The organism is Veillonella caviae, from assembly GCF_003992125.1.
Lineage (GTDB): Bacteria > Bacillota > Negativicutes > Veillonellales > Veillonellaceae > Veillonella > Veillonella caviae.
In genome coordinates this window covers 1-57,671 of sequence record NZ_RQUY01000011.1, presented here as the reverse complement: position 1 = coordinate 57,671, position 57,671 = coordinate 1, and the positions used below count along the sequence as shown (strand labels likewise).

At 37.3% G+C, this 57,671-nt stretch carries 61 protein-coding genes and 1 pseudogene (1 of these 62 running past the window's edge); 2 read left to right on the top strand and 60 right to left on the bottom strand.

The genetic code is table 11. The features are described 5' to 3' along the window. From EO120_RS05390 to nth, 32 genes are all read right to left on the bottom strand, one after another. Nucleotides 1–438: the 5' portion of an ATP-dependent 6-phosphofructokinase gene (locus EO120_RS05390; RefSeq protein ID WP_241234897.1), read on the bottom strand. It extends 477 nt beyond the left edge of the window; 438 of the gene's 915 nt are visible here — the first part of the coding sequence; it begins with the start codon at nucleotides 436–438; the stop codon falls past the left edge of the window. Next, complete coding sequence (locus EO120_RS05385) at nucleotides 395–1,072, bottom strand: shikimate kinase (RefSeq protein WP_127134452.1); 678 nt, start codon at nucleotides 1,070–1,072, stop codon at nucleotides 395–397. The genes EO120_RS05390 and EO120_RS05385 overlap by 44 nt, the downstream gene beginning before the upstream one ends. 131 nt (nucleotides 1,073–1,203) lie before the next feature. Further along, the gene (locus tag EO120_RS05380) at nucleotides 1,204–1,599 is read right to left on the bottom strand and encodes a hypothetical protein (RefSeq protein ID WP_127134451.1); all 396 of its coding nucleotides are present in this window, start codon (nucleotides 1,597–1,599) and stop codon (nucleotides 1,204–1,206) included. A gap of 10 nt (nucleotides 1,600–1,609) precedes the next feature. Next, nucleotides 1,610–2,173 (bottom strand): hypothetical protein, encoded by a 564-nt coding sequence (locus tag EO120_RS05375; protein ID WP_127134450.1) that lies wholly within the window; start codon nucleotides 2,171–2,173, stop codon nucleotides 1,610–1,612. Then, complete coding sequence (locus EO120_RS05370) at nucleotides 2,163–3,017, bottom strand: hypothetical protein (protein ID WP_127134449.1); 855 nt, start codon at nucleotides 3,015–3,017, stop codon at nucleotides 2,163–2,165. The genes EO120_RS05375 and EO120_RS05370 overlap by 11 nt, the downstream gene beginning before the upstream one ends. Nucleotides 3,018–3,026: 9 nt before the next feature. After that, complete coding sequence (locus EO120_RS05365) at nucleotides 3,027–3,377, bottom strand: hypothetical protein (RefSeq protein WP_241234896.1); 351 nt, start codon at nucleotides 3,375–3,377, stop codon at nucleotides 3,027–3,029. 28 nt (nucleotides 3,378–3,405) lie between these two features. After that, nucleotides 3,406–4,023, bottom strand: a complete 618-nt coding sequence (locus EO120_RS05360; RefSeq protein WP_241234895.1) for a hypothetical protein — start codon at nucleotides 4,021–4,023, stop codon at nucleotides 3,406–3,408. A gap of 11 nt (nucleotides 4,024–4,034) precedes the next feature. Then, entirely contained in the window at nucleotides 4,035–4,358 is a 324-nt protein-coding gene (locus tag EO120_RS05355) for a hypothetical protein (protein WP_127134448.1), read from the bottom strand. Between the two features lie 76 nt (nucleotides 4,359–4,434). After that, the gene (locus EO120_RS05350; RefSeq protein WP_241234894.1) at nucleotides 4,435–4,899 is read right to left on the bottom strand and encodes a hypothetical protein; all 465 of its coding nucleotides are present in this window, start codon (nucleotides 4,897–4,899) and stop codon (nucleotides 4,435–4,437) included. Further along, nucleotides 4,875–5,306 carry a prepilin peptidase gene (locus tag EO120_RS05345; RefSeq protein WP_241234893.1) on the bottom strand — a complete coding sequence of 144 codons (432 nt, stop codon included), beginning with the start codon at nucleotides 5,304–5,306 and terminating at the stop codon, nucleotides 4,875–4,877. The genes EO120_RS05350 and EO120_RS05345 overlap by 25 nt, the downstream gene beginning before the upstream one ends. 127 nt (nucleotides 5,307–5,433) lie before the next feature. Then, nucleotides 5,434–5,862, bottom strand: a complete 429-nt coding sequence (locus EO120_RS05340) for a competence type IV pilus major pilin ComGC (protein ID WP_127134446.1) — start codon at nucleotides 5,860–5,862, stop codon at nucleotides 5,434–5,436. 16 nt (nucleotides 5,863–5,878) lie between these two features. Beyond that, the gene (locus EO120_RS05335) at nucleotides 5,879–7,048 is read right to left on the bottom strand and encodes a type II secretion system F family protein (protein WP_127134445.1); all 1,170 of its coding nucleotides are present in this window, start codon (nucleotides 7,046–7,048) and stop codon (nucleotides 5,879–5,881) included. A 34-nt stretch (nucleotides 7,049–7,082) separates the two neighbouring features. Further along, nucleotides 7,083–8,105, bottom strand: coding sequence for a type IV pilus twitching motility protein PilT (locus EO120_RS05330; protein ID WP_127134444.1), 1,023 nt, complete (start codon nucleotides 8,103–8,105; stop codon nucleotides 7,083–7,085). Further along, nucleotides 8,071–9,084: a GspE/PulE family protein gene (locus EO120_RS05325; RefSeq protein WP_127134443.1), complete on the bottom strand. Its 1,014-nt coding sequence runs from the start codon at nucleotides 9,082–9,084 to the stop codon at nucleotides 8,071–8,073. The genes EO120_RS05330 and EO120_RS05325 overlap by 35 nt, the downstream gene beginning before the upstream one ends. A 309-nt stretch (nucleotides 9,085–9,393) precedes the next feature. Further along, entirely contained in the window at nucleotides 9,394–10,677 is a 1,284-nt protein-coding gene (gene eno / locus EO120_RS05320; protein ID WP_127134442.1) for a phosphopyruvate hydratase, read from the bottom strand. A 16-nt stretch (nucleotides 10,678–10,693) separates the two neighbouring features. Then, nucleotides 10,694–12,217 (bottom strand): 2,3-bisphosphoglycerate-independent phosphoglycerate mutase, encoded by a 1,524-nt coding sequence (gpmI, locus tag EO120_RS05315; RefSeq protein ID WP_127134441.1) that lies wholly within the window; start codon nucleotides 12,215–12,217, stop codon nucleotides 10,694–10,696. Nucleotides 12,218–12,244: 27 nt separating this feature from the next. Next, nucleotides 12,245–13,024 carry a triose-phosphate isomerase gene (gene tpiA, locus EO120_RS05310; RefSeq protein ID WP_127134440.1) on the bottom strand — a complete coding sequence of 260 codons (780 nt, stop codon included), beginning with the start codon at nucleotides 13,022–13,024 and terminating at the stop codon, nucleotides 12,245–12,247. Between the two features lies 1 nt (nucleotide 13,025). Next, nucleotides 13,026–14,204, bottom strand: a complete 1,179-nt coding sequence (locus tag EO120_RS05305; protein WP_127134439.1) for a phosphoglycerate kinase — start codon at nucleotides 14,202–14,204, stop codon at nucleotides 13,026–13,028. Nucleotides 14,205–14,220: 16 nt separating this feature from the next. After that, on the bottom strand, nucleotides 14,221–15,231 hold the full coding sequence (gene gap / locus EO120_RS05300) for a type I glyceraldehyde-3-phosphate dehydrogenase (protein WP_127134438.1): 1,011 nt from the start codon (nucleotides 15,229–15,231) through the stop codon (nucleotides 14,221–14,223). 54 nt (nucleotides 15,232–15,285) lie between these two features. Next, nucleotides 15,286–16,311, bottom strand: a complete 1,026-nt coding sequence (locus EO120_RS05295) for a sugar-binding transcriptional regulator (RefSeq protein ID WP_127134437.1) — start codon at nucleotides 16,309–16,311, stop codon at nucleotides 15,286–15,288. 229 nt (nucleotides 16,312–16,540) lie between these two features. Next, nucleotides 16,541–17,167 carry a uracil phosphoribosyltransferase gene (upp, locus tag EO120_RS05290; RefSeq protein ID WP_127134436.1) on the bottom strand — a complete coding sequence of 209 codons (627 nt, stop codon included), beginning with the start codon at nucleotides 17,165–17,167 and terminating at the stop codon, nucleotides 16,541–16,543. Between the two features lie 262 nt (nucleotides 17,168–17,429). Continuing rightward, nucleotides 17,430–18,671, bottom strand: a complete 1,242-nt coding sequence (locus EO120_RS05285; RefSeq protein WP_127134435.1) for a serine hydroxymethyltransferase — start codon at nucleotides 18,669–18,671, stop codon at nucleotides 17,430–17,432. A 70-nt stretch (nucleotides 18,672–18,741) separates the two neighbouring features. Continuing rightward, entirely contained in the window at nucleotides 18,742–19,179 is a 438-nt protein-coding gene (rpiB, locus tag EO120_RS05280; RefSeq protein ID WP_127134434.1) for a ribose 5-phosphate isomerase B, read from the bottom strand. An 11-nt stretch (nucleotides 19,180–19,190) separates the two neighbouring features. Beyond that, the gene (locus EO120_RS05275) at nucleotides 19,191–19,631 is read right to left on the bottom strand and encodes a low molecular weight protein arginine phosphatase (protein WP_127134433.1); all 441 of its coding nucleotides are present in this window, start codon (nucleotides 19,629–19,631) and stop codon (nucleotides 19,191–19,193) included. 96 nt (nucleotides 19,632–19,727) lie between these two features. Further along, entirely contained in the window at nucleotides 19,728–20,840 is a 1,113-nt protein-coding gene (locus tag EO120_RS05270) for an L-threonylcarbamoyladenylate synthase (RefSeq protein WP_420906951.1), read from the bottom strand. 1 nt (nucleotide 20,841) lies between these two features. After that, nucleotides 20,842–21,717, bottom strand: coding sequence for a peptide chain release factor N(5)-glutamine methyltransferase (gene prmC, locus EO120_RS05265; RefSeq protein WP_127134432.1), 876 nt, complete (start codon nucleotides 21,715–21,717; stop codon nucleotides 20,842–20,844). Then, nucleotides 21,710–22,792, bottom strand: a complete 1,083-nt coding sequence (gene prfA / locus EO120_RS05260) for a peptide chain release factor 1 (protein ID WP_127134431.1) — start codon at nucleotides 22,790–22,792, stop codon at nucleotides 21,710–21,712. Before prfA ends, prmC begins: the two co-directional genes overlap by 8 nt. A gap of 18 nt (nucleotides 22,793–22,810) precedes the next feature. After that, nucleotides 22,811–23,650, bottom strand: a complete 840-nt coding sequence (locus EO120_RS05255; protein WP_407835089.1) for a DUF1385 domain-containing protein — start codon at nucleotides 23,648–23,650, stop codon at nucleotides 22,811–22,813. 128 nt (nucleotides 23,651–23,778) lie between these two features. Next, nucleotides 23,779–23,976 carry a 50S ribosomal protein L31 gene (gene rpmE, locus EO120_RS05250; RefSeq protein ID WP_127134430.1) on the bottom strand — a complete coding sequence of 66 codons (198 nt, stop codon included), beginning with the start codon at nucleotides 23,974–23,976 and terminating at the stop codon, nucleotides 23,779–23,781. Nucleotides 23,977–24,049: 73 nt separating this feature from the next. Beyond that, a complete protein-coding gene (locus EO120_RS05245) occupies nucleotides 24,050–24,319 on the bottom strand; it encodes a YdbC family protein (RefSeq protein WP_005386267.1) in 270 nt (89 codons plus the stop codon). Between the two features lie 106 nt (nucleotides 24,320–24,425). Beyond that, complete coding sequence (locus tag EO120_RS05240; RefSeq protein ID WP_127134429.1) at nucleotides 24,426–25,862, bottom strand: hypothetical protein; 1,437 nt, start codon at nucleotides 25,860–25,862, stop codon at nucleotides 24,426–24,428. Nucleotides 25,863–25,865: 3 nt separating this feature from the next. Beyond that, entirely contained in the window at nucleotides 25,866–26,501 is a 636-nt protein-coding gene (nth, locus tag EO120_RS05235) for an endonuclease III (RefSeq protein WP_127134428.1), read from the bottom strand. Nucleotides 26,502–26,735: 234 nt separating this feature from the next. Here nth and EO120_RS05230 point away from each other — a divergent pair, with 234 nt between their 5' ends. Beyond that, entirely contained in the window at nucleotides 26,736–27,005 is a 270-nt protein-coding gene (locus EO120_RS05230) for a DUF896 domain-containing protein (protein WP_127134427.1), read from the top strand. Between the two features lie 42 nt (nucleotides 27,006–27,047). Here the strand turns inward: EO120_RS05230 and EO120_RS05225 are convergent, their stop codons facing one another. The 28 genes and pseudogenes from EO120_RS05225 to EO120_RS05090 form a co-directional block, all read right to left on the bottom strand. After that, entirely contained in the window at nucleotides 27,048–28,295 is a 1,248-nt protein-coding gene (locus EO120_RS05225) for an aminotransferase class I/II-fold pyridoxal phosphate-dependent enzyme (protein WP_127134426.1), read from the bottom strand. Nucleotides 28,296–28,552: 257 nt separating this feature from the next. Next, nucleotides 28,553–29,125: a porin family protein gene (locus tag EO120_RS05220; protein WP_127134425.1), complete on the bottom strand. Its 573-nt coding sequence runs from the start codon at nucleotides 29,123–29,125 to the stop codon at nucleotides 28,553–28,555. Between the two features lie 53 nt (nucleotides 29,126–29,178). Then, nucleotides 29,179–30,213: a cell division protein FtsZ gene (gene ftsZ / locus EO120_RS05215; protein WP_127134424.1), complete on the bottom strand. Its 1,035-nt coding sequence runs from the start codon at nucleotides 30,211–30,213 to the stop codon at nucleotides 29,179–29,181. Nucleotides 30,214–30,349: 136 nt separating this feature from the next. Then, nucleotides 30,350–31,132: a cell division protein FtsQ/DivIB gene (locus EO120_RS05210; RefSeq protein WP_127134423.1), complete on the bottom strand. Its 783-nt coding sequence runs from the start codon at nucleotides 31,130–31,132 to the stop codon at nucleotides 30,350–30,352. 27 nt (nucleotides 31,133–31,159) lie between these two features. Beyond that, complete coding sequence (locus tag EO120_RS05205; protein WP_127134422.1) at nucleotides 31,160–32,092, bottom strand: D-alanine--D-alanine ligase family protein; 933 nt, start codon at nucleotides 32,090–32,092, stop codon at nucleotides 31,160–31,162. Continuing rightward, nucleotides 32,089–33,471, bottom strand: coding sequence for a UDP-N-acetylmuramate--L-alanine ligase (murC, locus tag EO120_RS05200; RefSeq protein WP_127134421.1), 1,383 nt, complete (start codon nucleotides 33,469–33,471; stop codon nucleotides 32,089–32,091). The genes EO120_RS05205 and murC overlap by 4 nt, the downstream gene beginning before the upstream one ends. 15 nt (nucleotides 33,472–33,486) lie before the next feature. Beyond that, complete coding sequence (gene murG / locus EO120_RS05195; protein WP_127134420.1) at nucleotides 33,487–34,596, bottom strand: undecaprenyldiphospho-muramoylpentapeptide beta-N-acetylglucosaminyltransferase; 1,110 nt, start codon at nucleotides 34,594–34,596, stop codon at nucleotides 33,487–33,489. 4 nt (nucleotides 34,597–34,600) lie between these two features. Beyond that, nucleotides 34,601–35,965: a UDP-N-acetylmuramoyl-L-alanine--D-glutamate ligase gene (murD, locus tag EO120_RS05190; protein ID WP_127134419.1), complete on the bottom strand. Its 1,365-nt coding sequence runs from the start codon at nucleotides 35,963–35,965 to the stop codon at nucleotides 34,601–34,603. 208 nt (nucleotides 35,966–36,173) lie between these two features. After that, nucleotides 36,174–37,160 (bottom strand): phospho-N-acetylmuramoyl-pentapeptide-transferase, encoded by a 987-nt coding sequence (gene mraY, locus EO120_RS05185; RefSeq protein WP_127134418.1) that lies wholly within the window; start codon nucleotides 37,158–37,160, stop codon nucleotides 36,174–36,176. 61 nt (nucleotides 37,161–37,221) lie between these two features. After that, complete coding sequence (locus EO120_RS05180; protein WP_127134417.1) at nucleotides 37,222–38,580, bottom strand: UDP-N-acetylmuramoyl-tripeptide--D-alanyl-D-alanine ligase; 1,359 nt, start codon at nucleotides 38,578–38,580, stop codon at nucleotides 37,222–37,224. Between the two features lies 1 nt (nucleotide 38,581). Continuing rightward, complete coding sequence (locus EO120_RS05175) at nucleotides 38,582–40,066, bottom strand: UDP-N-acetylmuramoyl-L-alanyl-D-glutamate--2,6-diaminopimelate ligase (RefSeq protein WP_127134416.1); 1,485 nt, start codon at nucleotides 40,064–40,066, stop codon at nucleotides 38,582–38,584. 56 nt (nucleotides 40,067–40,122) lie between these two features. Further along, the gene (locus EO120_RS05170; RefSeq protein ID WP_127134415.1) at nucleotides 40,123–40,527 is read right to left on the bottom strand and encodes a septum formation initiator family protein; all 405 of its coding nucleotides are present in this window, start codon (nucleotides 40,525–40,527) and stop codon (nucleotides 40,123–40,125) included. 20 nt (nucleotides 40,528–40,547) lie between these two features. Next, nucleotides 40,548–41,480 (bottom strand): 16S rRNA (cytosine(1402)-N(4))-methyltransferase RsmH, encoded by a 933-nt coding sequence (gene rsmH, locus EO120_RS05165; protein ID WP_127134414.1) that lies wholly within the window; start codon nucleotides 41,478–41,480, stop codon nucleotides 40,548–40,550. Nucleotides 41,481–41,490: 10 nt separating this feature from the next. Then, nucleotides 41,491–41,922 (bottom strand): division/cell wall cluster transcriptional repressor MraZ, encoded by a 432-nt coding sequence (mraZ, locus tag EO120_RS05160; protein WP_127134413.1) that lies wholly within the window; start codon nucleotides 41,920–41,922, stop codon nucleotides 41,491–41,493. A gap of 280 nt (nucleotides 41,923–42,202) precedes the next feature. After that, a complete protein-coding gene (gene trxA, locus EO120_RS05155) occupies nucleotides 42,203–42,523 on the bottom strand; it encodes a thioredoxin (protein WP_127134412.1) in 321 nt (106 codons plus the stop codon). A gap of 9 nt (nucleotides 42,524–42,532) precedes the next feature. Beyond that, complete coding sequence (locus EO120_RS05150; protein WP_127134411.1) at nucleotides 42,533–42,907, bottom strand: CoA-binding protein; 375 nt, start codon at nucleotides 42,905–42,907, stop codon at nucleotides 42,533–42,535. A gap of 160 nt (nucleotides 42,908–43,067) precedes the next feature. Beyond that, nucleotides 43,068–44,018, bottom strand: a complete 951-nt coding sequence (gene gluQRS, locus EO120_RS05145) for a tRNA glutamyl-Q(34) synthetase GluQRS (RefSeq protein WP_127134410.1) — start codon at nucleotides 44,016–44,018, stop codon at nucleotides 43,068–43,070. Between the two features lie 11 nt (nucleotides 44,019–44,029). Beyond that, a complete protein-coding gene (locus EO120_RS05140) occupies nucleotides 44,030–46,933 on the bottom strand; it encodes an insulinase family protein (protein ID WP_127134409.1) in 2,904 nt (967 codons plus the stop codon). 162 nt (nucleotides 46,934–47,095) lie between these two features. After that, nucleotides 47,096–47,413, bottom strand: a complete 318-nt coding sequence (locus EO120_RS05135) for a hypothetical protein (RefSeq protein WP_127134408.1) — start codon at nucleotides 47,411–47,413, stop codon at nucleotides 47,096–47,098. A gap of 7 nt (nucleotides 47,414–47,420) precedes the next feature. Continuing rightward, complete coding sequence (locus EO120_RS05130; RefSeq protein ID WP_127134407.1) at nucleotides 47,421–48,650, bottom strand: aspartate kinase; 1,230 nt, start codon at nucleotides 48,648–48,650, stop codon at nucleotides 47,421–47,423. A 316-nt stretch (nucleotides 48,651–48,966) separates the two neighbouring features. After that, nucleotides 48,967–49,356: a class II SORL domain-containing protein gene (locus EO120_RS05125; protein WP_127134406.1), complete on the bottom strand. Its 390-nt coding sequence runs from the start codon at nucleotides 49,354–49,356 to the stop codon at nucleotides 48,967–48,969. A 277-nt stretch (nucleotides 49,357–49,633) separates the two neighbouring features. Then, nucleotides 49,634–50,176: a cob(I)yrinic acid a,c-diamide adenosyltransferase gene (gene cobO, locus EO120_RS05120; RefSeq protein ID WP_127134405.1), complete on the bottom strand. Its 543-nt coding sequence runs from the start codon at nucleotides 50,174–50,176 to the stop codon at nucleotides 49,634–49,636. A gap of 35 nt (nucleotides 50,177–50,211) precedes the next feature. Next, complete coding sequence (locus tag EO120_RS05115; protein ID WP_127134404.1) at nucleotides 50,212–51,591, bottom strand: cobyrinic acid a,c-diamide synthase CobB; 1,380 nt, start codon at nucleotides 51,589–51,591, stop codon at nucleotides 50,212–50,214. A gap of 87 nt (nucleotides 51,592–51,678) precedes the next feature. Beyond that, a complete protein-coding gene (gene cobI / locus EO120_RS05110) occupies nucleotides 51,679–52,386 on the bottom strand; it encodes a precorrin-2 C(20)-methyltransferase (RefSeq protein ID WP_127134403.1) in 708 nt (235 codons plus the stop codon). A 178-nt stretch (nucleotides 52,387–52,564) separates the two neighbouring features. After that, complete coding sequence (locus EO120_RS05105) at nucleotides 52,565–53,419, bottom strand: sirohydrochlorin cobaltochelatase (protein ID WP_127134402.1); 855 nt, start codon at nucleotides 53,417–53,419, stop codon at nucleotides 52,565–52,567. Between the two features lie 289 nt (nucleotides 53,420–53,708). Next, on the bottom strand, nucleotides 53,709–54,590 hold the full coding sequence (locus EO120_RS05100) for a sirohydrochlorin cobaltochelatase (RefSeq protein ID WP_127134401.1): 882 nt from the start codon (nucleotides 54,588–54,590) through the stop codon (nucleotides 53,709–53,711). Nucleotides 54,591–54,790: 200 nt separating this feature from the next. After that, nucleotides 54,791–55,848: pseudogene (locus tag EO120_RS05095) on the bottom strand (IS30 family transposase). 133 nt (nucleotides 55,849–55,981) lie between these two features. After that, complete coding sequence (locus EO120_RS05090) at nucleotides 55,982–56,581, bottom strand: TetR/AcrR family transcriptional regulator (RefSeq protein ID WP_127134400.1); 600 nt, start codon at nucleotides 56,579–56,581, stop codon at nucleotides 55,982–55,984. Nucleotides 56,582–56,742: 161 nt separating this feature from the next. Between EO120_RS05090 and EO120_RS05085 the strand changes: the two genes are divergently transcribed. Then, nucleotides 56,743–57,528: an MBL fold metallo-hydrolase gene (locus EO120_RS05085; protein ID WP_127134399.1), complete on the top strand. Its 786-nt coding sequence runs from the start codon at nucleotides 56,743–56,745 to the stop codon at nucleotides 57,526–57,528. Nucleotides 57,529–57,671: the final 143 nt, after the last annotated feature.

Sequence of the window (57,671 nt, the reverse complement as noted above, 5' to 3'; positions counted from 1 at the left end):
TTCATGGGAATTAGAAGTATCCCTAATTTTACCTACTGCATCGACAACGGTATTTATTGCTGTATCAAAACCAATTGTATATTCAGTACCATTCATATCATTATCAATGGTAGCCGGTATGGTCATCGTATTAAGCCCTAATCGAGATAATGCTTCAGCACCCGCCATAGAACCATCTCCGCCAATAACAATGAGAGATTCAATGCCCATATCTTGTAAAACAGAGTATGCTTTTTCTTGCATAGCTAGTTCTTTAAACTCAGGAAATCGAGCAGTTTTTAATACGGTTCCACCAGATGTAATAATGCCACCTACATCACGAGGTCCTAACTCACGTATTTCTCTATTAATAATACCTAAAAATCCACGTTCGATACCATATACAGTATATCCATTATGAATGGCTTGTCTTGTAACGGCTCGTATAGCCGCATTCATTCCTGGCGCGTCTCCGCCACTTGTTAGAAGAGCTATTGTTTTCATATGCACCTTTACCTTCTATCGGTTTATCAATTTTCTTCTCTTTGGGTTGTCGTCGCTCTTTAAATTCTATTTGCGCTCGTTCTAATTCACGCTCAATAGACTGCATAAAGTCATAGGTTCGCCCATTAGTTGTATCTAGCACATAGTCACATTGTTTATACACAGGTTTCCACGATTGAATCATAGCATGTACAAAAGCACTCACATTCGTATAGTCCATAGTTGGTCGCTTACCAACACGTCTATTAACACGACTAACAATACGATATTGAGCAGCTCGAATGCCAATAATATAAGAAAATCGCTTTAATGTTTTTAATGTGCGATGCTCTATGGGGAAATTTCCACCTATAGAAATGACGGCTTCGTGATATAAACACACTTTTTTTAATACATCAAGTTCAGCACGTCTAAAGGCTTTTTCACCTACTTTTTTATAAATCTCTGCAATGGGCAACCCAAAACGACCTTCTAATACTCGATCGGTATCTACAAATTGCCAGCCTTTTAAATCAGCTAAATTACGGCCAAAATGGCTTTTTCCACTACCCATGGATCCGATGAGCACAATATTACGCTTTACTGTCATATTTTATTGCCCCTTATTCATACGTTACTTTTCATTGTACTATAAATATAAAATAAAGGCTATATATGTAACTATGCGTTGCATATATAGCCTAATCCACGTTTTGTAATACATATCAATTTTACTAATATCTACAATATATAAGGTTTTACTTCACAAGTAATATAAATGCTACTACCTTGGGTATTGATAGATATAATTCTTATAGAACAATTCTTTACTAATTTATTGACCTTATTATACCAAGCGAAAAAGTTCATGCTAGTACCTATTAAGGTGATGACAAGTTTATCATTATTAATTTCACTATGAGACACAACTAATGGTTCACTTCCAATACTTTGATATACAGATTCACTCCAATCATCATTGTTTATCAATGAATCCACTAATATTTTTTCTTTGGAATGTAAATATATATCCTTAACTTGTATCATAGCTTGATAATCTACTATATCTGATTCAATAGTAGTTCTATAATTTCTAATATAGCTATATCCAATTATACTGCCAATAATCATTAACATACTAATTACACTAAGACCGATCATTCTCTGCATGACTATGCTCATGCTCTTTTGGATGTCCATCCATATGGAATACAGTGTATCCACTATCTTGTTGTATGTCTTGTTTCCCATTGCATATCCACTTTATTAAATGACTTTGTACATATTGCATATAAGATTGATAGCTTTCATCACTATTAGCAATACCTACCATAGAAAAACCATCATCTGTAAAAATAATGTTTTGAATTGTTACATTTCCATGATTAGTCATAGCCCCATCTAATAAGATAATAGCTATATATTGTGTGTTATACGAACTTTTCCGTTGTAAAGTCTTATGAATTAATTGTTGCAAAGATTCATATTCCTTGAGCACTCGCTGATTGTCTTCATTGTTTTGAATAGCTAACCATTGACGCTGTATAGCCTTATAGTCATTATATCCTTCTATCAAAACGACTATTGATACAATAGCAAATAAAAATATAGCTATAGAAACAATATATATATACCACTTATATTGTTGTAGTCTGACATACCAACGCACATAACGAGGAAGAAAATTAAAATAACTTCTGTTACCAGCCATGTCCAATCCAATCTAGACCTCGTGCAGCAATGCCAATAGCCATATCCCAATCTAGCTCACCTAAATGACAACGTGTTTTACCTCTTCCAAGAAATACCATAGGAATATAGTCTGTGCTGCCATATACCTCTTCTAATGCACAAAGGTCGATTTTCTGTTCTTCAGTCAAATCATCAGTATTATAAAAATGAATCCCTTGTATTTCTTCTACACCAAAGCCCTGTAATTCTTCTTCTAGTTCAATAAGCGCCTTACTAATATCGGCACCATTAACTCTCACAATACAATCTTTAATACATACATCATTCCACCACACCCAAAGATGCATTCCCACCGATTCTACTATACCAGTTATAGTCCCACTGCGATATAACAACCCATATGTAACTGGTATAGGCCAGCAATCAATAATATCCACAGGGGCACAACTATCCATAATACCGTTCCTTAATAAAGTTAATTCATGACGGTCCGCAGCGGCTAAGAACAAATAATAGTGATGTCTTGGATATTCTCGTTTACAAGCATCTATTTCAAATTCATTTTCAGCAAAAGAAAAAACACCTTCTAAATTCCATTTAATAAATTCTTTTACATCAAAATTATGAGGATCAAAGGTAGACATAGCTGTTTCTGTTTTTATATCTGCCACCATACTAAACGAACCGTCTTGTAAATCATAAGCATTAATAAATCGCACAATATCTTTATCAATGGTACTCTGTCTACCCAATTCTAAAGCATCTGTAATAATCATAGTCTTATTTTCAATATGAGCCGTTACGCCAACAATACGTTTATCAGTAATACAGATTCCTGTATGTATAATTAATTCTGATTTCATAAGGTCTCCTTAATACGGTTTTATTGATACCACTTCAAAAGTATGATTGTTTCCTTCTTGTAAATATAGATGAACTCGTGCCGTATATCCATTTCTAATACCATAACTCATAACATGACGCGGAACACTCATTGTGGCATCAGCTTTTATATAAACTGTATGGTCACTGTCCGCTTCTACAATAATAGGCTGTTTATCGTCAAATGTGCCTCCAGATTTACCATAAGCTACAAACCAACGAGCTCCTCGTTCTGCATCATAATGAGCTTTCATGAGATTCATTTCATCTATAGTATTGCTCAACGAAAGAGCACTCAGTTGAAGCACTGCTATAGAAACAGTAGTGATAAAAAACATCATATACAATGATCCATATGTTATGAATCCATTAGGTTTTCTTATTTTTAAACCAATCATAATGTGTCGATATAGCTGTATTAACTTCATATCGAGCAATTCCTCCATAGCCTTGCGCGAATGTCGTAGACGGTACAAATCTATTATTTATAGTCCACGACAGATGTAAATCTTTATCATCACCTATATAGAATGGTTTAATACTATCTAATTTACGCTTATCTACGGTTCCTAGAATGCGGCTTCCACTAAGCGGTTGTAAACTACCGTCACGTAACTGTCGATACAAAGCTCTTCTTTTCACAACAAATGTAGTTTTTTTATCATCGTGAATAAACAAAGATGTATTAGAGTCATAAACAGATACCATATAAGAATTCCAAATAATATGCCCTACAATGGCACGCCTTGTATATCTGCCATCCTCTATCATGGCAATGCTATCATCTAATCGAGCAGCCCATATATAAGCAGTAACAGATATAGATAGCACCATCGTGAGCACTAATAGACCTAATAATAAACTCATAAGTAAAGAAGGTAATATGTACCCCTTTACTGTTTCTTTTCTATTAAACTGTATGCAATGAGATACCGATGATACTAATTTCACTGGAAGAAAACATATAATGCTGTGATACTGTACCATTTACAATAACCTCACTCTAAGGGCGCCCCTAAATACGTAGATACTTCATATACTGTTTTCCCAAATTCAACAGCTTGCACAGTATATCGACTAATGAATATACCATTAACTTCGATAGGTTCTTCTGTGAGTATATATTCTGTCGATGTAGTAGAAGAACTAAAATGACTTTTTGCTACACCTACTTTCGGCATATTCCCAGAATCATAAGCAGATTTACCTTCCTCAATAAAAGCTACCACATCTTGTTCAATTTGATCTCGATGGTAGGACATTTCAAGATTTTGTGTAGACAAAAAGAATATCTGTAACATAACAGGTAGTATAATCAACACAATGGTCGCCCCTATTATGGCATCGCCATATAAAAAACCCGATATACTAGCCTTACTAAAGTTTAGTGTTGTGTTTTTACATCTGTTCCCATCGTATACGGCCTGTTTGAACAGAAATCCATATTCGATTTTTTGCACCAGTCCTCGTATCTTGTAATATAAATTCGGTTCCATCATAAGGCAATCCATAAGCAGAAAAATATACACGCTTCATTATATGCATACTTTCAATATTAGATGGCAATACATGTTCTTCATATACCCCTCCATATCCTTCTCTAATTACATAGGAAGATTTTTTTAAAATAAACTCTCCTTGACTCATGCGTTCATTACGATGACCTAACATAGACCATAGTTGAACTTTTTTTATTGTATATACTACTTCTTGTGTACATAGATTTAATTCTGTAGATGAAGTAATCGGCTTACATATCATAGTCCCCATTAAGGCAATAATTATGATAAGAGACAATGCAATTAGCCATTCTACCAATATATATCCATCTTTATTACCTATATGGAAGTTATGATAAGCCAATATATATCCTCCCAAAACATAGAAAAATGTAAACCTTGCCACGCACCAAAAGCAAGAAAGGGACCAAATGGTATATATCTTTCAATAGGACGATTGATAGTTTTCATAAAGGCGAGATAGAGACAAGCCGTGAGAACAGATATATATATCATTACAATCATTTGCACTGGCGTAAACCATATAGAAATGGCACAGAACCATTTAACATCGCCCCAACCAAAACCATTATGACTGATATATCGCAAACAGATGGATATAATCGCTACTACTAATACCTGTATACATGTGTCGATATATACATGATGAGTAATAACAGTATATAAATAGCCTATAATAGCTAATCCAATAGCCCCTTCATTGGGTAATATAAAATACTGCATATCAATGGTAGCACCGGTTACAAGCACCAGAGAAAAGAAGCTTATACACAATATTTCTAATAAACTATACGATTTATAAATAAGAGGAACAAAGAGCGATATACAACACGTGCATAGAAACAAAAGTAATTTGATCCCTTTCATACACTACACCTTATTGTGTGGCACCTGGAGAAGTAACCACTACCGATTTTCCAGTATTACCATCTACTTGTTCATAACTGATAACATAATCCTTCCCTTTAGCATTCTTAACATGTTCTGTTAAATACCCTTCTTTATATAATGTTTCCACAGTAGGTGGTGTATCTAAACTCTTGTCAATCATATAGAGTTGTGTCGCGTTTCGAATAATTTGAATATCTGCTAATTCCTTCGCCTGCTTTGCTTTGTCAGCAGCAGACATAAATTGAGGCATCGCAATAGCTGCTAATATAGCAATAACCGCAACTACAACCATAAGTTCTACTAATGTAAATCCACCTTCCCTACGTTGTTGTAACCGATGGATACTCAATCGGTATTGTACATAACGCAAAATAGATTGGCGCAGATTAGCAAAAATAGTTATGTAGGACTTCATAATGACTCTCCTTTTATTAATAACTAAGAGATGAAATAGACGTAAATAAAGGATACATGACAGATACCACGAGAATGGCTATGCCAATGCCCATAATGGATAGTAGAATAGGTTCCATCAACCTTTCTAGGCGAGTTATATATTGGTTTAGTAACGAATCATAGTATTTACTACAGTGACGCAACATGGCAACTAATTCTCCACTTTCTTCACCAACAGCGACCATTTGCCATATAAAAGGATTCCCTATGGAGCAAGCCTCTATACTATGTCCAAAAGAATGACCAGCTTCTAGCATAGTTACCACCCGTTCACTACAAATACGACCATATCGATTTCTCCACACTTCTTTAGTCATCTTCATCATAGGTATAATAGAGATTCCCGAATCTAAGAGCAAAGCCCATACAGCTAATACATTGGTATAATACAGAGCTGTCAGTGGCGTATTACGGTGAGCCAATTTCCATAAACGCTTGTGTATGCTCATCTGAATTCGTTGGTTATTAACCCCTATGACAGTACAGATAACAATCAAAATGTGAACTCCAATATATATAAATGGATGTTCTCGTAAAGACTGTCCTAATACAAATAGTCCTCGTGTCATCCACGGTAGCTCCACGTGCATGGTAGCAAATACACGACTAAAAGACGGAATAATAAATAACAAGGTTACGAGAAAAAATACATTCATCAATAACAATAGAAATGAAGGATAAGAAATAGCACTAATAATTTTTTGCTTCCATTGCCGTTCATGTTCATAATAATTTGCAATATACTGTAATGTTTCTCCTAATGTACCAGCTGCTTCACCAGCCTCCAGTAAAGCTACAGCGATAACCGGAAATCCAAGTTGATAAAATGTTTGTGATAAACTTTGTCCTCGTTGGATTCCTTCATATAGAAACCGATACGCAGGATTACTATTCTGTTCATCCATCAACGTCAATGCTCTTCGCAACGGTATACCAGACGACAACAATAAACCTAGTTGTTGTGATACATCTGATATAGCCTTATAAGTCCATGCTGTCTGTTTCTCTTCTGAAACAGTAATATTACATATAGTATAACCTTCTAATTTTAATTTTGTTTTAATTTCATCTTCTGAATCAGCCCATAATAAACCTTGTTTTTTTACCTTTTCTTTTGTTATGACAATGTAGTGATAGGCTTTCATAAAGGCTCCATCTCTCTAAAAAGAACAACTATTATTATGACAATTGTTGATCAAGTAACTCATGCAATATTCGCTGTGTCCCATATTGGGATTTAATATCTCGTACAGCCATTTCTAAAGTTTGCATAGGAACCTGAGTTTCTTGAATTGACGGAATTTGAGGTTCTTTACGATTTCTAATTAAATTAGCTACCGCATTGGTATTTATTAAAATATCTCGTATAGTGATAAATTCATGTTCCCAGCGCAATAAACGTTGACATATAACGGCCCGCAATACTTGTGAAATCTGACTGCGCACTTCATCTTGTTGATCACCTGAAAGTAATGAAATCATACGTTGCACGGCCATAACAGCACGTTGCGTATGCATAGTAGCCAATACAAGATGGCCTGTTTCCGCAGCATGTAAAGCAGCCTCTAATGTTTCTCTATCCCGTAACTCACCGACCATAATAACATCTGGATCTTCTCTCAATGAATCTCGTATACCACATGCCATAGAGACCATATCAATACCTAACTGCCGTTGATGAATTAATGAGCGGCACGATGTAAACTCATATTCAATAGGATCCTCTAAAGTAATAATATGCTTATTCATAGTTTCATTGATGAACTCAATACAACAAGCGAGGGTAAATGATTTGCCACTGCCAGTAGGTCCTGTAACGAGGACTAATCCATCATGATAGGAACATATCTTTTTTAATAAATCCCCTTCATCTGTATCCTCTAATCCTAATTGCTTATGACATAACAAACGCAATGTACCACAAATACTATGATTAGCTTTGTACATATGGGTTCGCACACGTATGCCCTGGCAAGTAAAAGCTTCATCAATAGAATGCCACATGATTGACGTAATATGACATCGTTTTAAAATATCATCAATGATTTCTTGCGTACATTCTATATCTATAGATTCAAGGCCCTTAGCAACGCGCAGAAAAATGGGTTTATTCAATTCTAAATGTATATCTGTAGCCTCTTGTTCCTTAGCGAGTATCAATATAGATTCAATAGAAAATTCCTGCACGACGCACCTCCTCATTAGATGTATAGCCAGCTTCTATAGCTTGTTTAGCAGACTCTTGTAAGGTAACTACCACATAATCATCTATGCAATTCCAATCCATTGCAGTAGTAGGAATTTCTAAATATTCAAACAAACCCATACGACCTTTATACTGACCACTATTTACTAATCGACGTACGAGGCGCTGCGATAAAGATCCAATAAGCGTAGCTCGTAACAAATAAGGTTCTACCCCCATATCTATAAGTCGACTCACTACGCCTATGGCTGTATTCGTATGCACAGTCGTCAGTACTCTATGTCCTGTTAAAGCTGCTTTTACAGCTAATTGGGCTGTTTCATTATCTCGAATTTCACCAATCATAATAGAATCTGGATCCTGTCTCAATACAGCACGTAATCCTTTAGAAAAAGTAAATCCAATTTTCTCATTAATACCAATTTGAATAGCCCCCTCTATAGGTGATTCTACAGGATCTTCTAAGCAAATAAGCTTAGTTTCCTTCCTGTGTAACAGCCTGAGCATAGCGTATAAAGTAGATGTTTTACCACTACCAGTAGGTCCACAAATCACAATCAGACCATACGGTCTATTTAATAACTGCTCTATACGACACTCCAATTCTGCAGGCATCCCCAATTCTCTTAATGTTTTATGAACCCCTGCATTCCCCATAAGTCGACAAACTATAGTTTCACCATATAAACTAGGTAAACTTGATACGCGCATAGTGCCTGCATACTGCTTGCCACACCAATCCCAACGGCCATCTTGTGGCAGTCGCTTTTCACTAATATCCATTCCACTGAATACCTTAATTCGATTCGTTAACAAATCTGCATCAGCTCCACCAATAGTCATATAATCTTGCAATAATCCATCTAATCGCAATCTAACATGAATACCATCTTCCATAGGGTCGAAATGAATATCACTACTATGAGCTTCCATAGCATACTCAATAATTTCATCTAGTGTAATATCTACATACATGGTCACCTCCAACCTTGCGGTATATTAATAGATCACCTTCGTTTATTGCGCTGTATATTTCTCCATGAATTCTATAATTCCTCTTTATGAAAGTAAATTCCACAATTCGTGTATCATAATCAAAGAGATTGTATTGAATACAAAAAAGACCTAGTAAGAGCAATACGCCATTACTAGGTCTTTTAGTTTATATGTTTTTATAAGGAATCTATAAAATAACCTATAATACCAATATATATGACATTATAAGAGTTCATCTAACAATATAGGGCTGCAGATATAACATCTATACTCCCTATGCCTGCATGATTATTTCAAATTATAGAACACTTTATCACCTTTGTATTGAGCAGTTTCATATAACATTTCTTCGATGCGAAGTAATTGATTATATTTTGCTACTCGTTCAGAACGAGCTGGTGCACCTGTTTTGATTTGCCCTGCATTAACGGCTACAGCAATATCGGCAATAAAGGTATCTTCGGTTTCCCCAGAACGATGAGATACAACGCAAGTATAACCTGCCCGTTTTGCTGTTTCCATAGCATCAAAAGCTTCTGTTAAGGTACCGATTTGGTTTACTTTCACAAGAATGGAATTACCTACACCAAGATCAATCCCTTTTTCTAAGCGTTTTGTGTTCGTTACAAATAAGTCATCGCCTACTAATTGAACACGTTTACCGAGACGTTCTGTAAGAACTTTCCATCCATCCCAATCTTCTTCTGCTAAACCATCCTCAATAGATACGATAGGATATTTATTCACTAAATATTCGTAGAAATCCACCATTTCAGATGCGGTCAACACTTTACCTTCACCAGCTAAGTGATATTTTCCATCTTTATAAATTTCACTAGATGCTACATCGAGAGCCAATTTAAAATCGCTTCCTAATTCATAGCCAGCTTGTTTAATAGCTTCACAAATTACTTCTAAAGCTTCTTCATTAGATGCTAAATTTGGGGCAAAGCCACCTTCATCCCCAACTGCCGTGCTAAGTCCTTTATCATGCAATACGGATTTTAATGTATGATATACTTCTGCACAACTGCGTAAAGCATCACTAAAATTTTCCGCTCCTACAGGCATAATCATAAATTCTTGTAAGTCTACATTATTATCTGCATGAGCACCACCATTAAGGATGTTCATCATAGGAACCGGTAGTTCTTTAGCATTAAAACCGCCTAAATACAAGAACAAAGGCAAGTCTAGCGATTCAGCAGCCGCTCTTGCTACTGCCATGGATACACCTAAAATAGCATTAGCACCTAAATTAGATTTGTTATCTGTACCATCTAATTGAAGCATTAATGTATCAATAGCCACTTGTTCTGTTGCATCATATCCAATAATAGCAGGACCAATTTTTGCATTTACATTATCGATAGCTTGTAAAACACCTTTTCCATTGTAACGGTTTTTATCGCCGTCACGTAATTCTACAGCTTCAAACATACCTGTAGAAGCGCCAGAAGGAACCGCTGCAGTAGCAATAGTGCCATCTTCTAAACATACTTCAACCTCTACGGTAGGATTACCACGAGAATCTAAAATCTCACGAGCTACAACTTGTTCAATAACTGCCATGATTACACCTCATATATTAGTTAACAATTAAATTTTCCCCACTCATATCGCTAGGCTGCGCAATACCAGCCAATGCCAATATGGTAGGTGCTATATCGCATAATTTGCCTTCTCGTAAATGAATATCACCATGAGTATCACTTACTAAAATGAGCGGCACAAGATTTGTGGTATGTGCCGTATGGGCCTTACCTGTTTTATGATTAACCATAACTTCTGCATTACCATGGTCTGCAGTAATTAATAATTGTCCGCCTACAGATAAAATAGCCTCAGTAATGCGAGCTAATCCGGCATCTACTGATTTAATAGCTTTTACAGCAGCTTCAAAATTGCCTGTATGCCCCACCATATCAGGGTTTGCATAATTTAAAATTATCACATCATACTGTTTACTATGAATAGCATCTACTACCTTATCTGTTACCTCTGGAGCACTCATTTCAGGCTGTAAATCATAAGTTGCCACCGCTGGAGATGGCACTAAAATGCGGTCTTCCCCATCAAAAGGTACCTCTTTACCACCATTGAAAAAATACGTTACATGAGCATATTTTTCCGTTTCCGCAATACGCAACTGACGATATCCACCAACACTTAGTACTTCTCCCAAAGTAGATGGTAGTGTATCCTTTTCATACACAATATGAACAGGCAACCCATCTTCATATTTTGTCATAGTTGCCATGTAAATATCGAGAAGCTCTCGTTCAAATCCATCGAATTCGGGTTGAACTAATGCTTTGGTAAGTTCTCTACCCCTATCCGGTCTAAAATTACAGAAGACTACGGCATCGCCATTTGTAATACAACCCATTTTATCAATCACCGTAGGTACTACAAATTCATCGGTAATATTCTTATCATAGGATTGTTTTACAGCTTGACAAGCCGTATCCGCCACTTCCCCTTTACCACAAACGATAGCATCATAAGCCAATTGTTCTCGGTCCCATCGATTATCTCGATCCATACCATAATAACGACCACTTACAGTAGCAATCTTCCCACAACCGATGTGCTGCATGTAGGATTCTAAATCCTCTAAATAGGTTTGTGCACATTGTGGAGGCACATCTCGGCCATCAAGTAAAGCATGTACATATACCTCTTGAATTCCTAACCCTTTAGCACCACTGATAACTGCTTTGATATGTTCTAATGAGCAATGCACATTACCATCAGACACGAGGCCGATAATTTGTAAACGACTTTGTTTAGCATGAGCATATAGCTCTTGCATAACAGGACGTTTATAAAAATCACCATTTTCCACATCTTTTGTAATGCGTGTTAAATCTTGATATACAATGCGTCCGGAACCAAGGTTCAAATGACCTACTTCTGAATTGCCCATCTGTCCCTCTGGCAAACCTACCGACATACCTGATGCTTGTAGTGTTGTATGTGGGTACTTATCCCATAGAGAATTAAAAAATTCTGGTTTTGCCTGGACTACAGCATTTGTTGTATCTAATGTATCCCCCATGCCAAAGCCATCTAAAATAACGAGCATAACAGGGGCCTGTAATTTTGCCATTGTACTACCTCAATACACAATTTATGTTTAAGATTCAGTAACAGATAATTCTTGAGCTGCCATAATAATAGATGTAAAATCGTCTACTAATAAGGAGGCGCCACCAACCAATGCACCATCGATATTGGGTTCACTCAAAATTTTGAGTGCATTATCTGCTTTCACACTACCGCCATATTGAATGCGCACCTTATCAGCTACGTTTCCATTATATAACTCATTAATATATTGTCGTATAGATTTACATACTTCTTCAGCTTGATCAGCAGTAGCCGTCCTACCAGTACCAATGGCCCAAATAGGTTCATAGGCAATGATGAGCTCAGAAGCTTGCTCTGCAGGGATATCTTTCAAGGCTCCATCTAATTGGGAGTGGATAAACGATATCGTTTCATTAGCTTCCCATTGCGCCAAACTTTCACCAACACAGACAATAGGCTGAATATTGTGATGAAAAGCACTTTTAATTTTTTCATTCACCATACTATCCATTTCACCATAATATTCACGCCGTTCGGAATGGCCTAAAATAACGTAAGTCACACCTACTTCATTCAACATTAACGGAGAAACTTCACCTGTATAAGCACCAGCATCATGATAATCCATATTTTGTGCACCTACCTCGATATGCTTATCTCTCGTTAAGCACACCGCCCTCTCAAGAGCTGTAAAAGGTGGGCATACTACAACATCAACATTCAACTCTTTATCACTTAAGAAACTGTTAAATGCTTCAATCAATATAGATCCAGATGCAATGGTACCATTCATCTTCCAGTTTCCTGCAATAATTTGTTTTCTCATATTATGCCTCAGTTAACGCAGCAATGCCTGGCAAAATTTTGCCTTCTAAGAATTCTAAAGATGCGCCACCACCTGTAGAAATGTGGCTGATTTTATCCGCTAACCCACTTTTTTCAATAGCAGCTACGGAATCGCCACCACCAACAATGGTCATAGCATCTGCATTCGCTACCGCTTCTGCAACGGCATTCGTACCAGCAGCGAAACTATCCATTTCAAATACACCCATAGGACCATTCCAAATGATAGTTTTCATTTTTGCCAATGCATCGATATATAGTTCTCGTGTTTTAGGTCCAATATCCAGTACCATCCAACCATCTTCAATATGCTCTACATCTACAATTTTTGTATTTGCATCATTGCTGAAAGCATCAGCCACAACAGCGTCGATAGGTGTCAATAGGCGAGTACCTGCTACACGCGCTTCCATAACGAGGTCTGTAGCGATTTGCTCTTGACCTGGTTCAAATAAAGAACTGCCAATATTGCAACCTTGTGCTTTGATAAAGGCGTTAGCCATACCACCGCCGATAATCATAACATCTACTTTTGGCAATAAATTGGAAATGACAGAAATCTTATCAGTAACCTTTGCACCACCGATAATAGCTGCTACAGGTTTTTTCGGATGATTTACGGCTGCCCCCAAGGCTTCGATTTCTTTTTTCAATAAGAACCCTGCCCCCATAGGAATATAATCAGCAATACCTACAACGGATGCTGCATTGCGATGAGATACACCGAAAGCGTCATTGATGGCTACCTCAGCTAAACTTGCTAAAGCCTTTGCAAAGTCAGGATCATTTTTAGTTTCTTCATTATGGTACCGAAGATTTTCCAGCATTAAAATATCGCCGCCTTGTAGCTTTTCTACTGCTGCAGTAACAGTGTCCCCAATGCAATCATCTACGAAAGCTACAGGTTTGTTAAGCAGTTTAGAGAGATGTTCTGCACAAGGTGCTAATGTCATATCTGCTTTACGTTCTCCTTTTGGGCGACCAAAATGAGATGCTAAGATAACCTTTGCATTGTGGTCTACTAAATATTGTATAGTTTCTAATGCACCTCGAATACGAGTGTCATCTGTGATGACACCGTCTTTCATAGGCACATTGAAATCGACGCGCACAAATACGCGTTTATTATCTATATTCATATCTAAAATGGTTTGTTTCATCCTTATAGGACCTCCATTATAAACCTTTGCTTGCTACGAAAACAGCCATATCGATAAGGCGCTCAGAGTAACCCCATTCATTGTCATACCAAGAAACAACTTTTACCATGTTACCCTCCATAACCATTGTTAAATCAGCATCAACAATAGAACTGCGAGGATCAGAGCTGAAATCACAAGATACAAGAGGTACATCGGATACACCGAGGATACCTTTTAATTCACCAGCTGCCGCTTTACGGAATGCCTCATTAATTTCTTCTTTTGTAGCAGGTTTTTCAAGTTCACATACCAAGTCTGTAGCAGATACATCCGGTGTTGGTACACGCAATGCAAAACCATCCAATTTACCTTTCAATTGAGGTAATACTTTTGCAACCGCTTTAGCTGCACCAGTTGTAGTAGGAATGATAGACATAGCTGCTGCACGAGCACGACGAGGGTCTTTATGACGAGCATCCAAGATTTTTTGGTCATTTGTATAGGAATGGATAGTCGTCATCATACCGCGTTTAATGCCGAATTCATCACACAATACTTTCGCAAATGGCGCCAAGCAGTTTGTAGTACAAGATGCATTGGAAATAATGTGATGTTTTGCAGGATCGTACATATCTTGGTTAACACCCATAACCATAGTTAAATCTTCATTTTTACCAGGTGCAGAAATCAATACTTTTTTAACAGTAGGTTGATTTAAATGCACTTTTGCTTCCTCTGCATCACGGTACTTACCAGTACATTCAATAACAATTTCTACACCTTCTTCAGACCAAGGTAGTTTAGATGCATCGCGATCATGGAATACACGAATTTTTTTACCATCTACAACGATGTGATTTTCTTCTGCTACCACTTCATTAGGAATAGTACCATGTACAGAATCATATTTTAACAATAATGCAGTTCCTTCATTATCACCAGTTGCATTAATTGCTACTACTTCAATATCTGGGTTGTTGATAGCTGCGCGAACTACACATTTACCAATACGACCAAAACCATTAATACCAACTTTTACAGCCATTGTTATATCCTCCTTAAGAACAATTATATATAACATAAAGAATATAGAAAACGATTATAGTGTAGGAATATCTAAAATTTGACGCATCCCGTCTGCAGCTTGATCATCAATAATAAGAATGCCTTTTTTACAAGCCCTCATTATACTAATAATAGCTTCAGCTTTTTCAAAACCACCAGCTACAGCCACAACATGGGGTATTTTTTGAATATCTCCTAGTGAAAGCCCTATATTATTCGTTGCATATACAACAGAACCATCCATAGAACAATACTGCCCTAAAGCTTCCCCTACAGCACCTTTTGCAACTAATTTTTCCATTACAGATGATGGTATATGACGTACATTAGCCATGTGAATAGCTTGTCCAATACCAAATACCAATACATCAGTACTGTGAATCAATTCACTAATCTCCTTGATTTGTGGCTCTAAGGTAACAAGCATATGGAGCGAATCTGGAGATAATCCATCTGGTAAGTGAAGCATTTTATAGTTACCTTGCCAACGTTCTGCTAATACAGCAGCAATCACATTAGCTTGATGTTCTACAATCTCACCTACTCCCCCCCTAGCTGGCACTACCATAGGGAACAGCTTTTGACCAGGCATTTCCTCCGCCATCGCCGCCATAGTACTACCACCACTAACGGCGACAATAGAATTAGTTTCTACTAATTCTTGTACTACCTTAGCAGCAGTAAAGCCTATTTTCTTAAGCATCAAAGAGCCTTCCGTAGGTGTAATAATAACCCTATCGATACCCAAAGCTCTCTGTAAACGTTTTTCTAAATCACCGAACTTTTCCAGTTCGTAAAGCATATTGCGCAATTTAGGTACTAATTGATGTCCTTCTTTACTGAGCATAATGCCTGGTTTAGAAATATCTACCAACCCATTATGCCTAAGTACATCAATATGAGATCGTACAGTACGTTCTGGCAAATCTGTAGCAACAGCTAAGGTCCTTCGCCCCATAGGTTCTTCATAGGCTAACAGATTCATCAACTTGTAACGTTCCTTCATTACAATCATCAATTCGGGAGCAATGCGCTCACATATCATTAACAGCTCATTCATAGGGTTCCTCCTTTACCCTTTGATGAGAAAACGATATTTGTCCCATCAGGACAGGATTAGTCCCACTTAAATCAAAAAAATACCTTTACGATTTCATTTTATACCTAATCAATAATTTATTCAAGTAAAAAAACGCCTTTTCAGGCGTTTTTCAATGACTTTTATAGTGTATTACTTTTATTATACATTATAGAATAAATTATCGTAACTTATATTACAATCACTATAATTATTTGGTACCGAAAATACGGTCCCCTGCATCTCCCAATCCAGGTAAGATATATCCATGGTCATTTAATTTTTCATCTAATGCAGCTACGAAAATAGGTACGTCTGGATGATCGCGATTAACTACCTCTACCCCTTCAGGAGCTGCCACTAAGCACATAAGTTTAATGTGTTTAGCACCTTTTTCCTTGAGCAATGTAATAGCTGCAGATGCACTACCGCCAGTAGCCAACATTGGATCTGTAACAATAAAATCACGTTCTCCTACATCACTAGGTAATTTACAATAATATTCTACTGGTTTTAATGTTTCTGGATCGCGATATAAACCTACATGACCAACCTTTGCAGTAGGAATCAAACTGAGCATACCATTTACCATACCAAGACCAGCACGCAAAATTGGAATAATGCCTACTTTTTTGCCTGCAATGCGTTTACCTGTCATTTTTACAAGCGGTGTTTGTACCTCTACGTCTTCAAGTGGAAGAGAACGAGTAATCTCATAACCCATTAATAATGTAATTTCATCCAACAATTGACGGAAATCTTTTGAACCTGTTTGTTCATCACGCATCAAAGTAACCTTGTGTTGAATCAATGGATGTGTCATAACATTTACATTCATGACTGTACCCCCTATTTATACAATCAAACTTACGCTAATTGTGTTAGCCTTCTCTATTCATACATACTCTATCACATTTAAGAAAATCTTGCCATATAAATATAATTAATCTACATATAAAAAGAGATGAACAGCGACTGTTCATCTCTTTTAAATCTTCCATACAAGTATAATGTCTACTCTATCATTAATAGGCTATTAGCCTAACAATAATAACCATTCATTTAATTCAGAATGTATGATAACTACACCAATCCTTGTCTTATAAATTTGGGTATAAAGGATATTTTTCGCACAATACAGTAACGCGTTTTACCGCATTTGCTTGTACTTCTTTATCTTCTGGATGTTGTAATACAGCAGCAATAATATCTGCAATTTCCACCATATCAGCTTCAACGAGACCACGTGTAGTCAATGCTGGTGTACCTAAACGGATACCACTTGTTACAAATGGACTAGCAGGATCGAATGGAATTGTATTTTTATTAGCTGTAATGCCGATTTCATCTAATAGATGCTCTGCTTCTTTGCCTGTTAAACCAGTATTGCGCACATCTACTAGCATTACATGTGTATCAGTACCACCAGAAACAATAGTCAAACCTTTTGCTTGTAATTCAGCAGCCAATACTTTAGCATTTTTAATAACTTGTTCAGCATATACTTTGAATTCAGGCTGCAATGCTTCACCAAGGGCTACAGCTTTAGCTGCAATAACATGCATCAATGGACCACCTTGAATGCCAGGGAAAATAGCTTTATCGATAGCTTTTGCATATTTTTCTTTGCAAAGAATCAAACCACCACGAGGACCACGCAATGTTTTATGCGTTGTTGTGGTTACAATATCAGCATATTCTACAGGATTAGGATGTAAACCAGCCGCTACAAGGCCTGCAAAATGAGCCATATCTACCATGAAGATAGCATCTACTTCATGAGCAACCTCTGCCATTTTTTTGAAATCGATTTGACGGCTATATGCACTACCACCTGCGATAATCAATTTAGGTTTTGCTTCTAATACGATATTACGGAATTCATCATAATCGATTTGTTGTGTATCCGCATTTACACCGTAAGGTACTACATTAAAATATGTACCAGATACATTTACAGGGGACCCATGAGTTAAATGACCACCGTGGGACAAATTCATACCAACAATAGTATCACCAGTTTGTAACAATGCAAAATATACACCGAAGTTAGCTTGGGAACCAGAGTGAGGTTGTACATTGGCATGTTCTGCACCAAACAACCGCTTAGCCCGTTCAATAGCCAAAGTTTCGATAACGTCTACATGTTCACAACCGCCATAATAGCGTTTACCTGGGTAACCTTCAGCATATTTATTAGTCAACACACTACCTTGAGCTTCCATTACCGCTTGAGAAACGATGTTTTCAGAGGCAATCATTTCCAATTTATCGCGTTGACGCATCAATTCTTGATTGATAACTGCTTGTACATTAGGGTCTTGTTTTGCTATGAAACTCATAGAAATCCTCCTCATACGACTATATATTATGAAAGTATTTGTAATGATGTATTATTGTACTATATAAAAATTATTGCTCTAAAGCAGAGATTTTCTCTACTCGACGAGAGTGACGGCCACCTTCAAATTCCGCACCCATCCAAATAGTAACGATATCCTTTGCAAGACCTGGACCAATAATGCGTTCCCCCATGGTAAGGATATTCGCATTATTATGTTCACGGCTAGCGTGAGCAGAAAATGTATCATGACATAAAGCAGCACGCACACCTGGAATTTTATTAGCCGCAATGCCAATACCAATGCCAGTTCCACAAATTAAAATACCTCTGTCAGCATTGCCATCTACTACAGCATGTGCTACAGGCTCAGCAATATCAGGATAATCACAGGATTCCGTACTATGGGTTCCAAAATCTTCTACTTCATGGCCTAAACTTAATAGTAATTCTTTTATGTCTTGTTTTAAATGTAATCCACCATGATCACAACCAATTGCAACTTTCATAAGCCAATCTCCTATTCCTTGATAGATGATAACCCAGCTTTCACTAGATTATAAATTTGTTCTGCACATTCATTATACACCTCTTGAGAAGAACCAAAAGGGTCAGATACATCACCAGTTCCATAGCCCCATTCAGCTAGCGTTTTAATTTTAGCTTCGTCAAAAGGGAATTGGCGCAATAGCACCGATTTATGGTCCGCTGTCATACCGATAATTAAATCTGCAGTATTAACAAGTTCCATCGTTAGAGGACGAGATTCATGGCTAGAAATATCTGTAATAGACTGAACAGCAATAACTGCTTCTTCTGTAGGCTTTGCACCATATGCAGCAAATAAACCAGCCGATACAACTTGAACATCTAGTCCACATTCAGTTGCCAATACTCGTGTAATACCTTCTGCCATAGGACTACGGCAAGTATTACCTGTGCATACAAATAAAATTTTCATAATTACATCCTTACCGCCACCAAATGAGTAGCTATTTATACATTATAACAAATTTATCCAATAAGTAAAGACAAAACTCTATTGCTAATGGACATTTTATAGATATTCAATGTGCCCGCCACTAGCCTTTTCCATGCGATTCATAACAGCTACGCCTAATCCTTCTGGCTGTACACCTTCTGCTATAATATGCGTTACTTTAGCTTCGTTAAAAGATAATAAAGCACTGTAAAAATCGTGAGCCAAAGACACAGCATCGCCATGGTGTCCGTACACATGAATGCAATTTACTGGTACATCAGTCAGTATGGTAGGTTGCAAAGCCTCATATACTTCCTTACTAAGCAAATATCCAACATTGCAGGCCTTTGCAATATGCACAAAGTCATGACTAACAATTTCTCCCTGTTGCCTAGTCAAACTATGTACGTATTTATCAATGGCTATTGCTACATCCTGTGCATTTCCAACGAATGCAGTCATCGGTGCATCTGGTGCATAGTGTTTGTATTTCATACCAGGCGCTTTCGGTTTTGCATCAGAACTAAGCGCCTTATCATAAGTAACGGTAGATACCACGGTTTCTAGCATTTCCTTGGTAATACCACCTGGACGCAATATAATAACCGCATCCTCTTGTACTTCTACCACTGTAGATTCTACACCTATTGAACAAGGTCCTGCATCGACAATATAAAGAATACGACCATTCATATCTTCATACACTGCTTGTGCTGTCGTAGGACTCGGTCTACCAGATATATTCGCACTCGGTGCTGCTATAGGTACACCAGCAAGAGATAATAATTGACGACATATATCATGATCAGGACAACGTAAGGCCACTCTTTCTAAGCCCCCTGTAGCACGGTAGGGTACTAAGTCAGATTTAGGCAAAGTGATTGTCAAAGGCCCTGGCCAAAAAGTCTCCATCAATTGATATGCCGTTTTGGGAATTGCTTTCACAAGAGGCCGTATACTATCTATAGATGGAACATGTAGAATAAGAGGATTATCAGATGGGCGCCCTTTTGCAGCATAGATTTTATCCATTGCCTCAGCGTCTAGTCCATTAGCACCTAATCCATACACCGTTTCTGTTGGAATAGCCACTAATTCCCCATTCTGTAATGCACGAGCAGCTACTAACAAATCATTAGAGGAAGGATTAGACAATATATGAGTATGTATACTATCATGTGTGTCCATGTTATACCCCCTTATATACAGCGGTTACTACACGACCGATACCTGCTAAATCAGGTATTGTTTGAATATCGACATAATCCCCTGTATCTTCTAACAATTGACTCACCGCATCAGATTGATCGTACCCCACTTCAAAAGCAACTCTACCTGCAACACGTAAATATTTACTACAGTGTTTTGCCAATACGCGATAAAATACGAGCCCATCATCACCAGCAAAGAGGGCTATATGAGGTTCATTTAACACATCTGGGGATAACATTGACTTATCTGTTAAGCGTATATACGGAGGATTTGATACGATGATATCAAACTGTTGTGGATTCGATTCTAAATAAGAAAACATATCAGATTCAAAAAAAGAGCTACGTCCTTCTAATTGAAACGCTCTTTGATTCTCAGTAGCTATTATTAAGGCGTCATGAGATACATCTAATCCTAATCCCTTTGCATTTGGCAAATAATGAAGCAAACTTAGTAAAATCGTACCTGGTCCTGTGCACATATCTAAAATAGACAATTCTTGTTCTGTACCATAGGAACCAAGAATATATTCGACTAACGTTTCTGTATCAGGCCTAGGAATGAGGACTTTATCATTTACATGAAATGTAAGACCCATAAAATCTTTTTTTCCTATAATACTCGCTACACTATGCCCTTTAGCGCGTTCTATGACGAACGGTCTAAATGCATCTAGCTCGGCTTGTTCCAAGGGTTGATCATAATGAGTATACAAATAGATTCGTTCTTTCCCTAAAACATGAGAAAGCAGTACTTCCCCATCAAGTCGAGGTGTGTCCATCTCCTTGTTTTGAAAGTACTGCTCTGTCCACTGGAGAATGCGACCTATTGTCCAAATCTCCTTATTATACATTCGTATTAGCCTCCTGCATTTTAGCAGCTTGATCTGCTGCATTTAATGCTTGAATGAGTTCATCTAAATCTCCATTCAAAATAGCATCCAATTTATATAATGTTAAATTAATACGATGATCTGTCACACGACCTTGTGGAAAGTTATACGTACGAATACGTTCACTGCGATCACCAGTACCTACTTGACTCTTACGGTCTGCCGCTTGACTTGCAATAGCTGCTTGATCTGCTTGGTCTTGTAGTTTAGCACGCAATACCCGCATTGCTTTTTCTCTATTTTGCAATTGAGAACGTTGGTCCTGACAAGCCACTACAATACCTGTAGGCAAATGAGTAATACGCACAGCAGATTCTGTCTTATTAATATGCTGCCCGCCTGCACCACTGGCACGATATGTATCAATTTTTAAATCTTTTTCATTCACTTCGATATCTACATCTTCCATTTCAGGCAGCACCGCTACAGTTACAGTAGACGTATGTACTCTACCTTGTGTTTCAGTAGTCGGTACACGCTGCACACGATGTACACCAGATTCAAATTTCATTTTAGAATATGCATTCATGCCATCTACAGAAAATACGACTTCTTTGAAACCACCTAATTCAGGTTCGTTCGCATCAATCACTTCACAACGCCAGCCTTGGCTTTCTGCATATTTAGTATACATACGGAATAAATCCCCTGCAAAAAGGGCTGCTTCATCACCACCGGCACCGCCACGAATTTCGATAATAACGTTTTTATCATCATTAGGGTCTTTAGGCAATAAAAGAACTTGTAACTTTTCTTCTAACTCTTCTTTTTGTACCTTTAACTCTTTTAATTCTTCTTGTGCCATAGCGCGGAAATCTTCGTCCATGGATTTATCTTCTAACACTTCCATAGCTTCATCTAAACCTTGTAATACTTTCTTATAGGTTCTGAAAGTTTCTACCGTTTCAGATAATTGAGAGTGTTGACGCGTTAATTTTTGCCACTCTTGCTGGCGAGCAATGACTTCTGGGTCACTAATGCGCTGCTCTAAATCCATAAATTTATCTTCAATAACTTGTAGTTTATTAACTAACATAGTAAACCTCAACCTTAATTAATCTGTACTATCTTCGTAAGCCTCTTCCTCTGGTGGACGCACCTCTTCTAAGGCACGTATGGCCACCTCAATTTGATCGTCCTCCGGTTCTCGAGTCGTCATATATTGCAATGCTAACCCTGGTTTAACGAGAGCTTTCACAAAACTATTCTCACTACGTCCAGCAAGGCGAATAAACTCATACGCAATTCCTGCTACTACTGGCATAAGAAGAACACGGGATATAATTCGTTCCCACAAACTAGGCCACCCTAAAAAGGCAAACACAAATATACTCACTACCATAACAATAAGGAGAAAATTCGTACCACATCGAGGATGCAATCTCGTTTGAGAACGAATATGTTCCACTGTTAAAGGTAAATTATTTTCATAAGCATGGATAGTTTTATGCTCTGCCCCATGATACTGAAATACTCGCTGAATATCCTTTGTAAGACCAATAGCCCAAATATAGAGCAAGAAAAGAACTAATCGAACAGCACCTTCCAATAAGTTTAGTATAACATGATTATCCTGAATACCAGGAATAAATTTTACTGCATATGTAGGGAGGGCCAAAAACAAAGCGATTGCAAATACCGTAGAAAATACCATGGTGATTGCAATTTCACTATTAGACATTTCCTCTTCTTCATCACCGGCAGCCTTAGCCGAAAATGACAAAGCTTTCATACCAATAACAAGAGATTCATATAAAGCTACACAGCCTCGTAGAAATGGTTTTTTTAATATAGGATATCGATCTTGGATGGACGTAGTTATTTCCTTTTGTACTACAATGGTACCACCTGGTTCACGTACAGCTGTTGCTGTATAGCCAGGACCACGCATCATAACACCTTCAATGACTGCTTGTCCACCAACGAACTTTTTAATGCGTTCTGTATTCACACATAGTCCTCTCACAAACAAATAGAGGCAGAGCCCAAAGCCCTGCCAATAATTGTTACGCTACTAAAAAATTATTTACCATAACGTTTGTTAAATTGTTCGATACGACCACGAGCTTGAGTCGCACGTTGTTGACCAGTGAAGAACGGATGGCATTTGGAGCAAACGTCTACACGAAGGTCTTCTTTTACAGAGCCAGTTTGGAATGTGTTACCACAACCACAAGTCACTGTAGTTTGTTTATAGTCTGGATGAATACCTTGTTTCATTCTATACACCTCTTTCCAGCAATCAATATTATTCTTATAGATTATAGCACGAGGGCTGTACAAATGCAAGCAACTACTCTTTAGAAGCCTGTTTTTCCTCGATAGATTCTGCTAATATCGTTTCTAAGTCACTTTCATTCAAGATATCGCGCAATGCAATTAACTCTTCTAAGGATAAAGTAATACCTTTTTTCATGCTCGTATACTCACTATCCCAAGCACGAAGATCGAATTTCGGATTATATTTCCCCCAACTTGTACAAGTCAATTGTTTTTTCCAACCATCCTTATCTTCGGACAATGTACCGATTACCTTGAAAATTTCAAAATTGATAACAGCCATATGACCCTCCTTCCAATCCTATTTTTAATGTACACTATGTATCAATCATAAATTATGTGCCAAAACGGATACGATTTATTGTAAACTAAAATGTTGGGTTTTACAATTAATTTTTAAAATCGCTGTAATCTTCTAAATCAATAGATGTCACAACAGGTACAATTCCTGTAGCCACAGCATTCATACGATTATTCCAATTTGTATGCAGTTGAGCTAAACCTTGTTCATACTCTTCTTGAATGGCATCAACTTCGCCTATAACAGACATTTCGTCTTCTACAGATAATACTTGGCGGCGCACGCTACTCAACATATAGCCAAAGGCCTCTTCTGTTTGAACAAGCATGGACACTTCATTCATTATGGTTTGCCCTATAGTGCTAGAGAAATAAGCATACCACATATAGGCAATTTCTTGATCTGGGAACATCCAGTATATGCCATTCGGTTTCACAGTACTAACAGCTACTGATTTCTTGCCTTGTTCCCCTGTGAAAGTCAAGAAATAGGCGCCTGCTTCTGCTAAAGCAATACGCACCGATTCAGATAAACGACTGTCCATACAGTACATACCATCTTGCCCTAAAGCACGATCTAATTGACTACCAGGTAATAAAATAGAACGCAACGATAAGCCATAATTTAGTACAGAAAATACTGGTAATTGTGCAAACACACCATGAGGCAATGGAATATAATTAATTTCTTTCCATATATCGCCCACTTGTTCACGAAGGCCAATGCTCATTTTCTTTACTTCGTATTTGCCATACACAATTTCATAAGTTCCTAATGGTGCCCACTCTCTAATGAGCTCCACCTTTTTCTGATTCAAGAAAAATTGCAATGCCATATTATTAAGGCCTATTTGATTTTGTACCATTGTAGCAGGCAAGAATAAATGTGCAGTCCCTTCAGGCACAAGATTATGTAAACCATTGGCCACTTCTTCTACAATATCTTCACTAGATTGGAACATACCTACTGTAGCAACGAAGATATGATCAAAATAACTGCGATATGGCCATTGATTAATAATTTGCGCCATCGGATATAATCGAGTCAAAATACTGTAACATACATCAGATGCTGTATAAAGAACAACTTTTTTCTCTGGGTAAGACTGCAAAATATCGTCAATCATGCCAGCATACTCTTCTACATACGCATATAGCACGAGTTCATCAGTTTTACTATGGGCTTCGATACTTTCACGAACTGGGGTCGACCATTCAGTACCTACATTAAGGCCATCAATATAACCGGTATCGCTGATAAAATCAAATAATTCTACCGTAAATGACGGTCCGTATAATTTGCGGAACACCTCCACATCATAAGGTATCTTACCAAATGATTCTACTGTTGATTTTTCCGCCAAAGCATATAAATCATCTGCCGTAACACCCCACTCACGAGCACTGGCATTAGCAGACAATAATTGGTCTAGCACTTTAAAACGCATCAATTCATTGACAATATCGATTCCTTCTAATTGATATTGTTCAAACAATTGGACTAACTCAAGATTATTAGACTTCATAAATTATACCTTTCCTGCTGAAGGACATAAATGATTTAAAAAACAAGTATCACATAACGGTTTACGTGCTTTGCAAACACGACGACCATGATAAATTAACCAATGATGAGCAGCAGCCCAATCTTCACGAGGGATAGCCTTTTGTAATTTTAACTCCATCTCCTCTGGTGTTTTAGCAATGCCTAATTTTAATCGGTTAGAAACGCGGAATACATGTGTATCTACCGCGATAGCTGGTATCCCCCATAAAACAGATACTACTACATTAGCCGTTTTACGACCTACCCCCGGCAATTCTATTAGCTCATCAATAGTACGAGGCAATTCTCCACCATACTTTTCAATCAAAATTTGACATGTAGCAATAAGATTTTTTGCCTTTGATTTATAAAGGCCACAATCTTTAATGAGAGTTTCTAGTTTTGTTACGCCAATAGATAGCATAGCTGCTGGCGTATTGAGTTTAGGAAATAATCGTTTCGTAACGATATTAACTCTTTCATCCGTACACTGTGCAGACAATACAACAGCCACTAATAATTCAAAATCATTATTATATTCTAAGGCTGGCTTCGCATCAAAATAATGCTCTTCTAACAGCTTTAACTGCTCCGCCTTTATCACTTTTGTAACACGCATCATTATCTCCTTTCTCACTTGTGAAAGTACAAATGCGTACATATACTATCATACCATACAGATAAATTCCGTTCTATGGTATAATTATATGAGTTATTCATAGATAGAGCATTTAGCAACATATATTATATTATATTATATTATTGTTATTAAAAATCAAGCTATATTACTAGTTCTCTACTTATGAAAACCCATATCTTAAAACAACATAATAAAATATATACGAGGTATAATATGAGCAATATTAACGAAACATTAAAACGCATTAATGAATTAGCGGCAAAGAAAAAATCTGGTCAAGAATTGACACCAGAAGAACTAGCAGAGAAAAAAGAGCTATATGAGATTTATTTAGGCTTCATTCGTGGTCAAATTACAAGCACATTAGATCGCGTCCAATTTGTAGATCCAAAAACAGGGGCGATTACAGAGCCCAAACGTGCGCTTCGTGATTTAGCATTAGAGGCTGATAAAGATATTAAAGAAAACAAAGAAATTCACTAATAACAAATCGGGTAGTTAATCAATGATTAACTACCCGATTTGTTATAATTTACCTAAACGTTTCATAACATTATAAATGCTCTCTGCTAAACCTGTCATTTGGCATTTGGGAATACCACAGGCAGCTATGCGAATACCGTTAGCCAAGGCAATAACATAAATATGTTCTTTTTTCAATTCTTCACAGATTACAGTGCTCGCATCAGTAGGAATGGTAATAAAGAAACCACCTCGATATGGTAACATTGGCAAGCCTACTTGCTCTGCTTCTTGTTTAAAAATTTCAGCCCGATCACGGATTAATTGATAGTAACAATTACGTTCTGCTTCATAAGCAGCAAATTTATCTGGATCTGCCATAATATTGGCCATCGTACGCATAGCAGGACGACAATTGTTCGACCATGTAGCACGGCTAGTACATTTGTTGATATCTAAAAACTCATCTGCTACTTCTTCATCAGAGGAGATACCAATCAAAGCCCCGACCCGTTGACCATACATAGTAAACCCTTTCGAGAGACTATAGCAAACACAAGTGAGAATTTCTTTTGGTAAATTACCAAATTTTTTAAAGAAACTACGAACCTCTTCTTTTTCACCGGAAAAATCTAAGTATGCTACATCGATACCAATAATGACATTGTTGCGACCAATGGCTACTAATTCTTTTAAGAAGGACAAAATAGAATCCCAATCTCTATCCTCTATAGAGTATCCAGTAGGATTATTACCAGGCGTATTAAACAACAATACTACATTGGTTTGTTTAGCAGCTAATTCATTTACACGATTTTTGAATGCTTCATGATTAAAATTATTATGCTCATCAAATAATGCATACGTTACCAACGTACGACCTGTATCACTACAAATAATACGATACGCCCCCCAATACCAATCAGCAGTCAATACTTCATCACCAGGGTCAGTATAGTTATGTACTAAATGGTGTATACCGCCAGTACCACCAGCAGTGGCAATACTACGAATATAACCTTCTGGGCGAGATTGGCTAAAACAAGCCTCCTCAGCAGCTTTCAAAAAATCAGGCAAACCAGCAATAGGAGCGTATCCAATATGATCACAGTCATCAAGAGCTAAATATTCATCTTTTACAGTTTTCAAAAAGACCAGTTTACCCTCTTCATCATGAATAGCACCTAATGTGCCATTAACAACGAACTCACGACCATTTATCTTAACATCTTCAGCCGCCTGTCCAGCTGTTACAAAGATTACGTCTTTTAATTTTTTACCTTTAGCATGTTTAGCTGCAACACTTGTCATAGCGTACACCATCCTATCTCAAAAGAAACATTACATATGTATCATACCTAAAGTTTACAATTATGACAATGTGTATTCGTGAAATATATTGTATACATGAATGTTATTAATTAAAACTATAAAATAATTATTTTTTCTAATCAACAAAGAGTAATAAAACCACTTATTATATATATTTCGATATATCTAAAAACATATCAGAAACAATATATGATAAGTGGTTTTCATAATATATATTCAATTATATAAATTCTAAATTAGAATGTATAACCTACGCCAGCATGTAAACCTTTAGATGTTTTATCATTACTATCTACGCTGAATTTATCATAACCATAATATACATTCAAATCTACATTAGGTTTTACTTCGTATTGAGCACCAACTTGGTATGTTTGTTTAATATCGTTACCAAAGCCAGCTTTTGCAAAGCCATTAATTTTATCTGTTAATGGCACATGACCGATAACACCTGCTTGGTAACCAAGATCAGTATCGTGTGTACGGATTGCTGTACCTGCACCATATACGTTTACATTAGGATGTAATTTATATACTAAGGCTAATTGATGATCTTTAATATCGCCATTTTTAGCGTTTATTTTATCATAGGAATATTGTACAGCAGTTTTGTCGCTAAAATCATGTTCTAAAGAAACACCATAACCATCATTGTTAGTACCGCCGCCTTTAGAAACACGTTGTGCAAATGCATAATCAGCTTGAATTTTTGTAGATCCATCGCTTATTTTTGTCACTGGCACAGCTGCTGCAAAAGCACTACTAGTCATTATAGAAGCTGCTACTGTTAATAGTACTAATTTATTCATCGGTACCTCCTATACACATACAAATATATCTCAATAATTACCTACTTCATAAATTATCGTTTCATGAATGCAGGGATTTCTGGCATACTACTAGAAATTGTGTTTGTAGAACGAGCTGTAGTTGTGGTTTTGCCAAATTCAGGTACAGCTTTCGCATTAGAATTAAAACCTGTTGCTACAACAGTAATTTGTACTTTATCACCTAAGCTTTCATCAATAACAGAGCCAAAGATGATGTTAGCATCTGGATCTGCTGCGTCAGAAATAATTTCAGCAGCTTCATTAATTTCAAACAAACTAAGGTTAGCACTACCAGAGATATTTAATAAAATACCTTTCGCACCATCAATAGAAGTTTCAAGCAATGGGCTGTTAATTGCCATTTTAGCAGCGTCAGCAGCACGGTTTTCACCTTCCCCAACACCAATACCCATCAATGCTTCCCCTTGTTCGGTCATGATAGTTTTTACATCGGCAAAGTCAAGATTGATTAAACCTGGAACTTGAATCAAATCGGAAATGCCTTTGATACCTTGGCGAAGTACATCATCAGCTGTACGGAATGCATCGCTTAAAGAACATTTTTTATCTACTACTTGGAGCAATTTATCATTAGGAATAACGATGATAGTATCCACTTTTTGAGTTAAAAATTCGATACCTTTTTCAGCTTGTGCACGACGGCGTTTACCTTCAAATGCAAACGGTTTTGTTACAACACCTACAGTCAATGCACCGATTTCTTTTGCGCATTCTGCAACAACTGGTGCTGCACCTGTACCAGTACCGCCACCCATACCAGCAGTTACAAATACCATGTCAGCACCTTCAAGAGCTTTGATGATATCTTCACGGCTTTCTTGTGCTGCTTCCTCACCGATTTGTGGGTTAGCACCAGCACCTAAACCTTTAGTTACTTTTTCGCCAATTTGAATTGTTACATCCGCTTTCGATAATTCCAACACTTGGCTTTCTGTATTAGCAGCTAAAAATTGAACACCTTTTAAATCGCTATCAACCATGCGGTTTACAGCGTTATTACCGCCGCCACCAACACCGATAACTTTAATATTAGCAAAATCTGACATTGAACTTCCTCCTCTTATCGTTATCTATCATCGTCAATATAAATTCATTTTTATATATTTATATACTGATTAAATTATAACAATTACATACATTTTACACTATATTTTGAAAACTTTCCACTAAAATGATACTTCATCATTCTACTACTTTATCGGTCTTTATATACGGAGATGTAGGGTTTACATCAATATATTGTACATTACCTTGTCTCTTAACCAAGTCCTTTAACATAGATGCCGTCAATTCAGCTTTACTTTTCAAATTAGAACCATCACCTAAGCGAATCTGTACACCTGATACCGTATAAACTAATAACTGATTAGCATCGCCTACATTAACCTCTGCAATTTGTTTAAATGTATCGCCATCTAGATCTCGCAAATATTCTAAGGCCTGCAATATAGGTGTATCAGTTACCATATCACCAAGTAATATATTGCCCCCTTTTACACCTGATATTATAGGTATCGTCGTATCTTCAATAACAGATTCTGATGCGATGACTTGACCATTTTTATCCAATGTCAAATACCCAAATTGAGCTGGCACTACCGCAATAGCCTTACGTTCCACAATGCGTACTACCATAGTGAGGGGTAGCTCGTAACTAATTTGAGCTTCCTCTACCCGCAAATCCTTCGCTAGTCGATCTTTTAATTTTTCTGTATTAATGCGCAGAATATTAACTGGTTCACCAATATCACCAGCTACTTCTACATCTTGTACAGTGACTTTATCAGATCCAACAATCTTTAATGTTCCAAAAGGTATAGGCAGCGTCAACAATCCTACCAACACGAGAGCCACAGCCCCGCCTACTTTCAATACTTTCTTTCTGAAAGCTAAGCGTTCTTGTTTGGCTGTATTAGCCGCCTTAGTCTCCCCAGAGTTGGATGGATGGCAATTCATATCATCCATTTCATAACTCCTTATCTATTACGAGCTTTAAAATTTTCCACAGCCTGCAGTTAGTAGAATTTTTTCACATAGTTCAGGAAATTCAATACCGACCTCTTTAGCCGCTTTAGGTACTAAGGAGGTTGCTGTCATACCTGGCACAGTATTATATTCCAACACATACATATTATTATCGCTATCCGTCATCACATCAACACGGATAACCCCACTACCTTGTACTTCGCGATAAACTGATTCGCCAATGGATTGCATAATTTTCGTCATCGCTTCATCTATAGGTGCTGGTACTAAATAATCTGTGGCACCAGCAGTATATTTACTTTCATAATCATATTCACCAGAATGAGGTCGAATTTCAATAACAGGTAATGCCTTACCATCAAGAATAGATACGGTAAACTCACGCCCATTAAGAAATTGTTCTACAACAAGAATCGGATCATATGTCAAAGCTGCTGAAACTGCATCAGCCAATTGAGATGCTTCTTTCACAATGGTTACACCAATACTAGATCCTTGCGTAGCTGGTTTTAGCACAACAGGAAAAGAAAAGGTATCCTCAATAGATTTAATAATATCCACTTTGGATTCCATATTGCCATTGTAAGAACGAGATTCCGCAGTAGGAATACCAGCACCTTTAAATACGTCTTTACTTACTTTTTTATTCATCCCCACGGAATGCGCCATAATACCAGAACCGGTATAAGGGATTTCCGCCATTTCTAATAGACCTTGTACAGCACCGTCTTCGCCATAACGACCATGAATAGCATTAAATACTACATCACCTTGTAATTGTTCAATGTCTTGTAATAAAGTGCGAGGATTAAGTTCTAATGTAGATACATGGTATCCTTTACCTATCAATGCCTCTGCAATAGCAGCACCAGTACGGCGAGATACGTCTGCCTCTGCAGATGGGCCCCCCATTAATACGATGATATGTTTATCTTTCATTGTAAACCTTCTTCCAATAATGCTAATAATTTAGGTCCATATTGATTAATAGAACCCGCCCCCATAGTAATAACTAAGTCATTTGGACGTACTACTTTTGCTAACACTTGTGGTAAATCATTGACATCATCTACATAATTTACATGATGACCAGTAGCAGATTCAATGGCCGTTGGAATCGTTTGTCCATCAATACCTGAAATTGGATCTTCACCAGAACTATAAATATTCGTCATATAAATTTCGTCAGCACTGGTGAAAGCAGTAGCAAATTCATTCTTTAATAAGAAAGTACGAGAATATCGATGCGGTTGGAATACACAAATAACGCGGTGCTTTTCTAATTCCTTAGCCGCTTTTAAAGTAGCCTTAATTTCTGTAGGATGATGAGCATAATCATCTACCACCCATACACCCGCTACATGACCTTTTGTTTCAAACCGACGCTTAGCACCAACAAATTTACCTAAGCCTTTCGCTATAGTTGTTACTGGCAACTCACATGCTTCGTAAGCCACGATGAAAGCAGCTAAAGAGTTAAGCACATTGTGATTACCAGGCACTCGCAAACGAATACGCCCTAGATTACTGCCCTTGTGGAATATATCATAGACTAAAGAACTATCTTCGTAATGAATGTTTTTAGCTACATAATCATTGGACTCTTCTAAGCCATAGGTGACAAAATTACGTTTCACCTTGGTCATTACATACTGAATATGGTCATTATCACCACATACGACAGCCTTACCATCCATTGGCAAGTTTTCTACAAATTCACAGAATGCATGGAGTAAATTATCCATGTTTTTGTAATAATCCATGTGATCATCTTCAATATTAGTAATCACAATAGTATGAGGCTTTAATTTTAAGAAAGATCCATCACTTTCATCTGCTTCCACAACAGAATATTCACCTTTACCAAGACAACTACTACCTTTTAGATAATCTACTTCGCCACCGATAATCACTGTTGGATCCAAACAACCCTCTACAAGGATTTGCCCAATCATGGAAGTAGTCGATGTTTTACCATGTGCCCCAGCTACAGCAATCCCATTTGTTACATCTAATACAGCTTTTACAATATCGGAACGATGCAAAATAGCAATACCTTGTTCTTTGGCCGCTACTATTTCTGGATTATCTTCGCGAATAGCAGTAGAACGAACCACCGCATCAACGCCGTTTACATAAGATGCATCATGACCGATATGAATAGTAGCTCCCATATCTCTAAATGTATTAATAACATCCGATTCTTTCACATCAGAGCCAGATACATCAAAACCTTTTAAAATCAAAATATTGGCAATAGCCCGCATACCGGAACCACCAATACCGATAAGATGGACCTTACGAATACCGTCTAACATATTAACACTCCTTACTTATTTAGCTATGGATATAGCGAGAGTAGCAATATCGTGAGCCGCATTTGGCTTACCTAAATGCAACGCACAATTCCCCATTTGCTCTAATAATTTGCGATTATCCATAAACATTTCAATTTCACCGATTAAATCATGGCCCGTCAGTACTTTATCAACAATCATATGAGATGCCCCTTCATGAACAAAAATACGAGCATTATATGTTTGATGATCTTCTGCCGCATAAGGATATGGTATAAGTATAGATGGAATACCGCGTACTGCTAATTCCGCCAAACCAATAGCACCAGAACGAAATACCGCTAAATCTGCTGCAGCTAATGCTTTTGGCATATCATGTAAATAAGGCAAAATTAACGACGAATTTCCTAATTTTTCACCATCTTGAATGCCTAATTTCTGAAGGACAGATTTATATTCTCCACTTCCAGTAATATGAATTAATTTAATATCATTACGTCCTTTAAAATAATTATGTACATCTACCATAGCCGTATTAATGGTGCGAGCACCACGTGATCCTCCAGCGATAAGGACTGTAAATATATCGTTGGATACATCAAAATACTGTCGGCCATCTTCTCTTGAATCAACTAACACTTCTGGACGCACAGGGTTACCAGTGTACACTACGCGTTTTGCTTTCCCAAAGGATTTTACCGCCTCTTCATAACCAACGGCTACAACATCTACAAAACGGCTTAATAATTTATTGGTAATACCAGGAATAACATTTTGTTCTTGAATAATAGTTGGAATATGACGCAATGCAGCAGCCATTAAAATAGGACCACATACATAACCACCTGTACCAATCACAACATCTGGTTTAAAATCAGAAATAATTTTATTTGCTTTCACCAAAGACCATGCAGTTTTGCCTAGTGTTACCAATGTACCAAATGATAATTTACGCTGTAACCCCTGTACCGGAATAGTAACAAAGTCGATTCCTTCTTTAGGCACCAAATCAGCTTCTAGTCCATGTGCTGTGCCTACATAGAGAACCTCTGCATCAGGCTGTAGTTTCATGATTTCCTTGTAAATCGTAATGGCAGGATAAATATGCCCTCCGGTACCACCACCAGAAATAATGATTCGCTTCACAACCTTAGCTCCTTTCCTCTAATACATGAACCCAATGTTTAAAATCATCACCACGTTCTTCAAAGCAACTATACCAATCAAAACTAGAACAGGCAGGAGATAACAATACAATATCTCCCGGTTCAGCTAATTCATAACCTATATTTACGGCTTCTTCCATAGAATGAGCACGTCGAATATGATCAACCCCCATTGTTTTAGCCACCGATTCAAATCGTTCTGCCGCTTCCCCCATAAAAACAACATGCTCTGTACGGTCTTTGACAACACTCATAAAATCTTCTAAAGGCGTCATTTTATCATGACCACCAGCCAATAGTATCACTTTTTTATCAAATGCATCTAAAGCCTTAATTACAGAATCAGTGTTAGTAGCCTTAGAATCATTATAGAATGTAACATCATGTATAGTAGCCACTTTTTCAAGTCGATGTTCAACACCATTAAAGTCACTAATTACACTTTTAATAATGTCTTTGCTAACACCTAAAGCATAGGATAACGCAATAACGGCTAAAATATTTTCAATATTATGAGCCCCTCTAATGTGGATAGATGCATTATCAATAATGGCCTCTTCAACGCCATCCTTAACACCATAACACACACCATTTCTATAATGTGCACCATTTGTAACAGTTTCATGTTGGCTAATCATTAATACTTGTGCGCCAGCTCTTTCTGCCATTTCCTCTACAATACTATCGTCTGCATTGAGAACCACAAAATCAGTATCATGTTGATTCATAAAAATGCGCTCTTTGGCAGCTATATAGTTTTCCATCGTTTTATGTCTCGCCAAGTGATCTGGCGTAATATTGAGAACAATAGCACCAAGAGGACGGAAATTTTTAATAGTTTCTAATTGATAACTAGACAACTCAGCTACTAAATAACCACCTTCAGGCATATAGTAAGCCATTTCACTAAGAGAATCCCCAATATTCCCTCCTACTTTAACAGGTAATCCAGTAGCCGTCATCACAGCTGTTAACAATGTTGTTGTCGTCGTTTTCCCATTCGTACCAGTAATCCCAAGAATTGGAGATTTACAAATATCATAGGCTAGTTCGACTTCACTAACTACCTCAATATTACGGCGCAACGCTTCTTGAACAATAGGTATAGATAAAGCAATACCGGGAGAAATAACAATCCTGTCTACGCCATCTAATAAATCATTATCTTGACGTCCTGTAATAATCGTAACACCAGCTTCTTCTAAACGATGTTTTATAACCGTTTCAAATTGAACCTCTTTATAATCGTTTAGCACAACCTGTGCTTGCAATTGTCTTAATACCCAAGATGCACCGATGCCACTAGATCCAGCACCAAGTACAAGTATGTGTTTACCGCTATACTCCATGTATATCACCTAATTATTCATTATACTAAAATATCTTATCTTATAAGAATACCATTAAATGCCTTACAAGTTAAGACGTTCCCCTATAAAACCTACATTATCTATTTAATTTTTATATTTTCTATATGATATAAAATACTGTAGCTCACAGATAATGTAAATTATTATCTCATTTAATACTTTTACACTACACCAAATATTATTACATTTACATGGAGACAGTAGCTAACAGAACTCCAAGAATAGCTAGTACAGCACCGCCAAACCAAAAGCGATTAACTACAGTTTGTTCCGACCAACCTAATAATTCAAAATGATGATGTATAGGGCTCATTTTAAACACTCTTACACCACGTGTTTTGAAAGAAATCACTTGAATCACTACCGATAAAGCTTCCATAACGAAAATACCACCAATAATAACGAGTAATAATTCTGTTTTCGTTAAAATAGCCATGCCCGCAAATGCTGCTCCTAATGCAAGAGAACCTGTATCCCCCATAAATACTTTAGCAGGATTGGTATTAAACACCAAAAAACCTAAACATACAGCAGTTACCATAGCACCAAAATAAGCTATGCTTTCAGCAGCCATAGCATTAGTAGAGGAGCTAAACATTAAACCAATGACAGAAAAAGCAATAGCTGCTATTGCAGAGGTGCCGGACGCTAACCCATCAAGCCCATCTGTCAAATTAACCGCATTTGATGTAGCTACAATCACTAAAAAAGTTAACACATAATAGGCAATACCAAGATCTACATAAGTGTCTACCACAGGGATCCATAATGTTGTAGGAATAACCATAATTTCTGTTAAGCAATAGCAGAAAATAGCCGCCAAAATAAATTGTCCTAATAATTTTTGCTTCGCCGTTAATCCTAGATTACGCTTTTTAACCGCTTTCACAAAATCATCAAAAAATCCTAATAAACAATGACCTAATGTTAAAAATAAAATCATGCCTGTGGCTACATTCCATGGTGCAAAAATAGCCACACCAAGAGTTAAAGCAATCATCATAAAAGCCCCACCCATAGTCGGTGTGCCAGCTTTTGCTTGATGACTTTCTGGTCCTTCTTCTCGAATGCTTTGTTGTGCATGAAGCGATTTCAGCACGGGAATCCCTAGTTTTCCTAAAATGCACGTCAATATAAATGTTGCTACAAAGGCTAATAGAATGTGATAAATCATAACTCTCCCCTATTCATAAATAAAGTCAAATACGGCTAGTAATACTAGCCGATTCTCCCTTCTATTCACGGTCTTTCAATTCGTCAACAACACGCTCCATACGAAGCCCACGAGACCCTTTAACTAAAATTACATCGCCCTTTTCGCGGATATCCTGATAAGCATTAGCCATTTCTAAATGACTATTACAACGATGCACCTCTAGCCCTACTAACTTCGCTTCTTTGGCAATAAAATCAGCGGCATCACCAAAGGTAAATAAAACACTATATTTTTCTTCCCCAAGCAATCTACCGATTTGACGATGTCCTTCTTCTGTAAAATCACCTAATTCCAACATGTCTCCAAGCATGGCAATTTTGCGCTTTCCATCTAATTGACCTAATGCTTTAATCGCCTCTGCCATAGATGAAGGATTCGCATTATACGCATCGTTAAGAATTACAATATCATCAAAAGCTACGATTTCCTGACGCATCGGTGTGCCTGTAAATTCGCTTAGCCCTTTCTTGATTTTAGATGGTTTTACACCTAATGCACGACCTGCAGCAATAGCCGCTAATGCATCGTATACATTATGCTCTCCAATCATAGGCAAAAATACATCAAATACATCATCATAAGCCTTGCATGTAAACTTGATACCATCCTTTTTATAACGCAAATGACTTCCTTTAATAGTTGCATTACTATGAATGCCATAGGTCATAGTCTTCCCTTTCGCTATCGCACTCATAGCACTAACAAAGGAATCATCCTCATTGAGAATGGAAATACTATCCGTACCTAAACAACGAATCAACTCACCCTTGGCTTCACCAATCGCTTCTTTTGAACCTAGCAGTTCAATATGACTAGTACCTACATTGGTGATAATGCCAATCGTTGGTTCTGCAATGAGTGCTAACTCTTCAATCTGACCTAATCCACGCATGCCCATTTCTACAACACAGGCTTCATGTTCATTAGTGAGTTGTAATAACGTTTTAGGCAAGCCAATTTCATTATTGAAATTCTTCTCTGTCTTAAGCACATTAAACTCTGTGCTCAATACAGCTGCCACCATTTCTTTTGTCGTCGTTTTACCAGATGATCCAGTAATAGCAACGATAGGAATATTAAAACGATGTCTATGAAAATTCGCCAAGTCTTGATAAGCCTTTAATGTATTTTCTACTTCAATACAAAGGATTCCTTCTACAGAGTGTCCATTTTCTACAATAGCACCAATAGCACCTTTTTCAATAGCCGTTTTTATAAAATCATGACCATCAAAGGTATCCCCTCGCAAAGCTACAAACAAGTAGTCTGCTTCAATTGTACGTGTATCTGTAGATACATCAGCAAACTGTATTGAATTATCTCCAGTACAAGTACCACCAGTAGCTTGTAATATATCTTGAACTGTAAATTGTGCCATATTAGATCTCCTTAAGAGCTCGTCGTGCCTCTTCACGATCATCAAAGTGAATTGTTTGATCTTTTAAAATTTGATAATCTTCATGACCCTTGCCAGCAATGATAACAATATCCCCAGATTTTGCAGCACCAATAGCATGATTGATAGCATCACGACGGTCTACAATAACTTTATAACTAGTACCATCCCTCAACGCTTCCTTCACACCTACTTCTACATCTTTTACAATTTGTATCGGATCTTCCGTACGTGGATTATCGGATGTTACATAAATGATATCACCATATTTTGCAGCAATACGTCCCATGATTGGACGTTTTGTAGCATCGCGATCACCACCACAACCAAACACTACAATAATGCGTTTTTCTTTAATAGACTGTGCCGTTTGTAATATATTTTCTAAACCATCTGGCGTATGCGCATAATCGACTACAACAGCAAAATCTTGTCCTTCTTCAATAAGTTCAAATCGTCCAGGCACCGCACTAAAAGTTTTAAGAGCCGTGTCAATCGCTTCCATAGAAATACCTTCTTGCAAACAAGCTCCGATGGCAGCCAATGTATTATACACATTGAACAAACCCGTTGTATTCATAGATACGCGATAGATTTCACCATTATATTGTACTGTATAATCACTCATTTTAGTGGACATTTGAATATCACTAGCATTCAATGTACCTTTTCCTTGTGCACTATATGTAATAGTAGGAGCCTTCGTTTTTTGAACTACCCGTTCCCCATAAGCATCATCAATATTAATGACAGCCCCTTTATTAGATTTATGTTGATTAGAACTGCTAACCTGTTCAAATAGTTTACATTTAGCTGCTAAATAATTCTCAAAGGTTTTATGAAAATCTAAATGATCTTGCGTCAAATTAGTAAATACAGCCGTGTCAAATTCAACACCTGCCACACGGCCTAATGCCAACGCATGAGATGATACTTCCATAACACAATAAGTAACACCTTCCTCTACCATTTGATGAAGTATATGTTGTAAATCTACTACATCAGGCGTTGTATTATGAATAGGATAACTAGTATCACCAATCATAATATGAACAGTACCGATAACACCAACCTTATGACCTTGATTCTTCAAAATATGACGAATCATATGGGTAGTTGTAGTTTTACCATTGGTTCCAGTTACACCAATCATGCGCATTTTATTAGCTGGATAATCAAAGAAACTCGGCACTACTACCATCATAGCAGCGCGTGTGTCTTTAACGGTAATCACACACACATCATCATTAACTTGAACCGGTTTTGACACAATTATCGCTACAGCACCTGCTGCAACAGCTTTATCAATATAATCATGTCCATCTACAGTTGCCCCATCTAAGGCAATAAATAAACTGGAATTTGTAACCGCCCGAGAATCCGCAGTTATATCTGTAATTTCCAGATCTTGTGGTCCTATTATAGATGTTACTTCTAATGTTCTAATAATATCTGTTAAGGATTTCATACTATCACTCCTCTATATACACAAATGAAAGCAGCCCCTACGAGCTGCTTTGCCTGCTAGTCTATAATTTGCTGTTTCGTTTGTACATTGCGTTCTGTAGTTGCACTTTTAGTACTATATACAAAAGAATCAGGCAAAACCATCCCCAACTGTTCTACTGCAATCTGTTGAATACGAACTGGAGATTTTAATGATGCCACTTCTACATCAAGTGTATCATTATCCTTTGTTAATTGTACTACAGCAGTCTGTGTTTTAACTACTTCATACCCTAATTTTGTAGTATATGCATTTATAATCATCATAATGAGTACAAACCCAATAAGTACAGCAATCACCTGTACAATCTGTTTCATCACTGGGCTTAAATCAAAAATAATACTAACAGATACTTTTTTTCTTTGTGCCCCTACCAATACATCACTTTTAACGCGGCCCACAACAGGTTTTCTCGCTAGCATTAATTTAACCCCTTCCAATACTACAATTTAATCCCCACTCTGAGTTTTGCACTTCTAGAACGAGGATTTACTTCTACCTCCCCTGTGCTTGGCTCAATAGCCTTATTTTTCGCTTTAATAATTGCTTTATTATGACATACACATACTGGTAATTCTGGCGGACATATACATGAGGTGCTTAACTCTTTGAAAGTTTGTTTTGTAATGCGATCCTCTAAAGAATGAAATGTAATAACACCGATTCTCCCATTTGGCTTTAACATACTTACTGCATCTACAAAACTATCATGCAAAATAGCTAGCTCTCGATTTACTTCAATACGGATGGCTTGGAATGTTCGCTTTGCCGGATGAGGACCATCTTGACGCGCCTTGGCAGGTATTGCCTTTTTGATGATACTCACCAATTCACTAGTTGTTGTAATTCTATGATCATTACGGGCAGCTACAATAAAATCAACAATACGTTTGCCCCACCGTTCTTCACCGTAATCTTTAATAATTCGCAATAAATCCTGTGGTTCATATTCATTAATAACAGCTTCTGCTGTTAATGGTGCCGCCTTATCCATGCGCATATCTAGGGGACCATCATTCATATATGAAAAACCCCGTTCCGGCGTATCTAATTGATAACTGGATACTCCTAAATCAAATATAAATCCATCTACTTCTGTAATCCCATGAGATTCTAAAGCATATTTTAAATTAGAAAAATTAGTCGGTATAGTCATTACTTGGCATCGCAAATCTGACAAACGTTCCCTCGCTACAGCTAAAGCATCTTCATCTTGGTCCAAACCAATAATCATACCTTGTTCGCTAAGACGTTCACCTACGGCATGAGCATGACCCGCGCCCCCCAATGTACAGTCTACATATACACCATCTGGATTTGTCACCACAGAGTCTACCGTTTCATTCAGCAGCACACTGACATGATTAAATTCCACGATATCCTCCTTATAATGTAATACCTTCTAATCCTTCAGCTAAGGATTCTATACTATCTGACACTTCATCGTTATAGTTATCATAACGATGACGACTCCATATTTCTACGTGATCACCAGTACCAATAATCACTACATCTTTTTGTAATTCCGCATGTTCTCGTAACGGATTAGGCACTAGGATACGCCCTTGTTTATCAAATTCAAGCTCTGCTGCACTACCAAAATAAAAACGTTTAACAGCACGAGCATTAGCTTTATTAGTAGATAGTGATTGCAAAGCTTTGGATAGCTCTATCCAGGATGACTCGGTATAAATGGTTATGCAATTATCTAGGCCTTTTGTGAGAACACAATGTTCACCTAGTTGTTCACGTATTTTGGCTGGTATAATCAAACGCCCTTTGGCATCGATTGTATGATTATATTCGCCCATGAACATATGCAACACCTCCTTTGCACCCTTTTTTACCACTATATGGTAAATTTTACCACAATCCCCCACTCGATACAATAAATAATCCGCAAACTATGATAAATTTATGAATTTTTCGTTCTTAACTTCTATTAATCTTTCTTTTTCTCTATTTTTCAACAAATGTATGTTCGCTTTATGTAAAAACCGCGTAGAACAAAGCGTACTACGCGGTCTATAAACAAAAAAGACCTATTAATGTATATCAATACATTAATAGGTCTAATATGTTAACTAGCATATCATATTAAAATTGAGCTTCAATAGCACCTTGTAAATCACCTTTTGGCAAGAAACCAATTTTACGGTCTACTACTTCGCCGTCTTTTAAAATAACGAATGTTGGCAATACCTCTACTTGTAGTGCACGAGCTAATTCTGGTTCTTCATCAGCATTTACTTTTACAAAATTCGCTTTGCCTTCTAATTCGCTAGCAATTTCTTCAACAATTGGCATCATGCGTACACAATAACCGCACCAAGGAGCCCAAAAATCAACTACGGATACACCACCTTGATTCAATAAATCTTGATACTCTGCTGTTTTTAATTCTTTTAATTCGCTCATTATATCCTCCTAGGGCAATTGAACTAATACACAATCTTGAATTACATGTAATCCAGCCTCACTAGCTTTATTAAGAACTGTAGGCTTATCTGCTCCAGGCTGCAACCAAATGGTGTTAATACCTAGTGCTATACACTCATCAATAGCAGCTAAACCAGCCGCCTCGGGTATAACAAAATCTACTACACTAGGTACTACCGGAAGATTAGATAAACTAGGATAACATATATCTCCATCAATATTAGTTACATTAGGGTTTACTGGATAGACTTCATATCCATGGTCTTTCAAACACTTGTAAATCTTATAACCGAACTTTTCGGTCTTATGAGTGGCTCCAATTACAGCCCAAACTTTTTCAGCTAACGCGTCCTGAATAGTCATGTTACCACCTCTTGTATACTATTATAATACAATATCGAAAAATGTCAATTTATTACATCGATTTTTTTAATTACAAATAATAACTTCATATATCGAATATTAATACTGCTAAAAGATACTATAGTAACCATGTGCTAATGTTTTCTTCACAGTATATTTATTACGCTCGTAGTGCATCTATCACGATATTATCTTGATGTAATGCAGGTGTATCTAAGGTGAGTTCTATCAATTCCGCAAGTGATATAACTGGTGCACTACTACGCTCTATAAAACCTGCGAGAACAGCCAATTCACCAATAATACGTTCTGGCATCCATTGCAAAGCTTTTAACTCACGAATGGTAATACTCTTTTGTCGTTTAGACAAACGATAGCCCGCCGAATCAATTAGCAAGGGCGCATGTCCATATATTGGTGGTTGAGCCCCTAACAGCTTATATAAATATAATTGTTGCACCGTAGCATCTAATAAATCATGCCCTCGAATCACTTCAGTAATCCCCATCTTAATATCATCCACAACTACGGCTAAGTTGTAAGCATACATACCATCGCTACGACGCAATACAAAATCATCATTTCCAGATTGCAAAGTAAATACTTGATGTCCTTGATACCTATCATCAAATAGAAAGCTCTGCGTATCTACACGCAAACGATAAGATGGTTTCTTGTCAGTACAAAGCGCAGCTATTGCTTCATTACTAAGCATTCGACAATAACCATCATAATGGTGCCTCACTTCTCCACGATGAGGTGCAGAAGCTATCGACTGTAACCGCGCACGATTACAAAAACAAGGATATATACGTTTTTCTAATGCAAATGATGATAATATTTCATCGTATAATCCTAAGCGCTCACTTTGCCAATAAGACTTCTCTGGTCCTCCTACACGAGGCCCTTCATCCCAAGTGAAACCGAGCCATTCTAAGTCATCTAGCAGCGCCTCTCCATATTCACGTTTGGAACGCTGTAAATCAATATCTTCCATGCGAACTACATAAGTCCCATCCTGTTGTTTTGTAGACAAGAAGGATAAAAGGGCAATCCACACATTACCTAAATGAATATACCCTGTAGGGCTCGGTGCGAATCTTCCTTTCATGTATACTCCTTTTATCCTAAAGAAACAATATTATCAAATAAGTTAGATTCTTTAATCTTAGTTTCATTGCCCATAGAGCAAATATGATTATCTTTCAATACTGATTCTACCACATCAGCTAAAGCCACAATATCTTCAGGTTTGCATGCGATAACTTGTTTGCGGAATTCAACTTTATCAGCAATGTTAGCACCGCTAAAATAGATACCCATAGCACGAGGACCACGCAATGCTGGAGTCATTGGCAAATCAAGACCACTCATAGTACCAATAATGTATTTTCTCATTTCCCGATCAGACAATGTGAAACTACGCAAATATTCAGGCAATTCTTTGTAAACATTATAAGTTTCTACGAGATTTGGATCTCGATAACTACAGAAAATCATATTTCCATCATCAAAGAAGTTCGCAAATGCGCCATATGCACCACCTTGTACACGAATGCGAATCCAAAGGTATTCGTACCGTAAAATTGTTTCCAACACACTCATAGGGCCTACATGTTTAAATCCATGATCGATAAAATTCCCACCTTGTGCTACATACTGTACTTTACCAGCAGTAGCGATACCATCATTACCGAATGTATTTGTCAATTGTAATACATTGTGAGGCAATGACTCCGTACTCCATTCAGATAATAATGGTGTCATCAATTCTGTAAATACAGCCAATTCACCATCTTCACCAACAAACATAATCTCTACATTGTTAGCACGGAAAATCTTTCTTGCCACATCGGATAGTTTATCCGGCAATAGTGGCAATGCTGCAGGATTCGTAGCTAATTCGCTGATTTTTTGATAATACCCTAAATTTCCTGCATCACGGAATTTACCAACCTTAGACACTTGTGCCATAACACGTTGGCTTACAATAGTATTGCCACGTCGGAATGCTTCATTATCCCAAATCGCTTTATTTTCTTGCACCAGTTCCGTCAATCTGTTTACATCGCTATAATCAGCATAATGAATCACATCGTTTACAATGCGACATAAATCTGGTAATTTAGCATGTAATGCTTTACTACGCACAATCATAAGTGGCGTAAACTCATCTCGCTTACCATCTTTGGCTATAGCTGTAATATCGGAACTAAGACCACCAAGATTTAGATTGATATCCTTTGCCACATCTGCGTAAGGGCGAGTTGTATCAATACGACCTATAATATCACTTAAAATATCTGCATAGAATAGTTCTTCTTCAGTGAGTCCATCTAAATGAAAATAGTAGGCTACATAATTAATGCCTTTTGTAAAAGTTGGCACAAAATGAACTTTCGTTGCACCAATTGTACTTTCACAGCGTTCTACTTCCTCAATGTAAGGATTTAAATCAGATAATTCCAATAACGGAATAGATGCTAACGCCTCTTCACTATCTGGAGTTTCTTGCCGAATTTTCAAACGTTTCGTTTGCTCAACAATCGCTTCTAACTCATCTTGAGACATAGAAGATTTGATATTAGCCAATTGTTCTTTTACATCTCGATCTTTTTTCTCTTGTAATCCACATTCTGGATACATGGACACAAGGGCTTTATGATTGTTTTCTAAAATAGAATGACGAATCAAATCTTCAAAATATGTGCCGTGCAAGCCTTTACGAATATTTTTTAAACCTTCTTCGTAATGTAATAATTCTAATGGATCATTACCATATAACCAATTATCCATCATGCGGATTACATAAGCTAAACCAATAGGACGGCCACCGAAATCATTTTCGCGCAACGCAAATTCTATGCTATTCAAAGAAGCTTCAAGTAATTCTTTGTCGATACCTTCTTCACATAACTTTGTCAACGTAGCCTCAACAATGGATTGTAACTCCATTTGCTTATCCATATTAGAACCCGATGCATGAACAGCCCACATAGGTTGACGGATGCTATCTAAATAATAGCCACTCACGTCAGAACCAATCCCTGCCTTCACCAATACCTGTTTTAAAGGTGCTGCTGGAGATGTTAATAATGCATGCGTTAATACCTCAAAAGCAAGACTTTGCTCTGGTGTCACAGCAGGCAATACATAAGCTAATGCATGTAACGTACGATTATCGATACTTTCATCAGAACCAATACTATACGGATAAGTAACGATTTTACCTTCATTGAAAGGAGCCTGTAAAGTTACCTCAGTATCAACCTCAATAGCATCAAAATGACTCAAATATTCATCGTTAATAAAACGCAATTGTTCTTCAATATCCATGGTACCATAGAGGAAAATATAGCTATTAGACGGATGGTAATGAGTGCGGTAGAATTCTTGGAAACCTTCATAAGTCAATTCAGGGATGACATCAGGATTACCTCCAGAATCTACACCATACGTAGTATCTGGGAACAATTCATGCATCAATTCCCGTTCTAATATAGAATCAGGAGAAGAATAGACACCTTTCATTTCATTGAATACGACGCCCTTATAGGTCAACTCGTCATCAACGTTTTCCAATTCATAATGCCAACCTTCTTGCATAAGAATTTCTGGATCATTTGCAGCCCGAGGATAGAATACCGCATCTAAGTACACATCCATCAAATTGTGGAAGTCCTTATCATTCTTGCTAGCCACAGGATACATGGTTTTATCCGGGTACGTCATAGCATTCAAGAATGTATTCAATGAGCCTTTGACGAGTTCTACAAATGGTTCTTTTAAAGGAAATTTACGAGAACCACACAATACAGAATGTTCCATAATATGTGCCACCCCAGTACTATCTTGTGGTGTTGTACGGAACGCAATATTAAATACTTTGTTTGAATCAGGTGAATCTATATAAATAAGACGGGCACCAGATTTTTCATGCTTCATCTCATAAGCAGTGCCATTGATTTCTTCGATTCGCTCTATTCGATTAAGGCGAAAGCCAGAATAAATTTTATTTAATTCCATACTGTCCCTTCTTTCACAAATACATCTTACATTAATATATGTATAAAATAATTTTAAATCCTAACAGTTTATTATACCACATCGATAACTTTAAAACTATTTTCAAGAATAATTATCAAAATAATACAAAAGAACACCTCCCAACGAAGGTGTTCTTTTGTATTATAACTTATGATTTACCTGCCACTTTTTATTTCGCCGACTTGTCAGCAAACCTTCTAAGACAACTTCAAAATGGTCAAAACTCAAAGTGTACGGCGCATACATATCAGGTACTACTTTATAAGAAATAGTCACTTCCGACGTATCATAATTATAAAAAATACCATGCAAATTACTCACCGTTGTATATCCAGTTTGGGCTTGCTCTAATGTAGGGATAGGCTGAGTCTTAAGATTTGCCAATAAGTCTGCAATAAAACCTTCTTTGCGGCCTTGATCATTAAGCATTTCATCCATAAAAGTACGTAGACTATCCATATTGATATTAGCCTCGTTCGTTTAACAACAATCCATTATGAATAACGCGAACAGCGTCTTTTACGCGATCTTCTGCAACGAGACAAGAGATACTGATTTCAGAAGTACTGATAATCTCAATGTTAATACCTTCTTTACTAAGAATATCAAACATTTGAGCCGCTACGCCTGGTTGACCTAACATACCAGCACCGATGATAGATACTTTTGCCATTTTTTCATCAATATTTACAGCTTCGATATCAATAGATTGTTGTAATTGATTTAAAACATCACGAGTTAATACAACATCATCAAGCGCAACTGTAAAGATAAGGTCCGTTTTAGGTTCCCCTTTAGCACGGATAGATTGTACGATCATATCTACGTCTACATTTTTATCAGCCAAAGCTTTGAATACTGTTGCTGCAATGCCTGGTTTGTTTTCAACCCCTACGAGGGCTACTTTTGCTGTATTAGTGTCATCGGCTACGCCTGTAATTACGTGTTTATTTGTTTCCACAGTATAATCCTCCCGAATAATAGTGCCTGTATTATCGCTGAAAGTAGAACGTACATGAATTGGTACGCCATAACGGAACCCCATTTCAACGGCGCGAGGTTGCATAACGCCAGCACCGAGACGAGCCATTTCTAACATTTCGCCGTATGTAACTTCTTCTAATTTGAAAGCCTCTTTTGCTACGCGAGGATCAGTAGAGTATACACCTTCTACATCGGTGAAAATTTCACACACATCAGCTTTCATAGCACCGGCTAAAGCAACTGCGGTTGTGTCAGAACCACCGCGGCCTAATGTTACCATATCACCATATTCCGTAATACCTTGGAAGCCTGCTACTACAACGATATTACCTTCATCTAATGCTTCAAATACGCGATCAGGATCAACGCCTAAAATGCGGCCTTTGTTAAAGCTATCGCTACTTGTAATACCTGCTTGATCACCTGTTAAGGACACAGATTTTTGACCGCGTTCAGCAAATGCCATCGCCATCAAAGCAATAGTCACTTGCTCACCAGTGGATAACAAACGGTCCATTTCACGACCATATGGTTTAGATGTTACTTGCTTTGCCAATGCAACTAAATCATCTGTAGTGTCACCCATAGCAGATACGACTACGACGATACGGTCATCTTCTTTTTTTTCACGAAGGACGCGATCGACGATATTAAATATTTTTTCAGGCGTAGCAACGGAACTACCACCAAATTTTTTAACGATTAAGGCCACAATAATCCCTCATTTACCATTGTCAACTAAAAAATAACATGCATATACTTTACCACAAAACAAATAGCACTGTAAAGGGATTAAGGTATTAAATTCCACTCTAGAAAAACAAAGTTCTATTTTATGCAGACATATTATAATATGATTATAGTTACTTATAAACTATGTTACGAACAATATTATATGATTATTTTACAGCCTCTAGTTATGTAGAATTCAAACTGCAAAATACCTCTGACTATGTAAAATTCAAAACTGCCAAATATACTATAATATAATACAAAAGCCAGCCCTAAGGCTGGCCTTTACTAGTCGATTATTCAACAACGATATCTTTTTCAGATTCCCACAAACCGTGGATATTGCAAAGAGATACAGCAATCAATTTACCAGATTTTTTCAAAGAAACTGCTAATGTACCTTCAGAGATAGCATGTACAGGACCTTCATTCGCTGTTGCACCATCACCATGGATGTTGAAGTTTACAGCACCAATTTCGTAAGGCAATTGAGTGCCTTCTGCTACGAAATACAATTTAATCCAATCAATGTGATGTTCTACAGTGTTTGGATGAGCAATGTCTTTGCCAACGGACAAAGTAACGTGGAATGTTTCACCAGCTTTTACAGTGTCAACAGTTTCGATAACAGGAACGTGTTTTTCAGAAGCGAAATCGCCAGATTTAATGTAATCATGAATAGCCATAGTGTTAACCTCCTGGTTAAAAATTATATACATACTATGTGTATTAAAAACTTAACTTATGACTATATTATACATTTTCGATATAGATTGTGCAAGGACTTTTTCTAAAATTTTAGATATAGTTTTTTGAAAGATAGAAGTTTATCCCACTCCACTGCCTTGTTCGCCTTAACGGTGGAAAAAGTCGTGGGAGGAGCCCCTATCTTTCTCTCTATATATGTTATCTAAAATTTTAGAATGGAATTCCTTTGATGGCACTTACAGGAAAATCTTACGGTTAAAACTCAATTCCTTTTGCCGCCTTAATACCGTTCTGGTAAGCGTGTTTTACTACATTCATTTCGGTAACGGTGTCGGCTAAGTCGATGATTTCTGGTTTAGCATAACGCCCTGTAAGGATGAGGTGTAATCGTTTTGGTTTATTCCGAAGCATATGAACTACTTCGTCGACGGAGATAAGATTGTAATTGATGGCGTTGTTGATTTCGTCCATGACGATGAGGTCCCATTTGTCGGAGTTAACTTCGTCCACTAGGGTTTGCCACGCTTCTTGAGCAGCGGTTTTGTGTTTTTTTAGTTCTTCTGGGCTTACTTCATCCCGTTTATAGTAGATAAAGCCTTTCCCCATAGATTTTATGGTTACTGCATCGCCTAAACGTTTTAAGCCTTCTAATTCGCCATAGCCATTGCCACTTTTGATAAATTGTAGAATCAAAACCTTTAATCCTTGTCCAACAGCACGTAAAACAACACCGAGGGCTGCTGTGGTTTTACCTTTACCATTACCAGTATTTACAAGAATTAATCCACGTTCACTCATGTCTACTTCTCCCCTCATACGGTGCAAAAAGAATATTATTTTTGTCCGTTTTTATATACTTCACAGCGGTCCACGAAATGGCGTGCCCCTTCTTGAGATCCTGCAAAATTTAGGTGTAAATAGGACGCCAAAACATTATCGGTAGCGTAACCACCATCATAGGATTGTGGTTTGCGGCCCCCTTCTAAATGGAATGCCCACGGGAACGCCTCAATAGTTGGCTCCATAGTGGAAAAATGGAATTCATGACCTCGTAAAGATGTATTCACAGGACCCAGTAAGGTATCTCGTTTTGCTACCGCCGTTACATAGCCTACCTTTTGTAAGCTTTGCTGCATAATGCAATTAGCAGGAACAACTCCAACCGTATCATACGCACAGCCTTCAAAATCGTGGATTTGTTCACACAAATACATGAGGCCCCCACACTCCGCGTAAATCGGCATATGTCGTTTGTTTGCATTTACAATGGATTCTTTCATGGAAATGTTAGCTGACAGCTGTTCTAAGAACATTTCTGGAAAACCACCACCAAATACGAGACCATCTACATCAGGTATAGACTTGTCTTGTAAAGGACTAAAATAAACGAGTTCTGCCCCCTCCGCTTCTAACGCAGCAAGGCTGGCTGGATAGTAAAAGGAAAACGCCTCATCATAAGCAACACCAATTTTAGCTCGTTTACTTTCACCTGCATGAGTTGTGTCATTATAAATAGCCATAGGTTCTGCACTGACAACCACTTCATAAAGAGCATCTAAATCAACCATTTTTTCTACAGCACCGCGAATAGTAGCAATAGCCTCAGTAGGATCAATTTCTGTAACAGGTGTCAACCCCAGATGGCGTTCAGGAGAATGCATGCGATCATCACGACGAATAGCACCTAATACAGGAATCCCAATTTTTGCCATCCCATCACGCACCATTCGTTCATGATTATCAGAACCAAGGCGATTAAGTATAACCCCTCTAAAATCGACGTCCTTATCATAATCACGGAAACCAAGAGCAATAGCAGCGGCACTTTCACCCATAGCCTTACAATCAATGACAAGAATCACTGGGGCTCCCAATTGTTTCGCAATCTGTGCTGTACTGCTCACGCCTTCGCGACCGCCATCATAGAGTCCCATCACGCCTTCAATAATAGCAAGATCTGCGTCATGTGCCATAGAAGCAAAGAAATTTGGCATTTTACTAGGTGGTACTAGCCAGGTATCTAAATTATAACTATCACGGCCGGATGCAATTTTATGAAAGCCCGGATCAATATAATCCGGGCCCACTTTAAAGGATTGCACCCCATGACCACTAGCATGATACGCTGCGAGTAACCCCGCAACGATAGTAGTTTTACCTACGCCGGAATTTGTACCAGCAATAACAACCCGTGGAATGGGTACAGTTTTCATATGTATTACCTCTTACTCATAAAGAGAATCTGTATATCTAATATAAACTCTATATAAAAGCGTTGTTAGCCTATATAGACATTACCATTAGCGATCCTTGCGTTTTGCTAAGATAGTAGATAAATAGTTTAATTTTGTATCTTTCGGCATATTATCAAGGCCTACAAATACTTGCTCATCAGGCAAACCTACACGGCTAATCATTACTGCATCATCAGCCATATCATGTTTTACCAATGTTTCTTGCACTTCATCAAAGTTTTTATATACTTTCATGATAACCGCATCATCAGCTACAGCGAGAACAGCATCGATTTTTTCCTTTGGTGCCGTAGCAGGTACAATAGCCAATACTTCCTCTTTTTCTACAATTGGATAACCAAGATGAGAGCCAATAGCACAGAATGCAGTGATGCCCGGAATTGTTTCAATTTCATACCCTGTATTTTCAATAAGGCGGTACACATACATGTATGTACTGTAAAACATTGGATCCCCTAAGGTAAGAAATACAACATTTTTACCTTGCTCCAAATAGGATACGATAATTTGTTGCGCTTCTTTCCAACCTTCTGCTTGTGTTTCTTCATTGAGAACCATTGGGAATACAACAGGTACAATTTCTGTATGCTCTTGAATATATGGTTTCGCAATATCCAATGCTACAGAACCATCTTTTTTTTCAGTTTTAGGGGTAATAATAATATCTGCTTCGCCCACAATACGTGCAGCTTTCACAGTCATTAATTCTGGATCCCCAGGGCCTACGCCAATGCCATATAATTTACCTTTCATGGTGATTCTCCTATCTATTAGTATATGTTCAAACACATTTATTATACCTAATTTATGCACTATATACAAAGGAATTTCCTTTACAGTCTTGCAAATTGTGAAAGTATTCACCAATTCTATGCATCATCGCTTCACGAAAAACCTCATACATTGTGTACATTATAGGTACGTAGATATATTATTTCACAGTAGGAATCTCAGGACGATGATGACTGCGTTTGCCATATATATCATCAATACAATCTTGTACATGTTGACAGAAAATATCTTGTATAGAAGTATACTCACCAAGTGCTTGATGCATAGCCTCTACATCATAACCACCATCTTGAAGTACATTAATAACACTGTCCTCCTCATCACCGAACAAGTCATTCTGCGCATGGTCTCCCAATACGAGTAACAATGGATGTACATAAATCTTATTAGGCCGTTTACCATCCATCCATTCCCATGGCAAAGCTACATCCTCTACATAGGGTGCATTTTCCAAGGTAGCTACACGAACATGACCTAGACCGTTACGAATCAATTGATATTGCAAATAACCATAGCTAGAATTGCCAGAGCTCAAACCACCATGGCCGACAAACAACAATCCATCATCTTTAGAAATGTTTAATGGTTTTATAAATTTATCGATGAGAATTTGGTAATCATTGGGATGTTCCTCTTGCCCTATGTAATATACCAATGGTCGACCTACACGAAGTACTTGTAATTGACCTTCCCCTTCATGAGCGAGAATATTTCGTTTTAATTTATCAAATTCTTCACCACCAGTAAAATGTAATGGTTGTACATAAACGTGCGTATATCCTTCAGCGATAAGAGATTCCAATGCACCTTGCTCTGTAAGAATATGGATACCACGGTCACGCAATCTTTTCACGATAATGCGGGATGAAAATGCTAATCGCACTTCGTAATCAGGGAATTTCTCAGCAATACGCGATACCACTGTATCAATATGATATTCCCGAGCCGTGTCCACAGTGGAACCAAAAGCAACAACTAAAATAGCTTGTTTCATATATATCTCCTTATGATAAATCAATCTAATACTCATCATACCATAGTCATACATCGATGAGGATACCACCCCACGTATGATAAAAGCTATTATAACAATTTTTCATAGACTATAAATCTTAATTTCACTTATGATTATTTCAGCTTTCTTTAGTGATACAACTCCAATCTATACGTGACGAAACATCCGCCCCGAAGAGCGGATGTTTCACAAGGAGAGTTATGAAAATGTGTAGATATGAGCAAGATATTATCCGTCATACATGAGCTATGACAGTATTCTATATAAATTAGGAAATCATACTTTGAACTTCCATACGAGAAGATGTCATCATTGGCTGTACTGATTCAGCTCGTGAATTACGTTTGCGATCAGACATGCGCACTGCTTGACCTAAGTGTTTCAAGAATAAGTCTTGCACATATGGGTTTTCACCGAGGCCTTCATTCCAAATATCTACATTATAACCTTCTTCGGCAAGTAATGCGTAAATAGAATCAGATCGTTCACCGCCTAGATAATCCATCAAATGAGCAGAACCAATCAATGCCAATGGTACAACTAACACATCTTGGTGCCCCATTCGGTCTACTAAGGTAAGAGCTTGTTTAAACGTAGGAAATCCATTAGTAGTAAATACCGCTACATTCGGTGCAGCTCCATACATAGCTTTTAATTGCAATGTGGAAAACTCCAATTGATTTTGACCATTCGCCATTAAGATGATGGATTTATTCAACGCTTTCGTATTTACATGGCGTAAAATACCATCTAAGGTTGCCTCGTAATCATCAGCATAATTTTTAATACCAAGAGATGTTAACAGTGGTTTACCAATGCTAATTTGAGTGAAGCCATACTCACTGCTGTGTAAAAATTTAAGTGCTTGTTTACGCATTTGTTGATAACATTGATCCGCCACTAATGTAATCGGTTGAATGTACACTTCATCAATACCCATGCGATTAAACTCTTGCATGACTTCTGTAAAAGAAGAAATATGCTCATCATATTTATCATTCCATTTATCCACCAATGCATCGGACAAAAATACGCGGCGCACTTCCATATTACTATACAATGTGCGTACTTTAGATTCTATTACGCCAATAGACGTATTAACAGCTTCTTTATAAATGGATCCAAAAGATGCAATAATAATACCTTTCATATGTGACCTCCATATACCAACCTATATGAAATAATCTTCATTTAAATGAAAATTACTATCAATTACTATGTATTAATAGTACATGATTGGTGAATATAAGTCAATGAGAAATATTATCATAGAGTTGGTTCTTATATAGGAGTCTATGTCCCTTTAAAATGAAGATAAACAATTCCCACATCATATAAATTAAATATTTCTTAAATTGCAATATGAAATTGAACAGTATCCAAATCTACAATTCTATTAACTTCTTCAAGAAAAACATCCAAAGGGGTTCTATAATTTAGAAGCTTGCGTGGCAAATTATTACACCATTGAAGTGTTCGTTGAATTGTTTCCTCTGAAACGGCTTTTATTGGCATTCCTTTCGGTATACATCTACGAAGTAAACCATTATGCCGTTCGTTCGACCCACGTTCCCAAGCAGAATAAGGTCGAGCAAAATAAATAGACAAAGTTTCATTTTCTAAATCAGATATCTCTGAAAACTCTAAACCGTTATCTGCAGTTATTGTTTTACATAAGCAGGCTAGATTAACATCTTTAAACGTATTTAACCATGTATGCAGTGTTTCTTTTACATCAGTAGCCCGTGCTGATGGTCATCGTAAAGCCACATACAATCTGCTTTTACGCTCAAGTAAAGAGATTAAAACATGGTCTGTCTTATCTTTTGTTCCACTGACGGTATCTAATTCCCAATGCCCGAATTCCTCGCGCGTTTCAATCTTAGGATCACGAAGTTCTATGGATTTACCAAGTTCTCGCTTATGTTTTCTAGAAATAGATTTTCGTTGGGAACGCCGTACTACCAATGGTAAATCAATTGCTTTTATACCTAATACACCTTTGTGAAGATAGTTATATAAAGTTTTAGCACAAACAAACCCTTATGTTTAGCATATCCAACAGCAGCATCAAAGGACCAATGATCATTTAGAACTTTGCTTTCAATCCAATTTATAAAAGATTCTATAGCACCAACTCTCATGGTATTAAAGGAGCCCATACGTTGTCTTTCATAGGTTGCCTGTCCAGAATCAGCTAAATATACAAGTTGAGATGTACCTTGTCGAATTTGAATTACAGTACCGCGTTTTAATTCTGTATAAATAGTTGTTCTAGAACGACCCAGTGCACGTGAAATTGCAGTAATACTATCTCCTAGAACAATTCTATTTTCTAAATAAAATCGTTCTTCGAAGTTTAAGTGTTTGTTTATGCGTAATGTCGTGTTATGATTATTGTAGTCCATAGTGATTACCTCGGTTAGATTATGTTTGGTCACTTAAATCATAACACAAGGTTCACTATGGATTTTTTAGTTGTTCAATTTCATTCTACAATTAAGCAAAATTATAAGATATAAAAATACATGAGTATACATACTATTTACTTTGTAACCCACGATAAGCAAATTCGAAAATAATACGCTGAGCTTCTAACCACTGATCACTCTGAGACCACTTATATTGTTTATTAACGGCATATAGTCCGTGTACTAAAAATAAAAAAATAGATACGCCCACATCAAATGAAACCCCAAGCGCTTCTGCCATAACGAGCCCTTGTCGATCCTTTTCACACTGTATAATGCGTTTTAATACATACTCTGAAATTTGTTCATCCAAAAATAAAGGTAAATACTTTTTATGTCGTATTATACGCTGGCACAATGGCAGTCTATCAAAAATAGAATCGTATGCTTCTCTCAACGAAACAGAATTAGAAGCAGCTGATAAGGTGTTAGCTATAGTTTGTAAATTGTTGTTATCTACCATTCCTGGCTTTGAATAAGCGATTGCATCATCCACTAAATCATCAACAATCTCCATGATATTACTATAGTGTAAATAAAAAGTAGAACGAGTTATACCTGACGTTTTACACAACAATGTTACTGTTATAGACTCAAAAGAATGGTTCTTTAAACAACTAAGCACCCCTTCTTTTAACAACATACGTGTCATTTCTTTTCGAGTTATCATAAAACCTCCAATATAGACACTTTTATACAATATGTCTATTAATAAACAGAGTGTTAATTATTGTTGAGACTAGTATAACAAAACAAGGTACACTAATTCTAGAGATTACAAATAATAATCTATTCAATTAAATCAATAATAATTCAATTAAGGAGATAACTATGACACAATATACTCACATTCGAAATGCAACGGGAAAATTAACAATAAAAAACACAACATTTCTTATTGATCCATTCTTAGCACCAAAAGATACTTATCCTGGCTTTGAAGGAACATTTAACTACCAGCAAAGAATGCCTATAATTGATTTGCCTGTATCAATGGATGAGCTATTAAACGATGTAACAGCAGTAATAGTTACACATACACACCTTGATCATTGGGATGATACGGCAATCAATTCTATTCCAAAATCACTTCCTATTTTTGTACAAAATACAGCGGACAAAGAACTTATTACTTCACAAGGCTTTATCGATGTACGCATCATTTTTGAAAGTCTGGAGTTTAATGGTATCACATTAAGAAAAACAGGTGGCTCACACGGCACTGTAGAAATGTATGCCAATCCAGTTCTCGCACCATTAGCAGGCGATGCGATGGGCGTTATTTTTGAAGCAGCAGACGAACCAACTGTGTACCTTGTAGGCGATACAGTTTGGACAAGTGATGTAGAGAAGGCCCTCCTTCGCTTCGACCCTAACGTTATTATTATGAACACTGGATATGCTCAAATTTTAGGCTTTGAAGATAGTATTATTATGGGTACAAAAGATATTGGCCGCATGGTGGTACGCAAACCAGAGGCTAAAATCATTGCGGTTCACATGGATACAGTTAATCATACTGCAACAAGTCGTAAGGATGTGCGCAAATTTATCAAAGGCACCAACATTGAAAGCCATGTAGCAGTGCCTGAAGATGGTGAAACCATCACACTTTAATAGGTCTAAAACAATTAGTACATTATACTACGGCTAATACAAGACTAGTAAAAAATCTATCCACAAACAATCAGAACCACCCGTAAAACGGGTGGTTTGCTCACGGGCTATAAGCCCGTAATGCTAGGCCAGCGTCTAAAGGC

What these genes read in the sequence shown, in the direction of transcription:
- nth (WP_127134428.1), bottom strand. Translation starts at nt 26,501, where the DNA reads ATGCGTGTTACAAAAGTGATAAAGGCGGAGCAGTTAAAGCTGTTAGAA.
- EO120_RS05330 (WP_127134444.1), bottom strand. Translation starts at nt 8,105, where the DNA reads ATGAGGAGGTGCGTCGTGCAGGAATTTTCTATTGAATCTATATTGATA.
- EO120_RS05370 (WP_127134449.1), bottom strand. Translation starts at nt 3,017, where the DNA reads ATGAAATCAGAATTAATTATACATACAGGAATCTGTATTACTGATAAA.
- prfA (WP_127134431.1), bottom strand. Translation starts at nt 22,792, where the DNA reads ATGTTAGTTAATAAACTACAAGTTATTGAAGATAAATTTATGGATTTA.
- trxA (WP_127134412.1), bottom strand. Translation starts at nt 42,523, where the DNA reads ATGAGCGAATTAAAAGAATTAAAAACAGCAGAGTATCAAGATTTATTG.
- EO120_RS05325 (WP_127134443.1), bottom strand. Translation starts at nt 9,084, where the DNA reads ATGTATGTAGATATTACACTAGATGAAATTATTGAGTATGCTATGGAA.
- EO120_RS05150 (WP_127134411.1), bottom strand. Translation starts at nt 42,907, where the DNA reads ATGACTATTCAGGACGCGTTAGCTGAAAAAGTTTGGGCTGTAATTGGA.
- EO120_RS05245 (WP_005386267.1), bottom strand. Translation starts at nt 24,319, where the DNA reads ATGGCTGTTATCAATTTTGAAATTTTCAAGGTAATCGGTACATTGTCC.
- EO120_RS05225 (WP_127134426.1), bottom strand. Translation starts at nt 28,295, where the DNA reads ATGACAAGTGTTGCAGCTAAACATGCTAAAGGTAAAAAATTAAAAGAC.
- EO120_RS05105 (WP_127134402.1), bottom strand. Translation starts at nt 53,419, where the DNA reads ATGAAACAAGCTATTTTAGTTGTTGCTTTTGGTTCCACTGTGGACACG.
- EO120_RS05255 (WP_407835089.1), bottom strand. Translation starts at nt 23,650, where the DNA reads ATGATGCGTGGTCCTGGCTATACAGCAACAGCTGTACGTGAACCAGGT.
- gluQRS (WP_127134410.1), bottom strand. Translation starts at nt 44,018, where the DNA reads ATGAAAGGAAGATTCGCACCGAGCCCTACAGGGTATATTCATTTAGGT.
- prmC (WP_127134432.1), bottom strand. Translation starts at nt 21,717, where the DNA reads ATGTATAATAAGGAGATTTGGACAATAGGTCGCATTCTCCAGTGGACA.
- rpmE (WP_127134430.1), bottom strand. Translation starts at nt 23,976, where the DNA reads ATGAAACAAGGTATTCATCCAGACTATAAACAAACTACAGTGACTTGT.
- rpiB (WP_127134434.1), bottom strand. Translation starts at nt 19,179, where the DNA reads ATGAAAGTTGCAATTGGTTGTGATCATGGTGGATTACATTTAAAACAA.
- gap (WP_127134438.1), bottom strand. Translation starts at nt 15,231, where the DNA reads ATGGCTGTAAAAGTTGGTATTAATGGTTTTGGTCGTATTGGTAAATGT.
- EO120_RS05125 (WP_127134406.1), bottom strand. Translation starts at nt 49,356, where the DNA reads ATGGCTATTCATGATTACATTAAATCTGGCGATTTCGCTTCTGAAAAA.
- EO120_RS05360 (WP_241234895.1), bottom strand. Translation starts at nt 4,023, where the DNA reads ATGGTACAGTATCACAGCATTATATGTTTTCTTCCAGTGAAATTAGTA.
- EO120_RS05180 (WP_127134417.1), bottom strand. Translation starts at nt 38,580, where the DNA reads ATGGCACAATTTACAGTTCAAGATATATTACAAGCTACTGGTGGTACT.
- EO120_RS05365 (WP_241234896.1), bottom strand. Translation starts at nt 3,377, where the DNA reads ATGATGTTTTTTATCACTACTGTTTCTATAGCAGTGCTTCAACTGAGT.
- cobI (WP_127134403.1), bottom strand. Translation starts at nt 52,386, where the DNA reads ATGAAAGGTAAATTATATGGCATTGGCGTAGGCCCTGGGGATCCAGAA.
- murD (WP_127134419.1), bottom strand. Translation starts at nt 35,965, where the DNA reads ATGGAGTATAGCGGTAAACACATACTTGTACTTGGTGCTGGATCTAGT.
- EO120_RS05085 (WP_127134399.1), top strand. Translation starts at nt 56,743, where the DNA reads ATGACACAATATACTCACATTCGAAATGCAACGGGAAAATTAACAATA.
- EO120_RS05090 (WP_127134400.1), bottom strand. Translation starts at nt 56,581, where the DNA reads ATGATAACTCGAAAAGAAATGACACGTATGTTGTTAAAAGAAGGGGTG.
- ftsZ (WP_127134424.1), bottom strand. Translation starts at nt 30,213, where the DNA reads ATGTCAGATTTTGCTAATATTAAAGTTATCGGTGTTGGTGGCGGCGGT.
- EO120_RS05240 (WP_127134429.1), bottom strand. Translation starts at nt 25,862, where the DNA reads ATGAAGTCTAATAATCTTGAGTTAGTCCAATTGTTTGAACAATATCAA.
- EO120_RS05135 (WP_127134408.1), bottom strand. Translation starts at nt 47,413, where the DNA reads ATGGATAGTCTACGTACTTTTATGGATGAAATGCTTAATGATCAAGGC.
- EO120_RS05230 (WP_127134427.1), top strand. Translation starts at nt 26,736, where the DNA reads ATGAGCAATATTAACGAAACATTAAAACGCATTAATGAATTAGCGGCA.
- mraZ (WP_127134413.1), bottom strand. Translation starts at nt 41,922, where the DNA reads ATGTTCATGGGCGAATATAATCATACAATCGATGCCAAAGGGCGTTTG.
- EO120_RS05210 (WP_127134423.1), bottom strand. Translation starts at nt 31,132, where the DNA reads ATGGATGATATGAATTGCCATCCATCCAACTCTGGGGAGACTAAGGCG.
- EO120_RS05285 (WP_127134435.1), bottom strand. Translation starts at nt 18,671, where the DNA reads ATGAGTTTCATAGCAAAACAAGACCCTAATGTACAAGCAGTTATCAAT.
- EO120_RS05380 (WP_127134451.1), bottom strand. Translation starts at nt 1,599, where the DNA reads ATGTTAATGATTATTGGCAGTATAATTGGATATAGCTATATTAGAAAT.
- EO120_RS05100 (WP_127134401.1), bottom strand. Translation starts at nt 54,590, where the DNA reads ATGAAAGGTATTATTATTGCATCTTTTGGATCCATTTATAAAGAAGCT.
- EO120_RS05335 (WP_127134445.1), bottom strand. Translation starts at nt 7,048, where the DNA reads ATGAAAGCCTATCACTACATTGTCATAACAAAAGAAAAGGTAAAAAAA.
- EO120_RS05270 (WP_420906951.1), bottom strand. Translation starts at nt 20,840, where the DNA reads ATGGACACACATGATAGTATACATACTCATATATTGTCTAATCCTTCC.
- EO120_RS05275 (WP_127134433.1), bottom strand. Translation starts at nt 19,631, where the DNA reads ATGAAAATTTTATTTGTATGCACAGGTAATACTTGCCGTAGTCCTATG.
- upp (WP_127134436.1), bottom strand. Translation starts at nt 17,167, where the DNA reads ATGAATGTAAATGTTATGACACATCCATTGATTCAACACAAGGTTACT.
- EO120_RS05340 (WP_127134446.1), bottom strand. Translation starts at nt 5,862, where the DNA reads ATGAAGTCCTACATAACTATTTTTGCTAATCTGCGCCAATCTATTTTG.
- EO120_RS05375 (WP_127134450.1), bottom strand. Translation starts at nt 2,173, where the DNA reads ATGGCTGGTAACAGAAGTTATTTTAATTTTCTTCCTCGTTATGTGCGT.
- EO120_RS05175 (WP_127134416.1), bottom strand. Translation starts at nt 40,066, where the DNA reads ATGAAATCCTTAACAGATATTATTAGAACATTAGAAGTAACATCTATA.
- mraY (WP_127134418.1), bottom strand. Translation starts at nt 37,160, where the DNA reads ATGATTTATCACATTCTATTAGCCTTTGTAGCAACATTTATATTGACG.
- EO120_RS05295 (WP_127134437.1), bottom strand. Translation starts at nt 16,311, where the DNA reads ATGAATGAGCTGTTAATGATATGTGAGCGCATTGCTCCCGAATTGATG.
- EO120_RS05140 (WP_127134409.1), bottom strand. Translation starts at nt 46,933, where the DNA reads ATGGAATTAAATAAAATTTATTCTGGCTTTCGCCTTAATCGAATAGAG.
- gpmI (WP_127134441.1), bottom strand. Translation starts at nt 12,217, where the DNA reads ATGGCAAAATTACAGGCCCCTGTTATGCTCGTTATTTTAGATGGCTTT.
- eno (WP_127134442.1), bottom strand. Translation starts at nt 10,677, where the DNA reads ATGGCAGTTATTGAACAAGTTGTAGCTCGTGAGATTTTAGATTCTCGT.
- EO120_RS05305 (WP_127134439.1), bottom strand. Translation starts at nt 14,204, where the DNA reads ATGAAACAAACCATTTTAGATATGAATATAGATAATAAACGCGTATTT.
- EO120_RS05205 (WP_127134422.1), bottom strand. Translation starts at nt 32,092, where the DNA reads ATGAAAGATAAACATATCATCGTATTAATGGGGGGCCCATCTGCAGAG.
- EO120_RS05115 (WP_127134404.1), bottom strand. Translation starts at nt 51,591, where the DNA reads ATGAAAACTGTACCCATTCCACGGGTTGTTATTGCTGGTACAAATTCC.
- EO120_RS05385 (WP_127134452.1), bottom strand. Translation starts at nt 1,072, where the DNA reads ATGACAGTAAAGCGTAATATTGTGCTCATCGGATCCATGGGTAGTGGA.
- murC (WP_127134421.1), bottom strand. Translation starts at nt 33,471, where the DNA reads ATGTTAGACGGTATTCGTAAGGTCCATCTTATCGGTATTGGTGGTTCC.
- cobO (WP_127134405.1), bottom strand. Translation starts at nt 50,176, where the DNA reads ATGAGTGAACGTGGATTAATTCTTGTAAATACTGGTAATGGTAAAGGT.
- EO120_RS05170 (WP_127134415.1), bottom strand. Translation starts at nt 40,527, where the DNA reads ATGCTAGCGAGAAAACCTGTTGTGGGCCGCGTTAAAAGTGATGTATTG.
- tpiA (WP_127134440.1), bottom strand. Translation starts at nt 13,024, where the DNA reads ATGAGAAAACAAATTATTGCAGGAAACTGGAAGATGAATGGTACCATT.
- EO120_RS05220 (WP_127134425.1), bottom strand. Translation starts at nt 29,125, where the DNA reads ATGAATAAATTAGTACTATTAACAGTAGCAGCTTCTATAATGACTAGT.